This window comes from Acinetobacter calcoaceticus ANC 3811, from assembly GCF_000399665.1.
Lineage (GTDB): Bacteria > Pseudomonadota > Gammaproteobacteria > Pseudomonadales > Moraxellaceae > Acinetobacter > Acinetobacter calcoaceticus_B.
In genome coordinates, this window is the sequence record NZ_KB976986.1 from 3,446,938 (window position 1) to 3,502,787 (window position 55,850).

Annotated in this window: 64 protein-coding genes, 4 tRNA genes and 2 pseudogenes; 52 read left to right on the forward strand and 18 right to left on the reverse strand. The window is 40.4% G+C overall.

Annotation, left to right across the window (positions count from 1 at the left end; translation table 11 throughout):
* Window positions 1–233 precede the first annotated feature (233 nt).
* From F935_RS17425 to F935_RS17450, 6 genes are all read left to right on the forward strand, one after another.
* Window positions 234–443, forward strand: a complete 210-nt coding sequence (locus F935_RS17425) for a hypothetical protein (RefSeq protein WP_080645648.1) — start codon at window positions 234–236, stop codon at window positions 441–443.
* Between the two features lie 90 nt (window positions 444–533).
* Complete coding sequence (locus F935_RS17430; protein ID WP_016140089.1) at window positions 534–1,352, forward strand: ABC transporter ATP-binding protein; 819 nt, start codon at window positions 534–536, stop codon at window positions 1,350–1,352.
* Window positions 1,349–2,128, forward strand: coding sequence for a lipid asymmetry maintenance ABC transporter permease subunit MlaE (mlaE, locus tag F935_RS17435; protein ID WP_005038455.1), 780 nt, complete (start codon window positions 1,349–1,351; stop codon window positions 2,126–2,128). The genes F935_RS17430 and mlaE overlap by 4 nt, the downstream gene beginning before the upstream one ends.
* Window positions 2,128–2,811, forward strand: coding sequence for an outer membrane lipid asymmetry maintenance protein MlaD (locus F935_RS17440; protein ID WP_016140090.1), 684 nt, complete (start codon window positions 2,128–2,130; stop codon window positions 2,809–2,811). The genes mlaE and F935_RS17440 overlap by 1 nt, the downstream gene beginning before the upstream one ends.
* Window positions 2,812–2,837: 26 nt before the next feature.
* Window positions 2,838–3,479, forward strand: coding sequence for an MlaC/ttg2D family ABC transporter substrate-binding protein (locus F935_RS17445; protein WP_016140091.1), 642 nt, complete (start codon window positions 2,838–2,840; stop codon window positions 3,477–3,479).
* A gap of 10 nt (window positions 3,480–3,489) precedes the next feature.
* A complete protein-coding gene (locus F935_RS17450) occupies window positions 3,490–3,777 on the forward strand; it encodes an STAS domain-containing protein (RefSeq protein ID WP_016140092.1) in 288 nt (95 codons plus the stop codon).
* Window positions 3,778–3,850: 73 nt separating this feature from the next.
* Here the strand turns inward: F935_RS17450 and F935_RS17455 are convergent, their stop codons facing one another.
* Window positions 3,851–4,864 (reverse strand): CorA family divalent cation transporter, encoded by a 1,014-nt coding sequence (locus tag F935_RS17455; RefSeq protein WP_004789661.1) that lies wholly within the window; start codon window positions 4,862–4,864, stop codon window positions 3,851–3,853.
* Window positions 4,865–5,022: 158 nt separating this feature from the next.
* Here F935_RS17455 and F935_RS17460 point away from each other — a divergent pair, with 158 nt between their 5' ends.
* Together F935_RS17460 and F935_RS17465 are read left to right on the forward strand one after the other, a co-directional pair.
* A complete protein-coding gene (locus tag F935_RS17460) occupies window positions 5,023–5,604 on the forward strand; it encodes an LOG family protein (RefSeq protein ID WP_016140093.1) in 582 nt (193 codons plus the stop codon).
* 14 nt (window positions 5,605–5,618) lie between these two features.
* The gene (locus tag F935_RS17465) at window positions 5,619–6,017 is read left to right on the forward strand and encodes an NUDIX hydrolase (RefSeq protein WP_016140094.1); all 399 of its coding nucleotides are present in this window, start codon (window positions 5,619–5,621) and stop codon (window positions 6,015–6,017) included.
* A gap of 5 nt (window positions 6,018–6,022) precedes the next feature.
* On the opposite strand, the gene F935_RS17470 is transcribed toward F935_RS17465, so the two are convergent.
* Together F935_RS17470 and recG are read right to left on the reverse strand one after the other, a co-directional pair.
* The gene (locus tag F935_RS17470; protein WP_016140095.1) at window positions 6,023–6,652 is read right to left on the reverse strand and encodes a ComF family protein; all 630 of its coding nucleotides are present in this window, start codon (window positions 6,650–6,652) and stop codon (window positions 6,023–6,025) included.
* Entirely contained in the window at window positions 6,645–8,690 is a 2,046-nt protein-coding gene (gene recG, locus F935_RS17475; protein WP_016140096.1) for an ATP-dependent DNA helicase RecG, read from the reverse strand. Before recG ends, F935_RS17470 begins: the two co-directional genes overlap by 8 nt.
* A gap of 20 nt (window positions 8,691–8,710) precedes the next feature.
* Between recG and F935_RS17480 the strand changes: the two genes are divergently transcribed.
* The gene (locus F935_RS17480) at window positions 8,711–9,526 is read left to right on the forward strand and encodes an NAD(P)H-binding protein (RefSeq protein ID WP_016140097.1); all 816 of its coding nucleotides are present in this window, start codon (window positions 8,711–8,713) and stop codon (window positions 9,524–9,526) included.
* 79 nt (window positions 9,527–9,605) lie between these two features.
* A complete protein-coding gene (locus F935_RS17485; protein WP_016140098.1) occupies window positions 9,606–10,592 on the forward strand; it encodes a putative solute-binding protein in 987 nt (328 codons plus the stop codon).
* A gap of 46 nt (window positions 10,593–10,638) precedes the next feature.
* Here the strand turns inward: F935_RS17485 and plsB are convergent, their stop codons facing one another.
* The gene (gene plsB / locus F935_RS17490; RefSeq protein ID WP_016140099.1) at window positions 10,639–13,212 is read right to left on the reverse strand and encodes a glycerol-3-phosphate 1-O-acyltransferase PlsB; all 2,574 of its coding nucleotides are present in this window, start codon (window positions 13,210–13,212) and stop codon (window positions 10,639–10,641) included.
* 276 nt (window positions 13,213–13,488) lie between these two features.
* On the opposite strand from plsB, the gene F935_RS17495 reads away from it, so the two are divergent.
* Entirely contained in the window at window positions 13,489–14,361 is an 873-nt protein-coding gene (locus tag F935_RS17495) for an acyl-CoA thioesterase (protein WP_003653674.1), read from the forward strand.
* Between the two features lie 108 nt (window positions 14,362–14,469).
* Entirely contained in the window at window positions 14,470–15,735 is a 1,266-nt protein-coding gene (locus F935_RS17500) for a dicarboxylate/amino acid:cation symporter (protein WP_016140100.1), read from the forward strand.
* Window positions 15,736–15,783: 48 nt separating this feature from the next.
* On the opposite strand, the gene F935_RS17505 is transcribed toward F935_RS17500, so the two are convergent.
* The 7 genes and pseudogenes from F935_RS17505 to F935_RS17530 all read right to left on the reverse strand — a co-directional run bounded on the left by F935_RS17505 (window position 15,784) and on the right by F935_RS17530 (window position 21,950).
* Window positions 15,784–16,734 (reverse strand): metal-dependent hydrolase, encoded by a 951-nt coding sequence (locus F935_RS17505; protein WP_080645649.1) that lies wholly within the window; start codon window positions 16,732–16,734, stop codon window positions 15,784–15,786.
* A gap of 123 nt (window positions 16,735–16,857) precedes the next feature.
* Window positions 16,858–17,634 (reverse strand): ribosome biogenesis GTP-binding protein YihA/YsxC, encoded by a 777-nt coding sequence (yihA, locus tag F935_RS17510; RefSeq protein ID WP_016140102.1) that lies wholly within the window; start codon window positions 17,632–17,634, stop codon window positions 16,858–16,860.
* Between the two features lie 98 nt (window positions 17,635–17,732).
* The gene (locus F935_RS17515) at window positions 17,733–18,170 is read right to left on the reverse strand and encodes an RrF2 family transcriptional regulator (protein ID WP_016140103.1); all 438 of its coding nucleotides are present in this window, start codon (window positions 18,168–18,170) and stop codon (window positions 17,733–17,735) included.
* 87 nt (window positions 18,171–18,257) lie between these two features.
* Complete coding sequence (locus F935_RS17520) at window positions 18,258–19,022, reverse strand: globin domain-containing protein (protein ID WP_016140104.1); 765 nt, start codon at window positions 19,020–19,022, stop codon at window positions 18,258–18,260.
* Window positions 19,023–19,024: 2 nt separating this feature from the next.
* A pseudogene (locus F935_RS18775) lies at window positions 19,025–19,154 on the reverse strand (hypothetical protein).
* A gap of 15 nt (window positions 19,155–19,169) precedes the next feature.
* Window positions 19,170–20,717 (reverse strand): helicase HerA-like domain-containing protein, encoded by a 1,548-nt coding sequence (locus tag F935_RS17525; RefSeq protein ID WP_016140105.1) that lies wholly within the window; start codon window positions 20,715–20,717, stop codon window positions 19,170–19,172.
* 42 nt (window positions 20,718–20,759) lie between these two features.
* The gene (locus F935_RS17530) at window positions 20,760–21,950 is read right to left on the reverse strand and encodes a PLP-dependent transferase (RefSeq protein WP_035366412.1); all 1,191 of its coding nucleotides are present in this window, start codon (window positions 21,948–21,950) and stop codon (window positions 20,760–20,762) included.
* Between the two features lie 168 nt (window positions 21,951–22,118).
* Between F935_RS17530 and F935_RS17535 the strand changes: the two genes are divergently transcribed.
* The 30 genes and pseudogenes from F935_RS17535 to F935_RS17680 all read left to right on the forward strand — a co-directional run bounded on the left by F935_RS17535 (window position 22,119) and on the right by F935_RS17680 (window position 38,330).
* On the forward strand, window positions 22,119–22,847 hold the full coding sequence (locus F935_RS17535) for a type 1 glutamine amidotransferase (RefSeq protein WP_016140107.1): 729 nt from the start codon (window positions 22,119–22,121) through the stop codon (window positions 22,845–22,847).
* A gap of 252 nt (window positions 22,848–23,099) precedes the next feature.
* The gene (gene rpsJ / locus F935_RS17540) at window positions 23,100–23,411 is read left to right on the forward strand and encodes a 30S ribosomal protein S10 (protein ID WP_004725677.1); all 312 of its coding nucleotides are present in this window, start codon (window positions 23,100–23,102) and stop codon (window positions 23,409–23,411) included.
* Between the two features lie 58 nt (window positions 23,412–23,469).
* Complete coding sequence (gene rplC / locus F935_RS17545; RefSeq protein WP_016140108.1) at window positions 23,470–24,108, forward strand: 50S ribosomal protein L3; 639 nt, start codon at window positions 23,470–23,472, stop codon at window positions 24,106–24,108.
* Between the two features lie 11 nt (window positions 24,109–24,119).
* Entirely contained in the window at window positions 24,120–24,722 is a 603-nt protein-coding gene (rplD, locus tag F935_RS17550; RefSeq protein ID WP_003653663.1) for a 50S ribosomal protein L4, read from the forward strand.
* Window positions 24,719–25,039, forward strand: coding sequence for a 50S ribosomal protein L23 (rplW, locus tag F935_RS17555; protein WP_003653662.1), 321 nt, complete (start codon window positions 24,719–24,721; stop codon window positions 25,037–25,039). Before rplD ends, rplW begins: the two co-directional genes overlap by 4 nt.
* Window positions 25,040–25,050: 11 nt before the next feature.
* The gene (gene rplB, locus F935_RS17560) at window positions 25,051–25,875 is read left to right on the forward strand and encodes a 50S ribosomal protein L2 (protein ID WP_004789629.1); all 825 of its coding nucleotides are present in this window, start codon (window positions 25,051–25,053) and stop codon (window positions 25,873–25,875) included.
* Between the two features lie 13 nt (window positions 25,876–25,888).
* Window positions 25,889–26,164 carry a 30S ribosomal protein S19 gene (gene rpsS, locus F935_RS17565; protein ID WP_001138119.1) on the forward strand — a complete coding sequence of 92 codons (276 nt, stop codon included), beginning with the start codon at window positions 25,889–25,891 and terminating at the stop codon, window positions 26,162–26,164.
* A gap of 11 nt (window positions 26,165–26,175) precedes the next feature.
* Window positions 26,176–26,505, forward strand: a complete 330-nt coding sequence (gene rplV, locus F935_RS17570) for a 50S ribosomal protein L22 (RefSeq protein WP_004639524.1) — start codon at window positions 26,176–26,178, stop codon at window positions 26,503–26,505.
* 1 nt (window position 26,506) lies between these two features.
* A pseudogene (gene rpsC / locus F935_RS17575) lies at window positions 26,507–27,323 on the forward strand (30S ribosomal protein S3).
* A complete protein-coding gene (gene rplP, locus F935_RS17580) occupies window positions 27,263–27,676 on the forward strand; it encodes a 50S ribosomal protein L16 (protein ID WP_002049688.1) in 414 nt (137 codons plus the stop codon). Before rpsC ends, rplP begins: the two are co-directional and overlap by 61 nt.
* Entirely contained in the window at window positions 27,676–27,873 is a 198-nt protein-coding gene (gene rpmC / locus F935_RS17585; protein WP_000849928.1) for a 50S ribosomal protein L29, read from the forward strand. The genes rplP and rpmC overlap by 1 nt, the downstream gene beginning before the upstream one ends.
* Window positions 27,870–28,127, forward strand: a complete 258-nt coding sequence (rpsQ, locus tag F935_RS17590; RefSeq protein WP_001291845.1) for a 30S ribosomal protein S17 — start codon at window positions 27,870–27,872, stop codon at window positions 28,125–28,127. The genes rpmC and rpsQ overlap by 4 nt, the downstream gene beginning before the upstream one ends.
* A gap of 92 nt (window positions 28,128–28,219) precedes the next feature.
* Entirely contained in the window at window positions 28,220–28,588 is a 369-nt protein-coding gene (rplN, locus tag F935_RS17595; protein ID WP_001982634.1) for a 50S ribosomal protein L14, read from the forward strand.
* A gap of 9 nt (window positions 28,589–28,597) precedes the next feature.
* Window positions 28,598–28,915 (forward strand): 50S ribosomal protein L24, encoded by a 318-nt coding sequence (gene rplX, locus F935_RS17600; RefSeq protein WP_002116820.1) that lies wholly within the window; start codon window positions 28,598–28,600, stop codon window positions 28,913–28,915.
* 15 nt (window positions 28,916–28,930) lie between these two features.
* On the forward strand, window positions 28,931–29,467 hold the full coding sequence (gene rplE, locus F935_RS17605; protein WP_003653658.1) for a 50S ribosomal protein L5: 537 nt from the start codon (window positions 28,931–28,933) through the stop codon (window positions 29,465–29,467).
* A gap of 9 nt (window positions 29,468–29,476) precedes the next feature.
* Entirely contained in the window at window positions 29,477–29,782 is a 306-nt protein-coding gene (rpsN, locus tag F935_RS17610) for a 30S ribosomal protein S14 (RefSeq protein WP_016140109.1), read from the forward strand.
* A gap of 11 nt (window positions 29,783–29,793) precedes the next feature.
* Entirely contained in the window at window positions 29,794–30,189 is a 396-nt protein-coding gene (gene rpsH, locus F935_RS17615; protein WP_005038490.1) for a 30S ribosomal protein S8, read from the forward strand.
* A gap of 13 nt (window positions 30,190–30,202) precedes the next feature.
* Window positions 30,203–30,736 carry a 50S ribosomal protein L6 gene (gene rplF, locus F935_RS17620; RefSeq protein WP_003653655.1) on the forward strand — a complete coding sequence of 178 codons (534 nt, stop codon included), beginning with the start codon at window positions 30,203–30,205 and terminating at the stop codon, window positions 30,734–30,736.
* 14 nt (window positions 30,737–30,750) lie between these two features.
* Entirely contained in the window at window positions 30,751–31,101 is a 351-nt protein-coding gene (gene rplR, locus F935_RS17625; protein ID WP_003653654.1) for a 50S ribosomal protein L18, read from the forward strand.
* Between the two features lie 2 nt (window positions 31,102–31,103).
* Window positions 31,104–31,601 carry a 30S ribosomal protein S5 gene (rpsE, locus tag F935_RS17630; RefSeq protein WP_003653653.1) on the forward strand — a complete coding sequence of 166 codons (498 nt, stop codon included), beginning with the start codon at window positions 31,104–31,106 and terminating at the stop codon, window positions 31,599–31,601.
* Window positions 31,602–31,607: 6 nt separating this feature from the next.
* Window positions 31,608–31,784 carry a 50S ribosomal protein L30 gene (rpmD, locus tag F935_RS17635; RefSeq protein WP_003653652.1) on the forward strand — a complete coding sequence of 59 codons (177 nt, stop codon included), beginning with the start codon at window positions 31,608–31,610 and terminating at the stop codon, window positions 31,782–31,784.
* Window positions 31,785–31,787: 3 nt separating this feature from the next.
* Window positions 31,788–32,228 carry a 50S ribosomal protein L15 gene (rplO, locus tag F935_RS17640; protein WP_016140110.1) on the forward strand — a complete coding sequence of 147 codons (441 nt, stop codon included), beginning with the start codon at window positions 31,788–31,790 and terminating at the stop codon, window positions 32,226–32,228.
* A gap of 45 nt (window positions 32,229–32,273) precedes the next feature.
* Window positions 32,274–33,593 (forward strand): preprotein translocase subunit SecY, encoded by a 1,320-nt coding sequence (gene secY / locus F935_RS17645; RefSeq protein WP_171056864.1) that lies wholly within the window; start codon window positions 32,274–32,276, stop codon window positions 33,591–33,593.
* A gap of 20 nt (window positions 33,594–33,613) precedes the next feature.
* The gene (gene rpmJ / locus F935_RS17650; RefSeq protein ID WP_000867907.1) at window positions 33,614–33,730 is read left to right on the forward strand and encodes a 50S ribosomal protein L36; all 117 of its coding nucleotides are present in this window, start codon (window positions 33,614–33,616) and stop codon (window positions 33,728–33,730) included.
* Window positions 33,731–33,835: 105 nt separating this feature from the next.
* On the forward strand, window positions 33,836–34,192 hold the full coding sequence (gene rpsM / locus F935_RS17655) for a 30S ribosomal protein S13 (RefSeq protein WP_003653646.1): 357 nt from the start codon (window positions 33,836–33,838) through the stop codon (window positions 34,190–34,192).
* 19 nt (window positions 34,193–34,211) lie between these two features.
* Entirely contained in the window at window positions 34,212–34,598 is a 387-nt protein-coding gene (rpsK, locus tag F935_RS17660; RefSeq protein ID WP_001040166.1) for a 30S ribosomal protein S11, read from the forward strand.
* Between the two features lie 12 nt (window positions 34,599–34,610).
* Window positions 34,611–35,237 (forward strand): 30S ribosomal protein S4, encoded by a 627-nt coding sequence (gene rpsD, locus F935_RS17665; protein ID WP_005301294.1) that lies wholly within the window; start codon window positions 34,611–34,613, stop codon window positions 35,235–35,237.
* Window positions 35,238–35,254: 17 nt separating this feature from the next.
* Window positions 35,255–36,262 (forward strand): DNA-directed RNA polymerase subunit alpha, encoded by a 1,008-nt coding sequence (locus tag F935_RS17670; RefSeq protein ID WP_003653641.1) that lies wholly within the window; start codon window positions 35,255–35,257, stop codon window positions 36,260–36,262.
* An 18-nt stretch (window positions 36,263–36,280) separates the two neighbouring features.
* Window positions 36,281–36,658, forward strand: coding sequence for a 50S ribosomal protein L17 (rplQ, locus tag F935_RS17675; protein WP_016140111.1), 378 nt, complete (start codon window positions 36,281–36,283; stop codon window positions 36,656–36,658).
* A 181-nt stretch (window positions 36,659–36,839) separates the two neighbouring features.
* Window positions 36,840–38,330, forward strand: a complete 1,491-nt coding sequence (locus F935_RS17680) for a flavin-containing monooxygenase (protein ID WP_016140112.1) — start codon at window positions 36,840–36,842, stop codon at window positions 38,328–38,330.
* A gap of 51 nt (window positions 38,331–38,381) precedes the next feature.
* Here F935_RS17680 and F935_RS17685 read toward each other — a convergent pair whose 3' ends face one another.
* Entirely contained in the window at window positions 38,382–39,554 is a 1,173-nt protein-coding gene (locus F935_RS17685; protein WP_016140113.1) for an acyl-CoA dehydrogenase family protein, read from the reverse strand.
* Between the two features lie 189 nt (window positions 39,555–39,743).
* Here F935_RS17685 and F935_RS17690 point away from each other — a divergent pair, with 189 nt between their 5' ends.
* The 5 genes from F935_RS17690 to F935_RS17710 all read left to right on the forward strand — a co-directional run bounded on the left by F935_RS17690 (window position 39,744) and on the right by F935_RS17710 (window position 45,287).
* Window positions 39,744–40,001 carry an FAD assembly factor SdhE gene (locus tag F935_RS17690; RefSeq protein ID WP_016140114.1) on the forward strand — a complete coding sequence of 86 codons (258 nt, stop codon included), beginning with the start codon at window positions 39,744–39,746 and terminating at the stop codon, window positions 39,999–40,001.
* A 6-nt stretch (window positions 40,002–40,007) separates the two neighbouring features.
* A complete protein-coding gene (locus F935_RS19120; RefSeq protein ID WP_035366417.1) occupies window positions 40,008–40,397 on the forward strand; it encodes a hypothetical protein in 390 nt (129 codons plus the stop codon).
* A gap of 769 nt (window positions 40,398–41,166) precedes the next feature.
* The gene (locus F935_RS17700) at window positions 41,167–42,255 is read left to right on the forward strand and encodes a hypothetical protein (protein WP_013196784.1); all 1,089 of its coding nucleotides are present in this window, start codon (window positions 41,167–41,169) and stop codon (window positions 42,253–42,255) included.
* Between the two features lie 83 nt (window positions 42,256–42,338).
* The gene (rrtA, locus tag F935_RS17705) at window positions 42,339–42,914 is read left to right on the forward strand and encodes a rhombosortase (RefSeq protein WP_016140115.1); all 576 of its coding nucleotides are present in this window, start codon (window positions 42,339–42,341) and stop codon (window positions 42,912–42,914) included.
* Between the two features lie 177 nt (window positions 42,915–43,091).
* Window positions 43,092–45,287, forward strand: a complete 2,196-nt coding sequence (locus tag F935_RS17710; protein WP_016140116.1) for a TRAP transporter large permease subunit — start codon at window positions 43,092–43,094, stop codon at window positions 45,285–45,287.
* Between the two features lie 162 nt (window positions 45,288–45,449).
* Here the strand turns inward: F935_RS17710 and F935_RS17715 are convergent, their stop codons facing one another.
* The 4 genes from F935_RS17715 to rnr all read right to left on the reverse strand — a co-directional run bounded on the left by F935_RS17715 (window position 45,450) and on the right by rnr (window position 50,741).
* Window positions 45,450–45,875, reverse strand: coding sequence for a hypothetical protein (locus F935_RS17715; RefSeq protein WP_016140117.1), 426 nt, complete (start codon window positions 45,873–45,875; stop codon window positions 45,450–45,452).
* 11 nt (window positions 45,876–45,886) lie between these two features.
* Window positions 45,887–46,096: a YheV family putative zinc ribbon protein gene (locus tag F935_RS17720; protein WP_016140118.1), complete on the reverse strand. Its 210-nt coding sequence runs from the start codon at window positions 46,094–46,096 to the stop codon at window positions 45,887–45,889.
* Between the two features lie 40 nt (window positions 46,097–46,136).
* The gene (locus tag F935_RS17725; RefSeq protein WP_035366419.1) at window positions 46,137–48,191 is read right to left on the reverse strand and encodes a M3 family metallopeptidase; all 2,055 of its coding nucleotides are present in this window, start codon (window positions 48,189–48,191) and stop codon (window positions 46,137–46,139) included.
* 135 nt (window positions 48,192–48,326) lie between these two features.
* Window positions 48,327–50,741 carry a ribonuclease R gene (gene rnr / locus F935_RS17730; protein WP_016140120.1) on the reverse strand — a complete coding sequence of 805 codons (2,415 nt, stop codon included), beginning with the start codon at window positions 50,739–50,741 and terminating at the stop codon, window positions 48,327–48,329.
* Window positions 50,742–51,002: 261 nt separating this feature from the next.
* On the opposite strand from rnr, the gene F935_RS17735 reads away from it, so the two are divergent.
* The 4 genes from F935_RS17735 (at window position 51,003) to F935_RS17750 (ending at window position 51,996) form a co-directional block, all read left to right on the forward strand.
* A tRNA-Ser gene (locus F935_RS17735) sits at window positions 51,003–51,093 on the forward strand.
* Between the two features lie 9 nt (window positions 51,094–51,102).
* A tRNA-Arg gene (locus F935_RS17740) sits at window positions 51,103–51,179 on the forward strand.
* Window positions 51,180–51,218: 39 nt separating this feature from the next.
* Window positions 51,219–51,295 (forward strand) — tRNA-Arg (locus F935_RS17745).
* Window positions 51,296–51,402: 107 nt separating this feature from the next.
* On the forward strand, window positions 51,403–51,996 hold the full coding sequence (locus F935_RS17750; protein ID WP_016140121.1) for an HAD-IB family hydrolase: 594 nt from the start codon (window positions 51,403–51,405) through the stop codon (window positions 51,994–51,996).
* 69 nt (window positions 51,997–52,065) lie between these two features.
* Here F935_RS17750 and F935_RS17755 read toward each other — a convergent pair whose 3' ends face one another.
* Entirely contained in the window at window positions 52,066–54,354 is a 2,289-nt protein-coding gene (locus tag F935_RS17755) for a beta strand repeat-containing protein (protein ID WP_016140122.1), read from the reverse strand.
* Window positions 54,355–54,935: 581 nt separating this feature from the next.
* Between F935_RS17755 and F935_RS17760 the strand changes: the two genes are divergently transcribed.
* A tRNA-Arg gene (locus F935_RS17760) sits at window positions 54,936–55,012 on the forward strand.
* A gap of 113 nt (window positions 55,013–55,125) precedes the next feature.
* Here F935_RS17760 and F935_RS17765 read toward each other — a convergent pair.
* Complete coding sequence (locus tag F935_RS17765; RefSeq protein ID WP_016140123.1) at window positions 55,126–55,818, reverse strand: nitroreductase family protein; 693 nt, start codon at window positions 55,816–55,818, stop codon at window positions 55,126–55,128.
* Window positions 55,819–55,850 lie beyond the last annotated feature (32 nt).

The window sequence follows — 55,850 nt, forward strand, 5'->3', positions numbered from 1 at the left end:
AAACCACGTGGTGAACGTCCAGCGTTCGGCGGTGGTGATGATCGTCCAAAACGTAGCTTTGGTGGTGAAGATCGTCCGCGTCGTAGCTTCGATGATAAACCGCCGCGTCGTAAATTCGACCGCTAATCAATATTTAGTTTGAAAAAAAGGCCAGTAAAAATACTGGCCTTTTTTATTTTTCAGTTTTGTTATAAACTAACAAAATGTGAATTGGTTCAATTTTTTATTAAATAATGCGTAAAAGTAAGCGAAAAGAAACAATAATGGCACAATTGAAGAACCTTTTGGTTCAGCGTGGTTTGCCTTATCTTTTTATTGCACTCGTTTTGTGTAATGGTGTTTACTTCGCCTACGCTTTTATAAATGGAAGTTCTGTTGAGCAATTCCAAGCTTCTGAATTGACCTCTTTTTACGAACATACCTCTTCTATTTCTATAAAATAAGTTAGATTTGCTTTTGTTAAAATTACAACAAGTTTGCTAATTTTCAGTGTTATAGTATGCGTGCATAAAAGTGCAGGAACGATTGCCATTATGAATAATAAAACTCCTCTCTCGACTCAACCGCTTATTGAAGTGAAAAACTTGAGTTTTAATCGAGGGGAACGCGTCATTTATGACAATATTAGTTTAAATATACGTCGAGGCCAGATTACGGCCATTATGGGACCTTCTGGTACAGGTAAAACAACTTTATTACGTCTGATTGGTGGACAGTTAGTTCCAGATCAGGGGGAAGTTTTACTTGACTCTAAAGATATTGCCAAAATGTCTCGTCAGGAACTGTTTTCAGCCCGTGCACGTATGGGAATGTTATTTCAGAGTGGCGCTTTATTTACGGATATGTCCGTTTATGAAAATGTGGCGTTTCCAATCCGAGCGCACACAAAGCTTCCTGAAAATCTCATTGCTGAACTGGTTGCATTAAAACTTGAATCAGTAGGTCTACGTGGTTCTGAACAATTAATGCCGACAGAACTTTCAGGTGGTATGAATCGTCGTGTGGCATTGGCTCGCGCGATAGCACTTGATCCCGATTTAATCATGTACGATGAACCTTTTGCTGGTCAAGACCCAATTGTGAAAGGTGTTTTGACACGTTTAATTCGTTCACTACGTGAAGCGTTAGATTTAACAACAATTATTGTTTCGCATGATGTCGCAGAAACATTATCGATTGCTGACTACATCTATGTGGTAGCTGAAGGAAAAATTCAGGGAGAGGGTACACCTGAAGAGTTGCAAAAATATGCTTCTCCATTTGTACACCAATTCTTAACAGGTTCGGCAGAAGGACCAGTTGAATACCAGTTTAGTCATCAAACTTATTTAAATAACGAGGTTCGTCCATGAATACGATTGCCTGGTTAGGTAGACTCGTTATTGAGCGGATTCGAGGCATTGGTGCTGCGGCACATATGCTCTTGCAGATTATTTTTTCATTTCCTACCAAGGGTGGTTTTGGTCGTTTTGGTTACCAAATGCACCGCGTAGGTGTGATGTCCTTACTTATTATTACTGTTTCTGGTTTGTTTATTGGTGCGGTTCTTGGCTTGCAGATGTATAGCATTTTGGTCACTTTCGGTGCTGAGTCGATGTTGGGTACAGCGATTTCGTTAACACTACTCCGTGAGCTTGCTTCTGTGGTTGCTGCATTGCTATTTGCAGGACGAGCAGGTTCTGCATTGACTGCCGAAATTGGTTCAATGAAGCAAAGCGAACAGCTTGCCAGTATGGAAATGATTGGTGTTGACCCTTTAAAGCAAATCGTATCACCACGTCTTTGGGCAGGTATTGTCAGTTTGCCAATGTTAACTGTGATATTTGCAGCCATTGGTATTATTGGTGGCAAGATGGTCGGTGTTGACTTTTTAGGTGCTGATGAAGGCTCCTTCTGGAGTGGTATGCAAAATACAGTGCGTTTCTGGCATGACATTTTCAATGGCACGATTATTAAAAGTATTGTTTTTGCTTTGATTTGTACATGGGTTGCCGTATATCAAGGATATGCGTGTGATCCGACACCAGAAGGCATTGCAACGGCAATGACCCGGACGGTTGTGTATTCTTCATTATGTGTTTTAGGTTTTGATTTCGTGTTGACTGCGGTCATGTTCGGAGGGATTTAATGAAATCACGTAGTAGTGAACTGGCCGTTGGTGTCTTTGTTATTATCTTCGGTATTGCATTGTTTTTTTTAGCGATGAAAGTCAGTGGTCTTGTTGGTACGAACTTAAGTGATAGTTATACCATGAAGGCTCAGTTTGATAACGTCAATGGGCTAAAGCCGCGCGCTAAAGTAACGATGAGTGGTGTTACAATTGGTCGTGTTGATTCAATTACGCTTGATCCGGTTACGCGTTTGGCTACCGTAACATTTGGTTTAGATGGAAAGTTGACAAGTTTCAATCCTGAACAATTAAAAGAAGTTCAGAAGAATGCGCTGGAAGAGTTGCGTTATAGTTCAGATTATACGCAGGCTTCTCCAGAGCAACAAAAAGCAATGGAACAGCAACTGACCAGTAACATGACCTCCATCACCAGTATTGATGAAGATGCTTATATAATGGTAGCAACCAATGGTTTGTTGGGTGAGAAATATTTGAAAGTTGTACCTGGTGGTGGTGTGAACTACCTCAAACGAGGCGACACAATTTCAAACACTCAAGGAACTATGGATTTAGAAGATTTAATTAGTAAATTTATTACTGGTGGCGGGGCTGGTAAAGTTGCTGCCGGTTCAAGCTCAACAGAAGCAAGTGCTCCTGCAAGCACTAATAAAGATAGTGCTCAAGCATCATTTGTTGAGTAAAAGATTATTTGAAGGAGTGGTTCCTGGTGAATACGTTGTTTAAACAAACCCTGACAGCAAGTCTTTTGTCTACCATGATTGTCGGTTCAGCATTTGCTGCGCCTTCAGAAGCACCACCTGATTTTATCAAGCGTGTTGCTGATGGTTTGATTACTCGTTTAAAAGCTGATCATGCAAAATTGCAAAGTAATCCAGCATTGGTGAAGTCTATCGTTCGTCAGAATTTAGACCCTTATGTTGATTCACAAGCATTTACACGCATTGTAATGGGTACTTATGCAACAAATCAGTATAGTACAGCAGCGCAACGTGCTCAGTTTGAAACGAACTTCCGTAATACATTAATTGAAAATTACGGTACTGCATTTGCTAAATATACGAACCAAAGCTATACCATGCGTCCTTACAAGGCAACTGCGGGTAAAAACCCAGTAGTGACATTGGACTTTAGTCACAACGGTGACAAAATTCCTGTGTCTTTCCAGTTGGCTGATAAGGGTACTCAGTGGAAAATCCGTAATATCAATGTTTCTGGTATTGATTTAGGACTACAGTTCCGTAATCAGTTTGCTGCAACAGTGAAACGTAATGGCGGCGATTTGAATAAAGCAATTGCAACCTTCCAACCGGATGCAGATGCTGCTGTTAATCAGAACAAACAAAAATAGTAGGTGACGAGTGATTCAGTATCTCAACCAACAATTGGTTGTTTCGGGAAAAATTGATTTTGAAAATGCGGAACAGCAGTATCAAGCAGGTTTAGCTATCATCAAGAAGCAGCAAAGCTTTCCTCTGGTGGTAGATTTAACAGAGCTTGAGCATGGCAGTACCTTGGCATTGGCTGTTTTAGTTCAATGGTTACGAGTGACTCCACAAAAAGCTGGTTTGCATTTTAAAAATGTACCCGAAAAAATGCTGAAGATCATTCAAGCCTGCCATTTGCAGGAAGATCTACATTTGATCTGATATGCAAGATATAAAAAAAGCACCTATATTTAGGTGCTTTTTTATGCTTTGGACTAGCATTTTATTACAAAGCTTAAATCCATTTTTTCCAGCGGAAATAAATAATAGGGCCAATAAAGAAACCGATAATAATTAGTAAAACGATGATGAAACTAGTCGTACCGTGCGCAAAAGGTAATACATCTGTATTCATCCCATAGATGCTGGCAATAAGCATTGGAGGCGCCAACATACTTGGCAAGATCGAGAATCGACGGATCGTGTCATTCTGCTCGGTATTAATGAACCCAGACGTCGTATCAAGTAAGAATCGTACTTTTTGGAATAAGAAAGCATCATGTTCTACGAGTGAGCGAACATCTTCACTCAGTTCTCGAATATCAGCATCGTAAATATGACTGCCTAATGCGCGCGGACGTGATAAAAAAGTAAGTACACGTCGCAAATCAATTAAACAGAGCTGCGCTTTTCCTAGCATATCTTCTTGTTGAGCTAGGCGCGTAATCATGTCATCAAGATCTAGAATTTGCTCACGTTGGTGATTGTTAAGAACCTCTGTCGAGTATTTTTCTAAATCTTTGTGGATATCTTCTAAGATATCCGCAAGCTCATCAAGTTTTGCCTCAAGAAGGCCCAATAAAATCCATGTTGGATCTTTATAGTCCATATCATAGTCATTTCGGCGAGCGCGCGCACGAAAGGCACGAAAAGCAACTAACTTTTCTCCCCGCATCGTAAAGAGACGGTCTTTATGTAAAATAAATGCAACCGTTTGCACCATCGCTAAAATATGTGATGAGTCTTCTGCGTCACCATCCACTTGATAGTTTTTATTTTTCGTTAAAAAATAAGTACTGATATGCAAAATACCATCATCATCACGGTAGAATCGTGCTGAGGATGAAATATCTTCAAGCGATTTTAGTGTAGGTAAATTTTGGTCATAGGCATCTAGTACCCATTGTTGCTCTTCTTGCGAGGGTGCAATAAGATCAAGCCAGACTAATTCGGGATGTAGATCAAATCCACCATTGATGGTGGCATCTTCCAGACTTCCGCGTTCTGTGGCATAAAAGGCTTCAAGCATGTGTCTTTTTTCCTCACGCAGTCTGATGGAAATGGATGGGTGTATTTTAGACAAGGATTTGCCGAAAAACACTTGCTAATACGCTATTTTGCAAAAAAAAACTCTATCGATAGTTTAGTTTGTCAGCATGACAGTTCAATAAAACGGTTTTTTACACTATGAATTCAATTTGTATTTTCTGTGGTTCATCTCTTGGTTCAAACCCAATTTTCCAACAAGTTGCCAAAATTACTGGTGAGGCTATCGCAAAACAAGGTAAGACCTTGGTTTATGGCGGTGGTCGCTCAGGCTTAATGGGCGTTGTCGCTGACAGTGCTTTGCAAGCAGGTGGGCAAGTCATTGGCGTGATTCCTCGTGCTTTGGTCGATCGTGAGTTAGCTCATCCGGGCTTAACCAAATTATATGTGGTCGAAAATATGCATGAGCGTAAAACCAAAATGGCAGACCTCTCCGATGGTTTCATTGCTTTACCTGGTGGTGCGGGTACATTGGAAGAAATCTTTGAACAATGGACGTGGGCGCAATTAGGTATTCATCAAAAGCCATGTGCTTTCTTAAATGTAGCTGGCTTTTATGAAGATTTACTTAAAATGATTCAAGGGACGGTAGATAATGGATTTAGCCAAGCACGGTTCGTTGATAAATTGATCGCATCAGACAAAATTGAAGATATTCTTCAACAATTTGAGCAATACCAGGCTCCTGCTCCCAAATGGATAAATGCAGATGTTCAACCATAAACGAGGTTAAATAAGTGAAAACAATTACGGTCGCTGCTGCAGTGATCTTGAACGAGCAAAATCAGTTGTTGCTCGTGAGAAAGCGTAATACTCATGCTTTTATGCAAGTGGGTGGCAAACTGGAACCCAACGAGGCACCAGATGTCACAATGCAGCGAGAAATTTTAGAAGAAGTTGGAAGTTCTTGTGTAATTGAACAATTTCTTGGTCGTTTCGAAACAGCAGCGGCGAATGAGCCAGATCATATTCTGGTCAGTCATTTATATCTTGTTCAGCTTGATCAGGCACCTAAAATTGCAGCCGAAATTGCAGAAATGAAATGGGTAGACTTGAATGATTCAGAAACGCACCTCGCACCATTAACCCGTGAAATTGTTATTCCTTGGTGTGAGCAGCATCTATCTACGGTTTAATCATTTTAACTGGTCAAAGTTGCCGCTAGACAAGCGGCATGGATGGATGTGCAGCCTAATTGTTTAAGTGCTTGACTGAGCGCATGAATAGAGCTTCCAGTGGTTATTACGTCATCAATAATAAGAACACGGCGATAACGCCGTTTTTCTTGAGTAAGCGCAATAAACTGTTGTTCAATGTTCTCAAAGCGTTCCAGTCGAGAAAGCCCTTTTTGCGAATGCTCAGCAAGACGCTGAACTGGCTGCCAAACAGGTATTTTTAATTGTTTGCTTAAAAGATTTGCCAGTAGCAACGACTGATTAAAGCCACGCTCGATTAAACGTTGATTGGAAATAGGCATAGGCACAATAGCCTGTACTTTGGGAAATTTTAACTGCTGTAAAATTTCACCTAACAAGATTTCATAATGTAATTTTTGTTCATACTTAAACTGCTGAATGATTCGGCTAACTGGATAAGCATAATCACAAGCCACAAGAACTAATTGATCATTGCGTTGAATTGTTTGTTTAAGCCAAGGTAACTGCTTCCAACAATCCTTACAGAGCGAATATTTTTCTCGTACGCCTGACTCACATAACAAACAAGGTGAGAGTAATTGAATAAGATGCTGTGGATTTAAGAAACTAAACATATGCGTAGCGAGGCGCTTCTGGAAGCCAGCGTTTTAATAATGCATCTGCTTGTTCTGGATAATCTTTTAAGACTTGCTGAGCTACATAATGAGCTTGACTGAGTAAGTGATCATCTCGCTCTAAACGAGCAACTCTAAACCCCATATCCCCAGTTTGTTTAGTACCTAGTAATTCACCTGGTCCGCGTAACTCAAGATCTTTTTCTGCGATCACAAAGCCATCGTTACTTTCTCTTAATATAGAAAGTCTCTCTTGCCCATTTTGTGAAAGAGGTGTTTTGTATAAAAGTACGCAAAAGCTGGCTTGAGCACCTCGACCTACGCGACCGCGTAACTGATGTAGCTGAGAAAGTCCTAAACGTTCGGCATTTTCAATGACCATAATAGAAGAGTTGGGAACATCTACCCCAACTTCAATTACCGTGGTTGCAATAAGAAGCTGTAACTCATTATTTTTAAACGCTTGCATGACCGACTGTTTTTCGTCAGCTTTCATTTTGCCATGCACTAAGCCAATATTAAGTTCAGGAAAGCGCTCTTTCATTTCTTGATAGGTGGCTTCGGCGGCTTGAGCATCTAAAGTTTCAGACTGTTCGACCAGTGTACATACCCAATATGCCTGTTTTCCATCTCTACAATTCGAAGCAATTCGTTGAAGTACTTCTTCGCGACGATCAAGTGGAATCGTAACGGTTTGAATTGGAGTACGGCCCGGTGGTAACTCATCAATAATTGAGGTGTCTAAATCACCATAGGCACTCATTGCCAGTGTTCTTGGAATAGGAGTGGCTGTCATAACGAGTTGGTGCGGGGTGAACTGCTCAGCACCTTTATTACGTAGAGCTAAACGCTGATCTACGCCAAAACGATGCTGTTCATCAATAATTACCAGACCTAATTTTGCAAATCCAACGCTATCTTGAAATAAAGCATGTGTACCAATAATAAGTTCAGCGTGACCTTCTTTAATTTGCTGCTCTGCTTGAGCACGGGCTTTACCTTTTTGTTTGCCAGACAACCATGCGACAGTAATGCCTAAAGGTTCAAACCAGCGCTTAAAATTCAGATAATGCTGTTCTGCAAGAATCTCAGTCGGGGCCATTAATGCAACCTGCCAATCAGCTTCTAGAGCATGGCAAGCCGCTACAGCAGCAACTAAGGTCTTTCCAGCGCCTACATCGCCTTGCACTAATCGAAGCATCGGTTGGTTCTGCTTCAAATCATTTAAAATTTCTTTAGATACACGCTTTTGTGCATTGGTCATTTGAAAAGGTAAAGCTTCTAAAAGCTTTTTAGCTAATATTTTACTACTTGAAAAAGCTGGAGATGCAATTTGACGAATATAAGCACGGCGATTAAGTAAACTAATTTGGTGTGCAACCAGTTCTTCAAAAATAAGTCGTTGTTGGGCTGGGTGTGAACCTTGGGCCAACTGGAGCATATTGGCATCAACAGGAGGCTCATGAATGTAATACAGAGCCTCTTTAAGTGCATAGCCATTGGTGTATTGCTTAGGAAGTAGCTCTGGTAAGGCATCACTATGATGCTTTAAAGCTTGTTTTACATATTCACGTAATTTGGGTTGAGTCAGCCCATCCGTACTTGGGTAAATTGCTGTAAGCTGAGTTTTTGGTAGAGGTGTATGTTCATGAATGAGCTGAATTTCGGGATGATACATCTCAAGGCCGCGAGCGCCGACACGAACTTCACCAAAAATACGTAAGCGATGACCCGGTTTTATTTTGTCGGTTAGGTTTTTATAAATATGATAAAAGCGTAAGGTAACTTTACCGAATTCATCTTGAACCAAGGCCGCCATAGATTTTCGTTTTCCCGGAGGGAAGTCAATTGATCTGACCTCACCTTCGAGTAAATAACTACGCCCAACCACAAGTTGATTCATTGCAATAATTGTACTGCGGTCTTCATAATCACGTGGCAGATGAAACAGTAAATCATCTGTGGTAAAAATATTTAGTTTTTCGAGCAGGGCTGCTGAAGCCGATCCAACGCCTTGTAACTGATGGACTGAAGTCATGTCCCCTCAACGAGTATTCTATGCATATATTATTTATCGGTTATGGTAAAACATCTCAGCGTGTTGCTAAACAACTATTTGAGAAAGAACATCAAATTACCACAATCAGTCGTAGTGTAAAAACGGATAGTTACGCAACACATCTTGTTCAAGATATCTTTAAACTTGATTTAAGTAAAATTGAACCTGTGGATGTCGTATATATTTTACTTTCTCCAAACGAGAGTACGGTTGAGGGCTACCAACATACTTATGTCGATAGTATTGAACCGATTCGAGATGCATTAAAAATACATCCAGTAAAAAAAATAATCGTAGTGTCGTCTACACGGGTATATGGTGAAAATGCAGGGGAGATCATTGATGATTTTAGTGAAATTCAGCCAAATGACGCACAAGGCCATATATTGCGTAATATGGAACTCCTTTGGCAAAAACACTATCCAGCACAATGTGTAATTGTTCGCCCAACTGGGATTTACGGAACCTCAGTTGCCCGTTTAAAGAAAATGGCTGAAAATAGTCAAAGTTATCCAAATATACATTTTAGCAATCGAATACATATTGATGATTTAGCAAGATTTTTGGCTTTTATGGCCGACTATGAAACTCATCAAGCGAGCTATATTGTAACTAATAACCAGCCATTGCCATTGCATGAAGTTCTAGTCTGGTTTCAAAAACAATTGGGATTACCAGAGTTAACTTTAGAATCGAACCAAACTTCAGGTAAACGAATTTATGCGAAACATTTGCCTGCAACGGGTTTTCAGTTAGAGCATCCAATTTGCTTTAATGACTATTTATTATGTTTAAATGTTCATAGCACTAAATAAAATTTTGATTAAACTTTAAATAAGAACATAAATACCTGATGAGGCAGTCAAATTGCCGATAAAGATAAAAAGGTTGAAAGTGAAAAAAATCTGTTTAGCTCTTATTTTGAGTGTAACAGCTGTTGCGAGTTGGGCCGAGGATCAAGTGTGGTGTGCATATGATCCGATTGGTTCCCAAGGGGATATCACACGTCGTTTAAATGACATTCGGTTATATGCTGCACAGCAATATCAAGTCAACTTTAAAGTGGTGACCTATCAAAAAGAACAACAGGCCATCCAAGCTTTTGATGATGGAAAATGTTCAGGTTTAGCGGCATCTAATTTTAATACTTATCGTTATAACCAGTTTATGGGAAGTACCGCTGGTATCGGGCTTATTCCTAATAATCGTACTGCGAAAAGCTTATTACAGCTTTTGAATCATCCAACAGTCGAAAAAAGATTAATTTCTAAGGACTATGAAGCGGTAGGGATGATTCCTATTGGCACAGCCTATATGGTCCTAAAAAATAAGAAAATCTCTAAAGTTGCTCAATTAAGAAATCAGCGTATTGGCGTGTTACCAAATAACCCACCACAACAAGCATTGGTACGAAGTGTGGGTGGTCAGCCCGTTTATGTTGATTTATCTAATGCGATTGTGCAGTTTAAGCAAGACAAAATCGATATTGTTCCAGCTCCCATATATGGACTATTACCATATAACTTACAAAAAGAATTTGGACCCGATGTTCAAGTGATTAACTTTCCTTTGGCATATTTTGGCGTCAATTTAATTATTAAGCCGCAAGCATATCCTGCTAATTTTGGCCGAAAAATTCGAGGATGGTTTGTTCAAAATAGTCAATTACTGACTAATCGTGCAACCCAATGGGAAAATCATTTACCAGCCTATTACTGGGTAGACGTTTCTTTTTATGAAAAGCAGAGCTATGACGTGATGGTTGCAAAAATACGTAATCAGTACGTTCTTTCAGGTTATTACGATGCTTATTTTGTTCAACTTATGAAGCGTCTACGTTGTATGGATGATCCACGCTATTTTGAATGCCCAATTCGCTAATAAAATAAAAGGCAACCGAAGTTGCCTTTTATTTTGAATAAAAATCTTAAGATTTTTTACGTTTCAAACGTCGTTTTGCTTGTTGAGATGCCATAGCTTCAAGAGCATCTTTCAATTCTTCGTCGGTAAAGGTCGTGATGTGCTGCAACATTTGTAAGGTTACTTCATCAAGTACCAACTTTGCGCCAGCAGCCATTTGACGGAAATTATCATCAAACTCAATTTGGCCTTGGTCATTGGTACGAATATAATTTTGCTGTGTAAGTACTTTTAAAAAGCTTTGGAATAAAGATTTGTCGAAGAACTCTGGCGAATTAAATTCATATAGAACTGATAAACGTTGTCCGAGTAAATGACTTAATTCTTCAACCTGTTTAGCAGAAATATTACCTGAACCACGTTGAGTAATGAGCGCAAGCGTCATGTAGTAACGCTCAAGACTTTGCTTAACAGGCATAGCTAAAACAACAAGCTGATTATGCTCTTCAGTATTTGGTGCAGAGCTAATCAAGTTACCTTCATCATCTTGCTGAATAAGGTTTGATTGAACCAATGCATTTGCATATTGCTCAATTTGTTCCTTAAGTTCGCTACTCTTCCATTTAAGGAATAATTCTGCTTTCAAGAATGGGTAGAGCGTATAGATGACATTGGTTAAATCTGAACGGCTGATTTTTCCATTGTGTTCAACCAATGATGCAACCAATGACGGTAAAACAAAGGCGTGTAAAATGTTATTACGGAAATAGGTCAGAAGAACAGCTTGGTTATCTTCAATCGCAATAATATCGCCGAGTGCATGCTGAACTCGTTTAATAAGTTTAAGCTTTAAACCATAAGCAATAATTTCTTTACCAGAAAGTGGCGTTACTTCCATACGTTGGTCATATGGGAAGTTTGATGCTAGATCGCGGTAAGCTTCAAGCTGCTTAATACAGATTTCTTCATCAAGCGTATGCTTTGGAGTTGCAAGCAAAATAATAGAAAGTAAAGAGACAGGATTAATCACCACAGCTCGGTTAATATTTTCTAAAATTGCATGTGCAGAGCTATTTACGGCATCTGAAACTGCTTGAGGAATTGGGTCGTCATTTTTCTCAATAAAAACATTTTCTGCATTATGTTGCTTAAGCAGATCATCAAGGAAAACAGGTTCCCCAAAGTTCACGTGGACTTTACCGAAAATACGTTCAATTTTTCGTAAGGTTTTCACAATACCAAAAATTGATTCAGCTTCTTTCGGTTTACCTTGCATTTCGCCTACGTAGGTCGAGCCTTCCATCAGGCGTTCATAACCAATGTAGGTTGGTACAAATACAATTGGCTTTGTACGGCCACGTAAATGACTATGAACCGTCATAGCAAGCATGCCAGTCTTAGGCGGTAATAGGCGTCCTGTACGTGAACGTCCACCTTCAATAAAGTACTCAAGTGGTGTGTTACGTGACAAAATACTATATAAATATTCTTTAAATACCGTTGTGTAAAGGCCATTGCCACGGAAAGAACGGCGGATAAAGAAGGCACCACCACCACGTAAAAGCTGACCAACGAAAGGCAAGTTTAGGTTATCACCCGCAGCAATATACGGAACCATAAGGCCACGTCTATAAATCACATAAGACAATAATAAATAGTCGATGTGACTGCGGTGACAAGGTGTGTAAACCACTTCATAATCTTTTGCCAGTTCACGAACGGTACTGAAGTTATGCACATCTACGCCGTCATAAAGCTGGGTCCATAAGCGCGTTAAAGCAAGATCGGCAAAGCGGACTGCTGAGTGTGAATAATCCGATACGATTTCATTGACATAACCAATCGCACGACGTTCAGCTTCGAGCATACTGACTTTCCCGCGAATACTTTCACGGCGGATTGCTTCTTGCACATCGCGAGATTTTACAACCGACTGCATGACATTACGACGATCCGATAAATCGGGACCTAAGACCACTTCGCGTTGACGATCTAAGTAATCATTTAACGTACTTACAATATAAGTGGCAGGTGAAAGGTTTGGATAATGCTGTTGCGCATATTCAACCAATTCACGCAGCGATTGTGGTTCATGAAACTCTAAATAAGATTGGCGACCATGTAAGCCAATGTTGACCAATTGCTTAACAGTGCTTGGTGTAGCCCATGTATCTGAAAATAATAGCTTAAACCAAGAGTCTTCTTTGTCTGGTGAGCGGCCCCATAAAACGGTAACTGGAACAAGCTCTATATCAAGTTCAGGATTTTCTTGTAAGACTTCAATTAATTTTAATAAGCGTGGTGGAAAAGCATGAGGAGGCGGATTCAGTAAATTATTTTCATCATTGTGCTGTAAAAATAAAACTGATGCTTTTTCCTGATGAGTGCCAACAACTAATGGGTCTAACGCAGGTTTTAAATTTAAACGACGCGTTTCACCATCTACCACCAAAGCATTGCTTCGAGAATGGTTTTGTAAGACATAGCACACCACTTTTTGGCGGTCAGTCTTTGCTTCTGTTTCTATTGTTTCTGATACTGGTTCAGTAGGAACTTCCCCAAGAACATGTGGTGTTACCACGAGGTCAAGTAACTTACTCGAAAGCCGACGATACATTTGACCAAACCCACTCTTGGACATAAGAACTCCTACTTCTTAAAGACAAATCCCAGCACCAAATGCGGAGGGTAATTATTTTGAGGCATTTATTGAAAAAAACAATATGCTAATAGCTTATAAATTATAATGCTTTTGGCATATTTTATCGTTAAAAATCGTATTTTTAGCTGTTATATAAGCAATGTTCGTCAGAAGTTGACTGATTGTTCCATGTTCAAATAGTTTTTTATGGCACAATACATTATACACATCTGTCCTTTAATACGATTTTTTACCTGAAATATGAAGGTATCTCTCATGAATGCGTTAACCCAAGAACTAGTCGAGCTGCTCACTTTAGAAAAGCTAGAAGAAAATATTTACCGTGGCATGAGTCGTAATCTTGTTGGTAAACGTGTCTTTGGTGGACAGGTTTTGGGTCAGGCTTTACGTGCAGCATCTTATACAACTGATCGCCCAGCGCATTCTTTACATGCATATTTTTTGTATGGTGGTGATATTAATGCCCCAATTATCTATGAAGTAGACCGTTTAAGGGATGGAAAAAGCTTTGTAAGTCGTCAAGTTCGTGCGATTCAGCATGGACGAGTCATATTTTCAGCGATGGTTTCTTTTGCCAATCCAGAAGAAGGTTTGAACTATCAACATCAAGAACCTGAGTATCCAGCACCAGAAACGCTTAAATCTGAAAATGAGTTGAAACAAGGTATTCTAAACTTTGTACCTGAAAATGTACGTGCTAGTTTCATGCGTGAGCGTCATGTGGAAATTCGTCCAATTGATCCGGTAAACCCGTTTCAGCCGCAACCTGAAGCTCCCTATAATGCGCACTATATCCGCACCCATGACCGTATTCCAAAACAATTAGATGATATTGCCTTGCATCAAGCAATTGTTGCGTTTTATTCAGATTTTACTTTAATGACAACGGCTTTAAGACCGCATGGCTTGAGTTATATTTCTCCAAGTTTACAGTGTGCAAGTATTGATCATGCAATTTATTTCCACCGCCCATTGCGTGCGGATGAGTGGATGCTTTATGACATGGAAGCCACAGTGAGTGCGGCTTCAAGAGGTCTTAATTTTGGTCGTATGTGGCAAAATGGCCAACTTGTATGCAGTACGGTGCAAGAGGGTTTAATTCGTTTGCGGGAAATTGAAACCCAATAGACCTATTGAAGAGCTATCTAACCAGATGGCTTTTTTATTTTTAATGGGAACGATGTGACAAAAAATTGCTCGAATGAAAAGCAACCTCATGTCATATTGTAAATAGGTATGCCGACTGAAAAAAATAATGCTGATATGAACTTAAATACACAAATTCTGATTGCCGCCATTTTAGGTTTAGCCTTTGGTTTCCTACTCACAATATATCCAGATACAGCTTTTGTAAAACATAGTTTATATGGGCTTGGAATATTAAGTAGTGTTTTTATCGGGCTCCTTAAAATGCTTTTGGTGCCTTTAATTTTTAGTTCGATTGTTGTAGGTGTATCAAACCTACAAGCGGGTGGGCAGTTAGGGCCAGTCTGGAAAATCACATTTTTATGCTGTTTAACTACAACGACTTTAGCCTTAATTTTAGGCATTAGTTGTGCTCATTTATTTGAGGTTGGACGTGGCATAGATATTTCTATTTTCCAGACATCTATGCAAAATTATCAAGCACCAGATAGTTTAAACCCAGCAAGTTTTTTCACTAATTTTATTCAAAATACTTTAATCAATCCATTTAAAGCATTTAGTGATGGTAACGTTTTAGCCGTTGTGGTCTTTGCTTTATTTGTCGGTGTTGCTTTAGTGCAGGGTGGGGAACGTTTCAAAAGTATTCGTGTATTGAGTCACCAGTTCTTTGAAATGATGATGCTGCTCGTTGGCTGGGTCATGAAATTAGCGCCTTTAGGTATTTTCGCTTTATTAGCAAAGTTAATGGCAACGGAAGATATTTCAGTATTGAGTCGCTTGGCTGAGTTTGCAGTTGTTGTAACAGGTACAACCATTTTCCATGGTGCTGTTGTTTTACCGCTCTTACTTTGGATTTTTGGTCGCATGAGCCCTTGGACTTTTTTCAAAGGGACACGTACAGCGCTAATTACAGCATTTGCAACCAGTTCTAGCTCTGCCACGATGCCGCTTAGTATGAAGTGTGCGCAAGAAAACTTAGGTGTACGTCCTCAAACAGCGGGATTTGTTATTCCACTTGGTACTCAGTTAAACATGGATGGTACCGCTTTATATGAGGCGGCAGCTGCACTGTTTGTGGCAAATTTGGTGGGGCTAGATTTAAACCTGACACAGCAAATTATTGTGTGTTTAACAGCAATGATTGCATCACTTGGCGCACCTGGAATACCTAGTGCGGGCATGGTGACTATGATTATGGTTTTACAGTCGGTGGGTTTGCCAGCTGAAGCAATTGCTATTCTACTGCCAATTGACCGCTTACTAGATACGGTAAGAACGGTGGTAAATGTGCAAGGGGATATGATGATTAGTGTGGTTGTAGATCGCTATACGAAAGATAAAGATATCAGTGTCTAATATCTCGAAATAAAAAAAGCAGGATTTAAAATCCTGCTTTTTTTATTTTTAAGCAGCTTGAAGCTCTGCTCTTTTTGCTGCTGGAGATTGCGATAAATAGCTAACCGCATCTTCAGTGCTACCTTCTTTGACTGGATCATACCAAGGCATGAGGTAATCAATTTGCTGTGAAATAAGCCAAATTGGATTTGGTAGAACCTGATTATCTTTTCGGCTAATTTTGTACCATTCTAAGGCAACCCACACTGGGAAAAATCTAGATTTAGCCGCTTCTGAAAAGCGTGGATCTTGTTTCATGATGTGTGCAGCGCCATCTACCCATAAACCAAGTACCAGCACAATCACTGCAAGGCTTAAATAGTAGCGCGGAATATAGCCACCACCAAGATGACGATATAAATCAAAGGCTACGGTACGGTGTTCAATTTCTTCTGAACCATGCCATTTAACCAGATCGACCATTTCAGGGTCAGCGCCTAATTCTTCCCAGCGCTTGTTATATAGAGCATATTTACCTAACACACAGGTCATATGTTCAACAGTGGCAACAACACCTAAACGGAATAAATCCCATTGGCCTTGTAAGAAATTTGGAACTTCTTTATCAAAAGGTTTATCTGCCAAAGCTGTCGTAAATAAATAGTTCATAATGTCCAGATTTCTCTGGATATCAATATTACGTACGTTTAAATATTCTTTATTTGCAGAAGTGTGTGCATTGGCATGCATAGCTTCCTGACGGATAAATGCTTGTACATCCTGCTTGAGTTTTTCATCTGTGATTTGCGGTAAAACCTTGTTATACAAACGGCAAAACCAGAACTCACCAGCAGGCAAGATGTTATTAATTTCATTAATAAAATAACTTGCGAAAGGCTGATTAGGAATCCAGTCGACAGGGGTATCTTTCCAGTCAAATTTAACTTTACGTGGAAGAATTTTATAATCAATAGAAGAACCTAAAGCCTTGTTCTTCAAAAAAGATAACAATTTCATCATTTAGTCCTGATTTTTAACTCGATGAAGTTATAACGAGTATAAAAAAAGCCCCTACATTTGTGTTTAGCAATAGGGGACAATTGAGTATAAATTTAATGAAGAAATTGTATCTGTGAGGATAATTTAGCTTTCAGCATCCTCATCTGTCGCTTCAGGGATTGAATCGACATCAAATTCTGGCTGTTGATCTAGTGTGAAATGTAGACGCCCTGCCATAACACTTGCTAGCTCTTCTAAGCCTATTTTGTGAAGTGAAGAGAAAAGCTGAATAGAAAAATCAAGCTTCATTTTTTTAAGCTGTTGCTTAACTTCAAGCAATACTTTATTTGCAGGCCCGCGATTAAGTTTATCTGCTTTTGTTAATAGAATATGAACAAATAGATGACGTGAATAAGCCCACTCTAGCATCATCAGGTCGAAATGCTGTAGAGGGTGGCGAATATCCATAAGTAAAACTAAGCCTTGTAAGCTTTGGCGGTGGATTAGATAGTTTTCTAATTCTTTTTGCCACACCTTTTTCATATCTTCAGGTACAGCTGCATAACCGTAACCTGGAAGATCGACTAAACGCTGATCGGGATTGCCTAGACTGAAGAAGTTAATCATCTGAGTACGGCCAGGTTTTTTAGAGGCGCGTGCTAGTTGTTTCTGATTGGTTAATGCATTAATCGCACTAGACTTACCAGCATTTGAGCGTCCTGCAAAAGCAATCTCGTAGCCAGTATCTTCAACACAAAGTGCCAATTTAGGTGCACTCATTAGAAACTCAGCTTGGCGCAACCAGTTTAATGATTGCACAGCATAGGCTGTGATCGCCGGATCTGGTGCTTTTTCATAGCTGATCTTTTGCTTGGGTGCGAGTCTGGCTTTGGTGTCTTTCGATTTTTCACTACGACGCATAAAAAATAACTTTTTAAATGAGAGGGCTCGCGCCTAGTATAAAGGAGCTTGGTTATTCTTGCTAATTTTCAATAAATTTACCCCATAAGGGATATTTATTAAATTTGCAAAAAAGCGATAGGAGAGTCAGACGGGGTAGACTTTGACTGCTGCAAAACCTCTCCGAGTGTGTATTGATCTAGGCTTTGATAAAAGCTTTCTAGAGCTTGGTCAAGAATACCTTTTAGACCACAATGAGCACGCAGCACACAAGGCGGTGTATTGCATTCAACAATTTGATTGTCACCCTGCAATATTCGAACAATTGAGCCTAAATTTGAATTAAGTGCATCTGGATTTAAGCGAATTCCGCCACCTTTACCGCGAATGGTAATAATCCATTCTTGTTTGCCCATAAAGTGAACAACTTTAACCAGATGGTTTTGTGAAACATGCAAATCTTTCGCGATTTCTGCAATCGTGTAGGGTGCATCACTTGGGCGTGCAACATACATTAATAGTCGTAATGCATAATCGGTAAATTTATTAAGCTGCATGATCACCAAAAATGGAAGAGAACAAAAGGATGATCATCTTAGCCTGAAAGTCTAAATAAGAAAACTTTCAGGCAAGAGGTTTTTATATTAGAGCGTTAAAGGAGCTGAAACCTGTACTTGATCGCCAACTCTATAATGTTCAAGCAAGATATTCGAAACTGAGAATTCAGTATGGTTTTCTTCAGGCTGAACTTCAAAATGATATGAGTTGTTTTCTTGAGCTTCTGTAAATTTAAAAGCTTTCGGCTGTTCAAGCTGTTGCTCTGGAACTTGTACTTTAACTGAAATAAAAGCATTTGCAGGACCAGTTAGTACGTCCTCATGATCAGTTGCTTTTAAAGTGAAGCGTTTGCCAGATTCAAGAGGGTCAATTTGTGTAATTTCAAATGGACGCCAGCCAGCCCATCCACCTTTTAAGCTTTCAAGTTGTTCATATTTTTGTTTTTCAACGCCAATCAAGATATCTGCCAATTGTAGGTAAGCTTGTTTCCACGCTTCAATAAGCTCTGATTCAAATGGCACATTGAGTACTTCACTAATTGAATGAAGTAGGTTGTCACCAACAATTGCATATTGATCTGGCTGAATATCCAAGCTCACATGTTTAGTGGTGATGCGTTCAACAGCTTTGGCTAGAACTGTAGGATTTTCAATATTTTCAGCATATGCGAGTACCGCTGCTGCAAGTGCGCGAGGCTGACGTAAGCTGGTTTGGTCATCTAAGTTAAAAACATTTTTTAATTCAGGATTGTTATTCAGCATACGCTTATAAAAGTATGTAGTCAGCGTAACGCCGTGTTCACGTAAAACAGGTACAGTAGATTTAACGAGTTCAATTTGTTGTGGAGTCATGGCTAGACCTTATTTATCTGGCTATATAAGATGTATTTAAAATACATCTTTAAAAAAATAATCGCAATAGCTTTTGTATTAAAAAACCATAAAAAAATTAGGGAATATATAATTCCCTAATTTAAAATTGATATATCTCTAAGAAAGTTACTTGCCAAATAGTGAACCAAGCAGACCTCTCACTAATTTTTGGCCTGTACTTCCTCCTAAACTTCGTGCAGCACTTTTTGCAAAAGTACCAACAATATCTTGTGTTAGCTTGGCTCGTTCACGTGCTGCTCGTTCTTCTTCTTTTAGTTGCTCGCGTGCCAATCGTTCTTGTTCCTTTGCTTGTTGTTTTGCTAAAGTTTCTTGCTCTTTTTGCTGCTGCTTGGCAAGTTCAGTATTTTGTTGTTGCTGTTCTCGTTCAGCGACTTTACTTTGTAGCATCTCATAGGCGCTATCACGGTCTACAGCCTGTTCATAAATGCCAGCAATAATACTTTGTGAGATTAAAGCTTGACGCTCTTCTGGAGTAATGGGTGTAAATGAAGAGTAAGGCGGCATTACCCAGCCACGTTCTACAATTTGTGGTGTTCCTTGTTCATCAAGACAGCTAATGAGTGCTTCACCGACACCAAGTTCGGTAATTGCTTCATCAACTTTAAATCCTGGATTAGCACGGAAAGTATCAGCTGCAGTTTTTACTGCTTTTTGGTCTTTAGGCGTAAATGCGCGTAGGGCATGTTGAACGCGGTTACCAAGCTGACCAAGAACACTTTCTGGTAAATCGAGTGGGTTCTGAGTAATAAAATAGATGCCAATACCTTTAGAACGAATTAAACGTACAACTTGTTCAATTTTGTCTTGGAGTGCTTGGCTGGCATTGTCAAAAAGCAAGTGTGCTTCATCAAAGAAAAACACAAGTTTAGGTTTATCCATATCACCGACTTCTGGTAGCTGTTCAAATAGTTCTGAAAGCATCCATAAAAGGAAAGTGGCATATAGCTTAGGTGTGTTCATGAGCTTGTCAGCCGCAAGAATATTAATGTAGCCATGCCCATTTGCATCGGTTTGAATAAAATCTAAAATATTTAAAGCAGGTTCACCAAAAAATTGCTCTCCACCTTGGTCGGCAAGGGCTAGTAAATTGCGTTGAATAGCGCCTAAGCTCGCTGGAGATAAATTGCCATATTCCGCTTTAAACTCAGCTGCATGTTCACTAACAAATGTGATCATGGCTTTTAAGTCTTTAAAGTCGACTAACAGCAAACCTTGATCATCGGCAATACGGAAAACTGCTGCCAAAACGCCTTCTTGTGTATCGTTTAAGTTGAGCATGCGAGCCAGCAAAATTGGCCCAATCTCAGAAATGGTGGTACGAATAGGGTGGCCTTGTTGGCCGAATAGATCCCAAAAAATGATGGGATTGGCTGCGAAAGGAACGCTATCAATCTGCAAAAGCTTTAGTCGTTCATTAAATTTATCTGAAGCTTCTCCCGCTTTTGCGAGACTTGAAACATCACCTTTAGCATCGGCAAGAAATACCGGTACACCAATTCGAGAGAAACTCTCTGCTAGAACTTTTAACGTAACTGTTTTACCTGTACCCGTGGCGCCTGCAATAAGTCCGTGGCGGTTGGCAAACTGGGAAAGTAAAACAATTTCTTTTGACGTGTCATTAATATTTTTAGCAATAACAATCGGTGTACCCATATATTTTTATCCTTTGGTTCGAGTCACTATAATGTTGTCGTTTTACAGATGTTTTAGTGCATTTTCGATATCTTGTATTAAATCTTGCGGATCTTCTAGTCCTATACAGAAGCGAACCAATAATCCTTGTTGTAAATGTGTATTCTCAAGTTTTCTCATCATTTTTAAATCATAAAGCATGATTAAGCTAACTGGTCCTCCCCAGCTAAAACCGAGCTTAAATAATGCTAATGCATCGCAGAAACGACGTACTGCTGTAATGTCATATTCAGGTTTGAAAATAACACTGACTAGACCAGCACTTTGACCATCTGTGCAGATTTCTTGCCAATATTGATGGCCAGGGCCAGTGCTGTCACTTGGGTGTAGCACTTGTGCAAATTGAGGTTGGTCTTTTAGCCACTGAAGTAAAGTTTGGGCATTGGCTGACTGTTGTTCGTAGCGTAAAGACATATGAGCAAGACTGCGTTGAATTTGAGCTGCATCATCTCCAGAAACTGCAATACCTAAAGTGGCATGCGTACGGAATAGGCGGTGATGAAGTTTGTCATCACGAGTTACAATGCTACCCATTAAGATGTCACCGCCGCCACTCGGATATTTGGTGAGCGCATGAACGGTTAAATCGACTGATAGATGTTCATCAGAAAAATGAAAAGCATTAAACGCAAGCCCAGCGCCCCAAGTATTATCTAGGGCTGTCAATACACCATGTTTTTTAGCTTTTTTGACAAGATTTTTAAGATCAGGGAATTCCAAAGTAACTGAACCCGCGGCCTCTAACCATAACAGTTTACTTCTTTCAGTTGGTTGAAAGCTTGAGGCATCAATAGGGTTGTACACTTTGACAATAACGCCATATTGATTTTGCAGATGATTTAAATGCTCTAGGTTGGGTCCATAGATATTGTCTGGTACCCATACTTCATCATGAGTGCTTAAAAAGGCTGAGTTCACAACATTAATTGCTGATAAGCCACTCGGTGCAAGCAAACAATGCAATCCACCTTCAATCTGCGCAATATTGTCGCCTAAGGTGAAGGTGGTAGGGGTGCCATGTGTTCCATAACTATAGTCGTAATCATCCGTCCAATGGCGGTCAAAAAGGTGCGAAGTCGATTTAAAAATAATAGTGGATGCACGAAATAAGGGTGGTTGGACTGTTTCAATAAATTGCGGAGCCTTTCTTGGGGCATGAATGAGGCGAGTCTGGAAGTCGTTATGCTTTTTCATAGTGCGTTGCATTTTAGATAATAAAGTTAGATTAAGAGAAATTTAGATTCTTCGCTAGATTTACGAAGTTTTATAAGACGTTTCGTTACAGTAGACTCATAAAATAAAAACTTGGCTTTATTTTTGCAAAGACCACTACAACATTCTAACAACAATAGGTTTAAGCGCATGAAGTCGCATTTACGTGTTCACTATTTTCAACATATTGCGGGTGAGGGTTTTGGGAGTTGTTACTCATTTTTAAAAGCTCACCACGCGACAATTAGCTCTACAGAGTTTTTTGCACTTCCGGTTGATCGGTCCCTAGAAATAGAAGCTTTGCCCCAAATTGAAGAGGTTGATTTGTTATTGGTCATGGGTGGAACCATGAGTGTAAATGATGAGGCGAATTTTCCATGGCTCAAAATAGAAAAGAGGTGGTTGCGCCGTTATTTAGCAGCAGGAAAACCAGCTATTGGACTTTGCTTGGGAGGGCAGTTAATTGCTAATGCGTTGGGTGCAGCGGTGAGTCGTAATCGCTATCAGGAGCTTGGATGGTCAACTGTTCAGCGAGTGGCAAATTTACCTCAAGAAAGCTTCCCATTACCAGAGAAGATAAAGGTTATGCAGTGGCATAGCGAGACCTTTGAAATACCTAAAGGCGCTATACACTTGGCTCAAAGTCCGGCTTGCCGCAATCAGATGTATCAGATTGGAAAAAATGTGCTGGGTTTTCAGTTCCATCCAGAGATGACGCCAGCAACTTTAGCGCTTTTACTTGAAGATGAAGAAGAGTTGTCTATTTTTGAGGGAGAATATGTTCAATCTACGCGTGAATTACACTATTCCGAAGCACAAAAATTTGAGCAAGGTAATCAACTCCTAAATAAAGCGATTGAATTTGTAATAAGTGCTTAGATGACGCCTCAATGCTCGATTACAGCGGGTTTTGTGCAGAAAATAGAAAAAGATAATTGCATAAGACTTAAACAATCGTTATAATGGGCGACCCTCAATAGGAGGGGCATTTGCTGCGAAGAAAGTGGTAAATGTGCATTACAGTCGTGGCATCGATCATGACCTTAGTGATTTTCACTGCCTTTGACACTTACCGATAGGTGAGATGCGTCAAGGGTGATTCTTTATATATTTGGCTTGGAGTTTACTGGTATGTCTAACCAGAGAATTCGTATCCGTTTGAAGTCTTTTGATCATCGTCTGATTGATCAATCTTCTCAAGAGATCGTAGAAACCGCTAAGCGTACTGGAGCACAAGTTTGTGGTCCAATCCCGATGCCTACTCGCATCGAACGCTTCAACGTTCTTACTTCACCGCACGTTAACAAAGATGCGCGTGACCAGTACGAAATCCGCACCTACAAACGTTTGATCGACATCGTTCAACCTACAGATAAAACTGTTGATGCATTGATGAAATTAGATCTTGCGGCTGGTGTTGATGTTCAGATCGCTTTGGGTTAAGGCTTTCGGTTAATTAACTTTTAAGTTAATTAGGCCGCTTTTTTAGAGGTTTATGCACATGGCTATTGGTTTAGTCGGTCGCAAATGTGGTATGACTCGCATCTTTACAGATGCAGGTGTTTCTGTACCTGTTACAGTCATCGAAGTCGATCCAAACCGCATTACGCAAATCAAAACACTTGAAACTGATGGTTATCAAGCTGTTCAAGTAACTACTGGTGAACGTCGCGAATCTCGCGTAACTAACGCTCAGAAAGGTCACTTTGCGAAAGCTGGTGTTGCTGCTGGTCGTTTGGTTAAAGAGTTCCGTGTTACTGAAGCTGAGCTTGAAGGTCGTGAAGTTGGCGGTACTGTTGGTGTTGATTTGTTCACAGTTGGTCAAGTTGTTGACGTAACTGGTCAATCAAAAGGTAAAGGTTTCCAAGGTGGTGTTAAGCGTTGGAACTTCCGTACCCAAGACGCTACTCACGGTAACTCACTTTCTCACCGTGTATTAGGTTCTACAGGTCAAAACCAAACTCCTGGTCGCGTGTTCAAAGGCAAAAAAATGGCCGGTCACTTAGGTGATGAACGCGTAACAGTACAAGGTCTTGAAATCGTATCTATTGACGCTGAACGTTCTGTTTTAGTTGTTAAAGGTGCAATTCCTGGTTCAACTGGCGGTGACGTGATTGTACGTCCTACCATCAAGGCCTGAGGGGAAATACCGTGAATTTAAAAACTGTTTCCGGCTCTGCTGTTGAATTGTCTGAAGTTGCTTTCGGACGTGAATTTAACGAAGCTCTTGTACACCAAGTTGTTACTGCTTACTTAGCAGGTGGTCGTCAAGGTACTCGTGCTCAGAAGTCACGTGCAGACGTTTCTGGTGGTGGTAAAAAACCATTCCGTCAAAAAGGTACTGGTCGTGCTCGTGCGGGTTCTACTCGTAGCCCTATCTGGGTTGGTGGCGGTAAAACTTTTGCTGCTCGTCCACAAGATTGGTCTCAAAAAGTAAACCGCAAAATGTACCGCGGTGCAATGCAATGTATCTTAGCTGAACTTGTTCGCCAAGATCGTCTTGTATTAGTTGAAGAGTTTGCTATTGCAGCTCCAAAAACTAAAGAATTGCTTGCTAAGCTTGGCGATTTAAATGCCGCTCGTGCATTGATCGTTACTGAAGCTGTAGATGAGAACTTATATCTTGCAGCACGCAACCTTCCGCATGTAGATGTGGTGGATGCAACTGCAATCGATCCTGTAAGCTTGATCGCGTTTGATAAAGTTGTTATGTCTGTAGCTGCTGCTAAGAAAATTGAGGTAGAACTCGGATGAACAACGAACGTATCTATCAAGTCCTTAAAGGACCAGTCTTCTCAGAAAAGGCACAAGTTTTAGGTGATACTGTTGGCGTTCAAGTGTTTAAAGTAGATATTAATGCTACTAAACTTGAAGTTAAAAAAGCAGTTGAAAAACTTTTTGGTGTAGAAGTTGTTAAAGTTAACACTACTATTACTAAAGGTAAAACTAAGCGCTTTGGTAAAACATTAGGACGTCGTTCTGATGTTAAAAAAGCATACGTCACCCTGAAAGCCGGCCAAGATGTTGAAATGGCTGACTTGGGCGATACCGCTGAAAGCGCAGCGGAATAAGGACGAAAATTATGCCGATTCAAAAATGTAAGCCAACGTCTCCAGGGCGTCGCTTTGTAGAGAAAGTGGTTCATGATCACCTTCACAAAGGCGCGCCTTACTCACCGTTGGTTGAAGCAAAAAAACGTACTGGTGGTCGTAATAATAACGGTCACATTACAACTCGTCACGTTGGTGGTGGTCATAAGCAACACTATCGTATCGTTGACTTTAAGCGTAATAAAGACAGCATCCCAGCTGTTGTAGAGCGCATTGAATACGATCCTAACCGTACAGCACATATTGCTTTATTGAAATATGCTGATGGTGAACGTCGTTATATCATTGCACCTAAAGGCTTGCGTGCTGGCGATAAAGTACAATCTGGTAACGATGCTCCAATTCGTCCAGGTAACTGCTTGCCACTTCGTAACATGCCGATCGGTTCTACACTTCATAACGTTGAACTTAAAATTGGTAAGGGTGCGCAATTAGCGCGTTCTGCTGGTGCTTCTGTTCAGTTATTGGGTCGTGATGGTTCTTACGCGATTGTTCGTCTTCGTTCAGGCGAAATGCGTAAAATTCATGTTGAATGCCGCGCTGTAATTGGTGAAGTTTCTAACCAAGAAAACAACCTTCGTTCATTGGGTAAAGCTGGTGCTGCGCGCTGGCGTGGTGTTCGTCCTACCGTACGTGGTATGGCGATGAACCCAGTTGATCACCCGCACGGTGGTGGTGAAGGGCGTAATAAAGGTATTCAACCTGTAAGCCCATGGGGTCAAAAAGCTAAAGGGTACAAGACACGTACCAATAAGCGTACGACTAAGATGATTATTCGCGACCGTCGCGTCAAGTAAAGGAATCTGACTAATGCCTCGTTCTCTGAAAAAAGGCCCATTCGTCGATGCGCACTTGTTCGCTAAGGTTGAAGCGGCTGTTGCTAGTAACTCTCGCAAGCCGATTAAAACTTGGTCTCGTCGTTCGATGATCCTTCCGGATTTTGTTGGTTTAACAATTTCTGTTCATAATGGTCGTAATCACGTTCCAGTAATTGTTACTGAGCATATGGTTGGTCATAAACTCGGTGAATTCGCGCCAACTCGTACCTATCGTGGTCACGGTGTTGACAAGAAGTCTAAACGTTAATAGGTGTCATGATGGAAGTAACTGCTAAATTACGCGGTGCCGCTATCTCGGCACAAAAGGCACGTTTGGTTGCAGATCTTATTCGCGGCAAATCTGTTGCGCATGCTTTAAATATCTTAAACTTCAGCAATAAAAAAGCTGCTGTTTTAGTAAAAAAAGCATTGGAATCTGCGATTGCAAACGCTGAACACAATAACAGTTTAGATGTTGATGATCTTAAAGTTTCTACGATTTACGTTGATGAAGGTGTTAGCCTTAAACGTATTATGCCACGTGCTAAAGGCCGTGCAGATCGTATTACGAAGCGTACTTGTCACATCACCGTTAAGGTAGGGGTTTGATATGGGTCAGAAGGTTCATCCAATCGGTATCCGCCTAGGTGTTGTGAAACGTCATAACGCTAACTGGTATGCGAGTCCGAAACAATACGCTGAATACTTGCTTAAAGATCTTCAAGTTCGTGAGTTTTTAAATAAAAAACTTAAGAATGCGATGATCAGCAACATTCTTATCGAACGTCCATCAGGCGCTGCTAAAGTAACTATTAGCACAGCTCGTCCTGGTATCGTAATCGGTAAAAAAGGCGAAGATATTGAGAAATTACAGCGCGAACTTACCAGCATTATGGGTGTTCCTGCGCAAGTAAGTATCAATGAAATTGATCGCCCAGACTTAGATGCGCGTTTAGTTGCTGAAGCAATCGCTTCTCAATTAGAAAAGCGTGTAATGTTCCGTCGTGCTATGAAGCGTGCGGTTCAAAACACTATGCGTGCTGGTGCTAAAGGTATCAAAGTTGAAGTGTCTGGCCGTTTAGGTGGTGCAGAGATTGCTCGTACAGAATGGTATCGTGAAGGTCGTGTACCTTTACATACATTACGTGCAGACATTGACTATGCTACTGTGCGTGCAGAAACAACTTACGGTACGATTGGTGTTAAAGTTTGGATTTTCCGTGGTGAGATTTTAGGTGGCATGAAACAAGTCATGAACCCTGCTCCTGCTGAAGATCGTCCAGCTAAACGTGGTCGTGGTCGTGGTGAAGGTCAAGAGCGTCGTGGTCGTCGCGGTGACCGTGCTGCTGACAAGGGAGAATAATCCATGTTGCAACCTAAACGTACCAAATTCCGTAAGGTGCACAAAGGCCGTAATACTGGTCTAGCGCATCGTGGTAGTACAGTATCATTTGGTTCGATTGCAATTAAAGCAACTGAACGTGGTCGTATGACTGCGCGTCAGATTGAAGCTGCACGTCGTACTATTAGCCGCCGTATTAAGCGTGGTGGTAAAATCTTTATTCGCGTATTCCCGGATAAGCCGATTACTCAAAAGCCTCTTGAAGTGCGTATGGGTAAAGGTAAGGGTAGCGTGGAATACTGGGTTTGCCAGATCCAACCAGGCAAGATCCTGTACGAAATTGAAGGTGTGAACGAAGAATTAGCGCGTGAAGCATTTGCTTTAGCTGCTGCTAAACTTCCGTTTAAAACCACTATCGTGACTCGGACGGTAATGTAATGAAAACTAAAGATTTACGTGAAAAGTCGGTAGAAGAGTTGAAAGCTTTGCTTGATGAGCAACAGCTTAACCAATTCCGTCTTCGTATGGCGAAAGCAACTGGTCAGTTGGGTAAATCGCACGAAGTGCAAGTTGCTCGTAAGACAATTGCTCGTATTAAGACACTCCTTACCGAAAAACAGGGGAACGGACAATGAGTGAAAAAACAGTCCGCACGTTAACCGGCAAAGTCGTAAGTGACAAAATGGATAAATCTATTGTTGTTCTTATTGAACGCCGCGTTCAACACCCGTTGTATGGCAAGTCAATTCGCCGTTCAACTAAGTTACACGCTCATGATGAGAATAACGTCGCTAAAATTGGTGATGTTGTGACAATCAAAGAAAGCCGCCCAATTTCTAAAACTAAAGCTTGGACTTTAGTGGAAGTAGTTGAAGCAGCTGCTGAGTAATTCGACGTTCTTGTTGCATCATCGGTCAATTTCGAGTACTCTTTGAGCCTTTCGAAATTGTGACCGGTGATGCTCGGTTTTGGAGTAGGGCAATGATTCAAACCGAAACTATGCTCGACGTAGCAGACAACAGTGGTGCTCGCCGCGTACAATGTATTAAAGTACTTGGTGGTTCACATCGTCGTTATGCTTCTGTTGGCGACATTATTAAAGTTACTGTAAAAGAAGCAATCCCACGCGCACGTGTTAAAAAAGGTGACGTGATGAATGCGGTTGTAGTTCGTACTAAATTCGGCATTCGTCGTCCAGATGGTTCTGTGATCCGTTTTGATGATAATGCTGCAGTTATCCTGAACAACAACAAAGCTCCGATTGCTACTCGTATCTTCGGACCAGTGACTCGTGAACTTCGTACTGAACAGTTCATGAAAATCATTTCATTGGCTCCTGAAGTTCTATAAGAGGCAATCATGGCTAAGATTAAAAAAGGCGATCAGGTTATCGTGATCGCAGGTAAAGAAAAAGGCAAACAGGGTACTGTATTGTCTGTTTCTGAAGACCGCGTTAAGGTTGAAGGCCTTAACTTAGTGAAGAAGCATCAAAAGCCGAATCGTGTAACTGGCGCCGAAGGCGGTATTGTTACTCAAGAAGCTTCGCTTCATATTTCAAACGTGGCAATTTTAAATGCTACAACCCAGAAGGCTGACCGTGTTGGTTACCAAGTGATTGATGGCGTGAAAACTCGCGTTTATAAATCAAATGGTGAATCAGTGGCGGTAGCGAAGTAATAGGTTGAATAGGCGATGGCCAGACTTAAAGCACGTTACAATGATGAACTTAAAGCAAAGTTAAAAGAAGAACTTAGCGTTAAGAACGTGATGGAAATTCCACGCATCACAAAAATCACCCTAAACATGGGTGTAGGCGCAGCTGCAACTGATAAGAAATTATTAGATGGTGCTGTAGTCGACATGCAGTTAATTGCTGGTCAAAAACCAGTAATTACACTTGCTCGTAAATCTATCGCAGGTTTTAAAATCCGTGATGGATGGCCGATTGGTTGTAAAGTTACTTTACGTGGCGACCAAATGTACGAGTTCTTGGATCGTTTGATCTCAATCGCAATCCCTCGTATCCGTGACTTCCGTGGTTTCTCTTCGAAATCATTTGATGGTCGTGGTAACTACTCAATGGGTTTGAAAGAGCAAATCGTTTTCCCTGAAATCGATTTCGATAAGATTGATCGTATTCGTGGTATGGATATTACTATTACTACGACTGCTCGCACCGATGACGAAGGCCGTGCGCTTATGCGTGCATTCGGCTTCCCGTTCAAATAAGAGGTCGATATGGCTAAGAAAGGTATGATTAATCGCGAATTGAAACGCGAAAAAACAGTTGCGAAATACGCTGCAAAACGTGCTGAATTAAAAGCTACTATTGCAAACGTAAACGCAAGTGAAGAAGAGCGTTTCGAAGCGACGTTAAAGTTACAGGCATTGCCACGTAATGCATCTCCGGTGCGTCTTCGTAACCGTTGTGGTTTAACTGGTCGTCCTCATGGTTACTTCCGTAAGTTCGGTTTAAGCCGTAACAAACTACGTGAAACAGTAATGCAGGGTGATGTACCAGGCGTTGTTAAGGCAAGCTGGTAAGGAGCGACTAAATGAGTATGCAAGATACCGTTGCCGACATGCTAACACGTGTTCGTAACGCACAAATGGCTAAGAAACAAACTGTTTCTATGCCTTCTTCTAAGTTGAAAGTTGCAATTGCAAACGTTCTTCAACAAGAAGGTTATATTTCAAATGTAGAAGTTGCTCAAGAAGAGACAAAATCTACTTTGACAATTACTTTAAAATATTTCGAAGGCAAACCAGTTATCGAAGTGGTTAAGCGCGTAAGCCGTCCAGGTCTTCGCCAATACCGCGGTAAAGATAAACTTCCAAGCGTTAAGCAAGGTTTAGGTATTGCAATTGTTTCTACAAGCAAAGGCATCATGACTGATCGCGCTGCACGTGCTGCAGGCGTTGGTGGTGAAGTTATTGCTTTTGTTTCTTAATAGGTGATTCCTCATGTCTCGTGTGGCTAAAGCCCCAGTAACTGTACCGAATGGTGTAACAGTTACTCAGAACGGCCGGCAGGTCGAAGTGAAAGGCAGCAAAGGTACGTTGTCTTTCAACCTGCATGCGCTGGTCGAGCTAAAACAGGAAGAAGGTAAACTTCAACTTGCTCCAGTTAAAGAATCGAAAGATGCTTGGATGCAAGCTGGTACTGCTCGCGCTGTATTGAATAACCTTGTAAAAGGGGTTAGCGAAGGCTTTGAACGTAAGTTACAGCTAGTTGGTGTTGGTTATAAAGCTGCGGTTAAGGGTACTGTTGTAAACCTTAACCTTGGTTTTTCACACCCAATTGACTACGCTTTACCTGAAAGTGTAACAGCGGAAACTCCAACTGCAACTGAAATCATTTTGAAATCAGCAAACAAGCAGTTGTTAGGTCAAGTAGCGGCAGAAATCCGTGCGTATCGTTCTCCTGAACCATATAAAGGTAAAGGTGTTCGTTATTCGGATGAAGTCATTCTTCGTAAAGAAGCTAAGAAGAAATAAGGCGCGAGGTTCTTATGAACGAAAAGAAACAAACCCGTTTGCGTCGTGCGAAAAGCACACGCTTGCACATCCGTGCATTGGGTGCGACTCGTTTGTGTGTAAACCGCACTCCGCGTCACATCTATGCTCAAGTTATTTCAGCAGATGGTGGCAAAGTTTTAGCACAAGCTTCAACTTTGGATGCATCTTTACGTAGCGGTACTACAGGTAATGTAGATGCTGCTACTAAAGTAGGTGCTTTAATCGCAGAGCGCGCGAAAGCAGCTGGTGTAACTAAAGTTGCATTTGACCGTTCTGGTTTTAAATATCATGGTCGTATCAAAGCCTTGGCTGATGCTGCTCGTGAAAACGGCTTGGAGTTCTAATCATGGCTAAAGTTGAACAAAACGAAGGTCTTGTTGAAAAGCTGGTTGCCGTTGATCGTGTAGCCAAAGTTGTTAAGGGCGGTCGTATCTTCTCTTTCACAGCATTAACTGTTGTGGGTGATGGTAATGGTCGTGTTGGTTTTGGTCGTGGTAAAGCACGTGAAGTTCCAGCTGCTATTTCTAAAGCACTTGAAGCTGCACGTCGCAACATGATTACTGTAGACCTTGCTGGTACTACTTTACAACACCCTGTGAATGCTCGTCATGGTGCAAGCCGTGTATACATGCAACCTGCTTCTGAAGGTACTGGCGTAATCGCTGGTGGCGCAATGCGTGCTGTTCTAGAAGCTGCAGGCGTGCATAACGTACTTGCTAAATGTTATGGTTCTACTAATGCTGCAAACGTAGTAAACGCAACTTTCAAAGGTTTGCGTGATATGACTTCTCCTGAGAAAGTCGCTGCGAAACGTGGTAAATCAGTAGCAGAAATTCAAGGGTAATCAATCATGAAAACGATTAAAGTTACCCAGACTAAATCTTCTTCACATCGCTTGAAAAATCACAAGCTTTGCTTACAAGGTTTAGGTCTGCGTCGTATTGGTCATACTGTAGAAGTGCAAGATACGCCTTCTAACCGTGGTATGGTCAACAAAGTCTACTATATGGTTAGTGTAGAGGAATAAGCCATGACTCTGCGTTTAAATGAGCTTGCGCCTGCAGAAGGTGCAAAACGTGAAAACCGTCGTTTAGGCCGTGGTATCGGTTCTGGCGTTGGTAAGACCGGTGGCCGTGGTGTCAAAGGTCAGAAATCACGTAAAAGTGGTGGCGTTCGTCCAGGCTTTGAAGGCGGTCAAACTGCGATTTATCGTCGTTTACCTAAATTCGGTTTCACTAGCCAAATCGCTTTAAAAACTGCTGAAGTACGTTTATCTGAGTTAAACAAAGTTGAAGGCGACATCGTTAGCCTAGAGACTTTGAAAGCTGCGAATGTTGTTCGTCGTGACCAAATTCGTGCTCGTATCGTACTTTCTGGTGAAATCACTCGTGTATTCACTGTTCAAGGTGTTGCATTGACTAAAGGCGCTAAAGCTGCGATTGAAGCAGCTGGCGGCAAAGTCGAGGAGTAATCTCGAGTGTCTATGTCTCCTAGTTCTTCAGGTCATGTCAACATGATGAAAGGTCAGCCATTTCACGTGAAATATCGTGAAATTATTCGCCGGATGAGTTTTCTAATCGGTGCATTGCTGGTCTTTCGACTAGGAGCGCATATTCCAGTACCAGGCATTAATAATGCTGCGTTAGAAAATTTATTTCATGCGAACCAAGGAACTATTCTTGGGCTATTCAATATGTTTTCTGGCGGTGCTTTAGAGCGAATGTCTATTCTTGCTTTAGGAATTATGCCTTACATTTCTGCATCAATTATTGTGCAGTTAATGTCTACGGTAATTCCTTCACTAGAAGCCTTGAAAAAGGAAGGTGAGCAAGGTAAGCGTAAAATTAATCAATATACGCGTCAGGGTACATTATTGCTTGCAGTGGTTCAGGCAGTTGGTATGTGTGCAGGTTTGATTGGTCAGGGTATTACTCTGTCAGTTGGTCTTGAGTTTTATATACCAGCAGTTACATCACTTGTCGCTGGAACTATGTTCTTAATGTGGCTAGGTGAACAAATCACTGAAAGAGGTATTGGTAACGGTATCTCAATGATTATTTTTGCTGGTATTGTTTCTGGTTTGCCTAAATTAATTATGCAATCAGTTTCATCAGTAGATAATGGTCAGACAAGCTTAATTGGTCTTGTGATCTTTGGTCTTTTGTCTGTAGGTGTGTTGGCTGCGATTGTGTTTATTGAAAAAGCACAACGTCGCATTCCAGTAAACTATGCACAAAAGCAGCAAGGTCGTCGTATATTTACAGCACAGCAGACACATTTGCCATTGAAAATTAATATGGCTGGTGTGATTCCTGCGATTTTTGCAAGTTCTTTACTATTGTTCCCAGCGAGTCTTGGTCAATGGGTAGGAAGTGCAGATGCAAATGCTGGATTAATTAAGCGTAGCTTACAAGATTTAGCTTTAGTATTGTCGCCTGGACAGCCTTTGTATTTGGTGCTCTTTGGTGCGTTAATTATCTTTTTCTGTTACTTTTATACGGCTTTAGTATTTAGCCCTAAGGAAGTATCAGAAAATCTAAAACGCAGCGGAGCTTATGTGCCTGGTATTCGCCCAGGTGAGCAAACTGCTCGTTACTTAGATCATATTCTTAATCGTTTGACGTTTATTGGTGCGATTTATATTACGGTCATTTGTTTAATGCCAATGATTCTACAGAGTTCTTTTGGAATCCCATTCTCTTTGGGTGGTACATCATTACTAATCGTAGTTGTCGTTGTTATGGACTTTATGGCTCAGCTACAAGCGCACTTAACATCTCATCAATATGATAATCAAACATTAATGAGAAAAACGACTGCTCATCCTAAGGGATAAGCGCACTTAGAGGTTTCATCATGAAAGTACAAGCTTCTGTAAAGAAAATTTGTGGTAGCTGTAAAGTTATCCGTCGTAATGGGGTTATTCGCGTAATTTGTAGCGCAGAACCTCGTCATAAGCAGCGTCAAGGTTAATCTAATCAAGACCTGTTGATTTCAGTAGGCGAATTGGGTTAATATCCGCCCCTCAAGATTTTGTGGGGCGGTTGATTATCTCTACTGCCTTTTTGGAGAAAGTGAATGGCTCGTATTGCCGGTGTAAACATTCCGGATAACAAGCATGCTGTTATCTCCCTCACTTACATCTTTGGTGTCGGTCGCCATACTGCTAAGAATATCTTAACAGCAGTTGGTATTACTGAAACTACTAAGATCCGTGAGTTGGACGATGCTCAGCTTGATGCGATTCGTGCAGAAGTTGCTAAGGTTCCTACCGAAGGTGACTTACGTCGCGAAATTTCCATGAACATTAAACGTTTAATGGATTTGGGTTGCTATCGCGGCCTTCGCCATCGTCGCAGCTTGCCTGTCCGTGGTCAACGCACCAAAACTAACGCACGTACCCGTAAAGGTCCGCGCAAACCGATTAAAAAGTAAGATTTCTGGAAGCTAAAAGATGGCTAAAGATACTCGCACACGCAAGAAGGTCACCCGTACCGTCTCTGAAGGTGTTGCACACATTCACGCTTCTTTTAATAACACCATTGTTACGATTACTGATCGTCAAGGTAATGCATTGGCTTGGGCTACCTCTGGTGGACAAGGCTTCCGTGGTTCACGTAAATCAACTCCGTTTGCTGCTCAGGTAGCTGCTGAAGTTGCTGGTAAAGCAGCTTTAGATTACGGTTTGAAAAATCTGGATGTCCTTGTAAAAGGTCCTGGTCCAGGTCGTGAGTCTGCGGTTCGTGCATTAGGCGCAGTGGGTTATAAAATTAACAGCATTACCGATGTGACGCCAATTCCTCACAACGGTTGCCGTCCACCTAAAAAACGTCGCGTGTAAGGAGAAACATTCATGGCTCGTTATATTGGTCCAAAATGCAAACTCTCTCGCCGCGAAGGGACAGACCTGCAACTTAAATCTGGCGTTAAACCTTTTGACGTCAAAACTAAAAAAGCTAACAAAGCACCTGGTCAACATGGTCAGGCACGCGGTGGTAAGCAATCTGAGTATTCACTACAATTACGTGAAAAACAAAAAGTCCGTCGTATTTACGGTGTGTTAGAACGTCAATTTAGTAACTACTATAAAGAAGCAGCTCGTGTTAAAGGCGCAACAGGTGAGAACTTGTTGAAATTGCTTGAAAGCCGTCTTGATAACGTTGTTTATCGCATGGGTTTTGGTTCTACACGTGCAGAAGCTCGTCAGTTAGTAAGTCACCGTAGCATTACTTTGAATGGTCGTCGTGTAAACATCGCATCTATTCAAGTTAAAGCTGGTGATGTAATTGCGGTTCACGAAGGTGCTAAACAACAATTGCGTATTAAAAACGCGATTGAGTTAGCTGCACAACGTGGTATTCCAGCTTGGATCGATGTTGATCATTCTAAGCTTGAAGGTACGTTTAAAGCTGCACCAGATCGTGCTGATTTACCTGCTGAAATCAATGAAAGCTTGATTGTAGAATTGTATTCTAAATAATCCTTGAGGTAGCAATAATGACGCGTACTGCAAACGAGTTTCTAACTCCGCAAGCGATCAAGGTCGAAGCGGTTAGCGGGACCTCGGCAAAAGTGATTCTAGAACCTTTAGAGCGTGGTTTTGGCCATACTCTAGGTAATGCTTTACGTCGCATTCTATTGTCTTCTTTACCTGGCGCTGCTGTGGTTGAAGTGGAAATAGAAGGTGTCGAGCACGAGTACAGTACTTTAGAAGGCTTGCAGCAGGACATCGTCGAGCTCTTGCTGAACCTAAAAGGATTGTCTATTAAGCTGTTCGATCAAAATGAAGCATATTTAACATTAGAGAAACAAGGTCCAGGCGAAATTACTGCTGCTGATCTTCGTTTACCTCATAATGTTGAAGTGGTTAATCCAGAACATCTAATTGGTACTTTGAGTGCTTCAGGCTCATTAAAAATGCGCTTGAAGGTTGCTCAAGGCCGTGGTTATGAAACATCTGATTCTCGTTTCCCTGAAGGGGAAACACGCCCTGTTGGTCGTTTGCAATTAGATGCTTCTTATAGCCCGATTAAGCGTGTTTCTTACACCGTTGAAAATGCGCGTGTAGAACAACGTACCGATTTAGATAAACTGGTAATCGATCTCGAGACAAATGGAACGGTTGATCCTGAAGAAGCAATCCGCAAAGCGGCAACAATCTTGCAACAACAAATTGCAATTTTTGTTGATCTTCAGAAAGACCAAACTCCAGTTGCTCAAGAGCCTCGTGAAGAAGTTGACCCAATCTTGCTTCGCCCAGTAGATGATCTAGAGCTTACTGTTCGTTCTGCTAACTGTTTGAAAGCAGAAAATATTTACTACATTGGTGATCTTGTTCAACGTACTGAAGTTGAGTTGTTAAAAACTCCTAACCTTGGTAAAAAATCGTTAACAGAGATCAAAGATGTTTTGGCATCGAAAGGCTTACAACTCGGTATGCGTCTTGAAAACTGGCCACCAGCTAGTCTTCGTATGGACGACCGTTTTGCCTATCGTAGCCGTTAATTAAGTAGGACTATCACCATGCGTCATCGTAATAGTGGTGTGAAATTAGGCCGTACAAGCAGCCATCGTAAAGCGATGTTCCAAAACATGGCTAATTCTTTATTTGAACACGAGTTGATTAAAACAACTGTGCCTAAAGCTAAAGAATTACGTCGTGTTGCTGAGCCTTTAATCACTCTAGCAAAAAACGATACTGTAGCAAATCGTCGTTTAGCATTTGCTCGTACTCGTAATGCTGCAACTGTAGGTAAATTATTTACAGTACTTGGCCCTCGTTACAAAGAACGTAACGGCGGTTATCTACGTGTTCTTAAAGCGGGCTTCCGTGCTGGTGATGCAGCACCGATGGCTTACGTTGAGCTTGTAGATCGTGAAGTGACAACTTCAGCTGAATAATTGATTTTATTCAAAAAAGACCGGTTTTATACCGGTCTTTTTTATTTTTGTTAATTAGTAAAATTATAAAAATGTCCTCAAGTGACATAAAAAAACGGATAAACGGTCAAACTTGACATTGTGTATTGTCAAAATTGTGCTTTAATAAACTCATATTCTCAACAATGGGTATAAAAATAAAATGGAAAAGCAAGTTGATATTTTAATTATTGGCGCAGGTATTTCAGGAATTGGAATTGCTGCCCATTTGTCAAAAAATTCTCCACAACGCCAATTTGAAATTTTAGAGCGTCGTGAATCTTTTGGCGGAACATGGGATCTTTTCCGTTATCCAGGTATTCGTTCAGACTCAGATATGTCGACATTTGGTTTTAATTTTAAGCCGTGGTGTAAAGCGAATGTATTAGCTGATGGTGCTTCTATTAAAGGCTACTTAGGCGAAGTAATTGATGAATATAATTTAAAAGAAAAAATTCACTTTGGTCATCGTGTGCTTTCTGCTAATTACGATTCTGAATCAAAGAAATGGCAGGTTGTAATTGAAGATGGTAAGAAAAAACAACAGACTTGGAATGCTAATTTTGTTGTAGGCTGTACTGGTTATTATAATTATGATCAAGGATATGCGCCTTCTTTCCCAAATCAAGAAGCATTTAAAGGGCAACTTATTCACCCACAGCATTGGCCTGAGAATTTAGATTATACAGGTAAAAAAGTCGTTATTATTGGTAGTGGCGCAACTGCAATTACTTTAGTACCAGCAATGGCGAAAGGTGGAGCGGGTCATGTAACCATGTTGCAGCGTTCGCCTACGTATATTGCTAGTGTGCCGTCTATCGATTTCATCTATGAAAAAACACGTAGATTTATGTCTGAAGAAGCAGCTTATAAATTTACTCGTGCACGTAATATTGGTATGCAGCGCGCGATTTATGCATTATCACAGAAACATCCAAAAACTGTACGTCGTTTACTCTTAAAAGCAATTGAAGTGCAGTTAAAGGGTAAAGTTGATATGAAGCATTTTACACCTTCATATAATCCTTGGGATCAACGTCTATGCGTAGTGCCTGATGGTGACTTATTTAAGATTTTGCGTGAAGGCAAAGCGAGTGTAGAAACAGATCAAGTTGAGAAATTTACTGAAAAAGGTATTTTACTTAAATCTGGTAAACATCTTGATGCGGATATCGTGATTTCTGCAACTGGTTTGCAAGTTCAGATTATGGGGGGTGTTCAGGCTACTATTGATGGCAAAGCTCTTAATTCATCTGAACATATGCTTTATAACGGTGTTATGTTGAGTGACGTACCAAATATGGCCATGATTATTGGCTATGTAAATGCATCATGGACGCTTAAGGTTGATATCGCTGCGGAATATATTTGTCGCTTGTTAAACTATATGGACAAAAATAGTTATGATGAAGTGGTTCCATCTGGTGATAAAACTGAAATGGAAGAAGATACTGTAATGGGTAAATTATCTTCAGGTTATATCAGCCGTGCGGCACATGAGCTTCCAAAACAAGGTAAGCATGCTCCATGGCAAGTCACTAATAACTATTTAGAAGATAGAAAGTCGCTAAAAAATTCAAAATTTGAAGATGGTGTTCTACATTTTCATAAACGTTCAGAAACGAATGAGCGTAAGCCAAAATTAGTATCTTAATAGATATTAGATAAATAAAAGGGGCGTAATGCCCCTTTTATATTGAATTTATTAAAGTGTTCTAGAGATTAATTCTTTCATAATTTCATTGGTACCTGCATAAATTCGATTTGCTCGGTGATCTATATAGGCACGTGCAATTGGATATTCAAGCATGTAACCATAACCGCCATGTAATTGAAGACAATCATCTACAACTTTTGAGAACATGTCTGAAATTTTGTATTTAGCAGCTGCGGCAGCTTCCACACTCAATTTTTCTTCAAGTTGTAATTCCATACAACGATCTAGATAAGTACGACAGAAATCTATTTCTGTTCTCAGTTCAGCAAGTTTAAAACGCGTATTTTGAAATGCACTAACAGGTTTGCCAAATGCTTTACGGTCTTTTGTGTATTGGACAGTATGTGCAAATGCAGCTTCAGCGCCTGCCTGACAAATAATAGCCACTAGCATTCGTTCCCAAGCCAACTCTTTCATGAGCATGATAAAGCCCATGCCTTCCATACCTAAGAGATTCTCTTTAGGAACACGAACGTTATCAAAAAATAATTCGCATGTATCTTGGCCTTTCATTCCAATTTTATTAAGAGGTTTACCTTTGCTAAAGCCAGCTCGGTCTGCTTCAACAATAATAAGTGATAAATTCGCTGAGCTTTTGTCGTTATTGCCAGTTTTACAAACGACTACGACCATGTCACATAAGTAGCCATTCGTAATGAAAATTTTAGAACCATTAATGACATAATCATCACCATCAGGTACGGCGGTGGTTCTCACTGCTTGTAAATCAGAACCAGTACCAGGCTCAGTCATGGCAATAGCTGTAACTACTTCTCCTGTTGCCATTTTCGGTAGCCACTTTTGTTTTTGTTCTTCATTACCAAAGTTATTTACATAATTGGCAACGATATCTGAATGCAAAGAGAAGCCTGTACTAGAGTCCATAGCATAAGCTTGTTCTTCAATTAAGATCATGCTGTACAAACGGTCTACTCCAGACCCACCATATTGCTCTGGCATTGTGGTGCACAAGAGGCCTAGGTCTCCGGCCTTATTCCAAAGATCTCGATCAACATGTTGTTGTTTTTCATATTTTTCAATATTGGGAACGACTTCTTTTTCATAGAATTTACGTACTGTTTCTCGAAAAGCCTCATGCTCTTCATTGAATAATTGTCTCGGTAACATATTTGGAATAGGACGGATGGCACCAGATTGCATTTGTATTTCTTCCTTGGTTCAGGTGTGATGTTATTTCCTTAAACATACGGAAGCATTTCATGGCGAACAATGTGATGAATGCTCAATTATGAGTACAAGATGATAAATTTGGTCAATTTGATATTTTTAGCGATCTTTGGAATGTGATCAGGTAAACTAGACGCACTATCAACGCAGATGGGGAAATAAATGTCTGACGAAATGACCTTGGAAGAACGTAAAGTAATTTATCGAGCACGCCGCGGCTTAAAAGAAATTGACGTCTATTTTGACCCTTATGTAAAAAACTATTATTTACAAGCAGATCCGGCAGAGAAGGCTTTATTTGCAGAGTTAGTTGAACAGGAAGATCCAGATTTACTAGATTGGTTCATGGAAGTTTCTGAACCTCCACGTACAGAGTTACGTGAATTTATTTATAAATTAAAACAGTACGTGCATGGCTAAACTGTTTTGATAAAAGAATTGAATTTTGAGCTGAAATATAGTCGTTTCTCGATAATATTTCAGCTTTTTATTGGCTTGAGTTTAGCAATCCTACTTTATCAATTGTTATCACCCATTTGGTGGTTGATAGCTCTCATCCTTTTCTCTATTAGTTTTCTATTGTTTTTAAAACAATCACGAATTTCTCAAATTTTATATTTAGACCAAAAATCTTGGTCAGTGGCTTACTCTTCACCAAAGATTATTTCACGTGTAGAAATTACTAAAATAATTGATTATCAAATGTTTATAGTTATGTATTTTGATGGAGCACCCATGAAAGTAGCCATAATTTGGTTTGATCAACTTCCTTTGCAGTATTGGAAAAAGTTAAAAGTCCTACAGAAACTTCATTAATTGTTAGACAATTCTACATTTGTATATTTATTTAAAAATTATAAAAAACAATAATTTAATCTTTATTTTTTTGCTTGAGTTCAGGATTGTCTAATTAAAATATAGAAAAAAGCTAAGGAAATACAATTGTCTGACAATTTCACCTATGGGTATCTATTTGATCGGTTAAAGTACAAACACCAACGTAAAGTGTGTCGGAGGTCTCAAAATGGAGATGCCAACATGGTCGTTCTTGGTCATTGCCATCATTTTGGCAGTGGTGATAGGAAGAGCAGGAACTTTACTCAGGGAGCATCTTAACAGAGTTAATTTTAACAAAGTTAAGAGACAGAGGATGCAAGGTCGTCGATCAGTCAATTATTAAATTGTTTAGTCGATTAATTCCATCAAGTGTCCAGTTTATAACTGGGTGCGATTGTAGTAAGGAGGTCTCTCATGGAGATTTCAATGTGGATGTTTCTGTTAATTGCAGTCGTTATGGCTGTGGTAGTAGGAAGAGCAGGAACTTTACTTAAGGATTATATAGAACAAAAATAATATAAGCCGTTAAAAGCTTATCTCAGTTAATAAGTAGCATGTGCTGAACCGTCGCAATGCTACTTTTTTTTGCCTAAAATTTCTTTTTCCCTGAAAAACTGTCAATTTTATCTGCTGTGAAGTGTGTCAAAGTATAAGCGCTACAATTAGAGTAATTACTCTTTTATTCAAGATATGCATCTGCTAATGTACATCTGAAAAGGAAAAAACAAATTACATAGAGGACAGGAAGATGTCTAAAGTCCAAAAAATAAGCCAAGGTTTGGCGATGAGTTTTCTTGCAGCTTCAGTTTTATCAGGTTGTTCATACGTCGTGAAAACCGGAGCAAATGTTGCTTTAGGTTTTACGGAAAAGCACGTCGTTCCACCTATTCTAGCAATGCAAGATGCCGAAATGGTTTGTAATACTGGTAGTGCTTTAACACCAGCAATCATGTCTACTAAAGGTATGGGTGCAGATCCAACGCGTGTTGCGGTATTAATGTATGCAGCGTCAGGCGTATGTGCGGAAAACCAAGCGTTAGAACAAGAATTACGTTATTTGCGTGCATCAAAAGCAGGGCAGGTAACTGAAGCTCAAGATGCACGTATTGCTCAAAAGCGTTGGGCAGCAATTGCTGCTGAGCGTCAATATACAGGCTATAAGTTGTTCGCTGATCGTTGGGAATCTAAATATAAATACCATTTAGGTGATTCTTGTCCAACGATGCGTAGTGATACTGATCAAACAGTTTATTTACTTGGAATGATTAGTGGCCTTCAGGCTGTAACCAATGATATTAACTCTGGTGGCGCAGTCAATGTTCCAAAAGATATTGCTGCTATTGTAGAGCGCGGCATGGTCTGTCTAGATAATGAAAAATTTTGGGGTGCACCTAACGCAACGCGTGCTGTTATCTGGACTTTATTGCCAGGGGCAGATGAAGGGAAACCTGATCCATACCAAACGTTAAAGCAATCAGTCCAAATTGGTGAGCAAAAAGGTGTTCGCTTATCTCATGCGTTATATGCGGTAGCTGCTCAAGCAAGTGGTGATGATGCAAAAATCCGTGATGCATTAAGATCCTATGCGGCATCTCAAGCTGACGATAAGCCTGTCAATCCAAACTTTAAGTTAATTGATAGTATGGCTGGTCTGATTGTACGCGGTATCTCTGACCGTTACTGGACTGAGCATACAGGTGTGCGTACCGGAGATGATGGTATGTCACATTTCTGGGATGATAAGAATGAAGGTGCAGCAGAGCTAGATGAGTTATTTGATGGCGGAGCAGCATCTGAAGCTCCTGCGGATTCATCTGCTCCACCAGCAGCGCAGTAAACATATTTGAAAGGTTAACTTCTTGCGAGACTGTTGTTAAGTTTTACAATGGTAGCAAGAAGTTTAATTTCAAGGAGTGTGCCATGAAGGATCATGTACTGAATCATAAAGTGCTTTTGGTCGCAGTGTGCATTTCTGTGTCTGCTTGTCTACAGGTGTTTCCTGATACTTTTATTTATTGGCGCGAAAGTTTACTCGGTGAATTCTGGCGTTTATGGACCGCACATTGGGTGCACGTTGGATGGATTCATTTCCTTTTAAACATGATGGCATTCGCCTGTTTACCGTTTATCTTTCCGCATACCAAAGCGTGGCATATCTTAAGTCTGCTTTTTCTTTTGCCACCGTTCATTAGTTTGGTCTTCTATTTTTATTTACCTTATATCGAGGCATATGCTGGTTTGTCAGGTGTTTTACATGGGCTATATACAGCAGTTGCTTTAGTTTATTTGCAATATCGTAAAGAACGGAATTTTGCTTTTCTAGTTTTAGGATTAATTATTGCAAAACTGACATGGGAAAATACCTTTGGGCAAACAGGAACGGCCCAGTTAATAGGGAGTCCAGTTTTAACTGAAGCTCATTTATATGGAGCAATTGGTGGCGCAATCTTTGGAGGATGCTATTGGCTTGCTCAAAGATTAAAAAAGAAAAATTGACAATACGAACTGTTAAAAAAGTGATTTTAGTCATTCTTTATTAATAAAGTTTGATGCAAATTTGATCGTTGAATAAAGGGATTGGTAGAAGGGGGATGGAATTAACCCCTGACCAAGAAAATTGCATGACTCAAGCTCCTGTTTACAGGTTTTTGAGAGAACAAAATTGGAATATTTATGCAAGGACATCAAGAAAAAAGATCTGGATTAGGTCTGCTGGGTTATATATGGAACGAATGGATCTCAACATTCGTCATCCTCACTCTACTATTAATGACTCTAATCATTGGTACCGGGGAAATGATCCACGGACAATTATTACGTATCGGGGAACGTCTTTATGGTGATCCTGCGATAGGCATGCAATATTCATTTTTGCGTGCTGAACCTGAAAAGCCGACTTGTGATCGACATCCAAATATCGATGCACAAGTAAAAGAACAAATGAAAGCCAATGCATCTGATGATTTTTCGAGTTTCTTTGGTGCAGCATCGGAAAGTGATGTCCGTGCATCACTACTCGCTGCACAGCAACAATGTGATGAGAAATATCAGGCATATGACAAGACAATTAAATATATTGAAGCTAACCCTGGAGTGCGTACTTACCGTGCCATCGAGACAGGTTTCTTTGGTATTTTTAAATTTGGTACAGAAAATCGCGCAATTTTACTGATTTTTATGGTTCTAATTTCGGCGATTACAGCATCGTTAAAATTTCACCATATTGGCTTACGTAATCCAGCAACAAAAATAGATTACAAAGTCTATTCCATCTTTATGGTGGTAGCTAATGCTCTACTCAGTTTCTCTGTCATTAGCCAGTATCGTTCAGTTATCAATTCTGGGGTAACACCTACCTATGAAACAGTAACTATTTACTGGATATGGATGATTCTGTTTGTTGTTCTGACTTTAATTAGTCTTTATCAACTCTTTGTTTCACCACCAGCAAAACGTGAAGGCGGAAATATTGGCTTAGCACTACTATGTGTGCCTTTATATGCTTATATGGGTTTGATTACGGGCATAGTATTTACATTCTTTATGGATTATCCAATGGGGCAAGGGATTTACCTTGGTTTATTGGTTGAGTTCTCAGGTATTTTCTTAAACCTTGCCTTGTTTATTTGGGCAGGTATGCTTCTAACTCAAACACGCGTTATGGACTTGTTCCTTAATGTGCTTCGTCCATGGAATTTGGCACCAGAAACCTTAACATGGTTAATTCTAATTGCAGCTGCGGTACCGACGGCTTATACAGGCGCGTCAGGTATTTTCGTTATTGCAGCGGGTGCAATTATTTATAAAGAAGTCTGGAATGCGGGTGCTCGCCGTCAATATGCGTTGGCTGTATCTGCAATGTCAGGTTCTTTAGGTGTGGTGGTACGTCCATGTCTATTGGTCGTTTTAATTGCAATGCTTGATAGCCGTCATGTAACGTCCGATGAGCTGTTTGGGCATGGTGTTTATGTATTTTGGTTAACTGCATTTATTTTCTTGGGTGTTTCATTACTCTTGGCTGAAGAGAAATTCCGTGTGAATTCACCAAAAGTAGCGATTCCGGGCATGATGCGCGCCTTTGTACCTGTAATTCCATACATTTTGATTACAGCTGTTGTTCTTGCGATCTATAAATATGCGTTAGACACAGGAATGAATGAATTTACTGCACCAGTAATTTTACCATTAGTCCTGATAGCAATGATCTTGTATGACAAAATGGTGGCGCCAAAAGAAGCTCCTGCAATTAATATTCATGAGGCGATTGTTCGTGAGCATGAACAGAAATCACCATTCCTTCGAGCGCATGATCCACATAGTTCTCAATTCCGTCTAGGTTTTGGTGGGGCACTTCGTTTTGCAACTTCAGAAACTGTAGGCCATATTGGTGCACTAATTATCTTGATGGCATTGTCTGCAAGCGTTGGTGGTTTAATTGAACGTTCTGAAGTGGTTGAATTATTGCCGACTCATTTAGGCAGTATCTATATATCACTGGCATGTATTGCACTGCTACTTGCTATTATTGGTATGTGTACAGATCCATTTGGTGCTGTAATTTTAGTTGCTGCAACCATTGCGCCTGTGGCATACGAAAATGGTATTCATCCAATTCACTTCTGGATGATTGTGTTAGTTGCATTCGAATTTGGTTATGTAACCCCGCCAGTTGCGTTGAACCATCTACTCACGCGGTTGTCCGTCGGAGATGATGAAGTGAACGCTGCTGATGCTGAAGCGAAAGAGAAGTATACAAGTTTCTACTTCCGTTATGAGCGCTGGTTGCTACCAATTATTGTCTTGTTCTCATCATTGGTATTGGTGACGTATGTGCCATATGTATTTAAGTTATTCGGTTGGTATCATTAACTTAAATTAAAGTATCGGTTATACAAAAAGCCTTCCTAAATGGAGGGCTTTTTTAGTCAGAGAATTCAGTAAATTTAGGAAAAAGATGACTAGAGTTATTTTAGTTAAAATAAAAAAAGCTAAAGTTATCTATCTTTAGCTTTTTAAGTTCCCATTGAAAAACTATTGCTGTTTGAGCTGAGCTTCAAGCAATTTAACTTGTTCTTCTTTGAGTTTGGTTAATTGATCTGCATCTGCATGCTGAGCTTTTAACGAACTTTCCTGATCTTGCAACTGACGATGGATGTCATCGAGTTTAGACACTTCCTCTTTTGCTAACGACTCTTGAGCAGGGACAGGCTGTTTAAGTACATCTTCATTCACAAGTTGTTGTGAACTGGCAGCCTCTGCTACTGGTTCGGAACCTGATGATGGATCAGGGATTTTAGCAGGAGCGGGTGTCGAAACAGGTTGAGGATCAACCATTGGTGCAGATGACTCGGTTTTTTTGAAAAACCATTGTGCAGCGAAAAAAAGCACTACAAGAATGCTTAAGCCCCCAATTAAAATCCACAATAGTTTTGAGTTTTGTTTTCTTTGTAGTGGCATCTTTAAGACCTTTAGTCAGGACGACGAGGCTTGAACTGTATTACTCCAACTTCATCAGGTACAGCAGGTGTTTCAGGCTCATCAATATGAGTCGGACGATTTTCGCTATAACCGCATTCGATACATTCAATCCATTCGTCTTCAGCGGTGGTTAGCATGACAATCCGATCTGTTGCTTCACATTTTGGACATTTAGCCCCAGCAATGAAACGTTTTTTCATCTTTATCACCCTAACCACACGATCAATTTAGGCCCATAGTTTAAGCGGTTTTGCTGTCATTCGTCCAACCTTGATGACGTAACAATGCATCAATTTTAGGTTCACGGCCACGGAAACTTACAAATGCTTCAAGTGCAGTGTCTTTACCACCCACTGCTAAAATTGCCTGACGGAATTCTTTGCCAGTTTGAGTGTTGAAAATACCTTCATGTTCAAAACGATCAAATGCATCACTCGCTAAAACTTCTGCCCATTTGTAAGAGTAATAGCCAGCCGCATAACCACCAGCAAAAATATGACTGAAGCTATGTTGAAAGCGATTGTATTCAACAGCTGGAACGACTGCATATTGTTTACGAATGTCGTTTAAAGTTTGCTGAATTTGCTCACTGTTCAGTGCAGGTGTTTTTGTATGGATGGTCAGGTCAAACAATGCAAATTCAAGCTGACGTAAAGTTTGCATACCAGACTGGAAGAAACGAGCATTTAATAAAGCATCAAGTAATTCTTGCGGTAAAGTTTGTTTGCTCTCAGTGTGCTCACTTAAAACATCTAAACTTTCTTTATCCCAAGACCAGAATTCCATGAACTGGCTTGGCAGCTCAACCGCATCCCAAGCAACACCATGAGTTCCTGCAACTGAAATATTATCTACTTCAGTTAGCATGTGATGTAAACCATGTCCAAACTCATGGAATAAAGTGATTACTTCATCATGGGTGAGTAAAGCAGGCTGATCACCTACTGGAGGAGTGAAGTTACATACCATGTAGCAAATTGGTTTTTGTAAACCATGAACAGTTTGCATGCGTGAGCGGAAACCACTCATCCATGCGCCGCCTCTTTTACCAGTACGCGCGTATAAATCAAAAAAGAAACCACCAACCACTTGACCTTGGTCTTCTAACTCAAAATAACGTGCATCTGGATGCCAAACTGGAGCTTCACGCTCAACGATGTTAATACCGTATAAGCGCTGCACGATCTGGAATAAGCCCTGAATGACTTTAGGTGCAGGGAAATAAGGTTTTAATGCTTCTTGCGATAAGTTGAATTGTTGCTGTTTAAGCTTTTCAGAGTAGTAAGTGCTATCCCAAGGTTTAAGTTCATCAACTCCATCTTGTTTGGCAATCTCTTGTAGTTCAGCAATCTCTTGAAGAGCAGGAGTACGCGCATGCTCAGCGAGATCAACCAAAAACTCATGTACTGTTTTTATATCTGGCGCCATCTTGCTTGCAAGAGAATATTCAGCATAGTTATTGAAACCAAGTAGTTTCGCCATTTCCTGACGAAGACTTAAAATTTCTTCCATAATTTTGCTGTTATCAAACTCAGTTTGTTCCGACTGATCAGATGCACGAGTGACATAGGCTCTATAAAGCTCTTCACGCAAAGCGCGGTCATCTGCATAGGTCATGATTGCAAAATAAGCGGGGAAATCTAGAGTTGCTACAGCTTGATCGAGTTCACGTTGTTTCCCGTACTGTTTTAATAACTCAACATTACTTTCTGGGAGACCTTTTAGCTCAGCTTCTGTAAGTGGTTTAAAGTAAGCTTGGGTGGCATCAAGTACATGGTTAGAAAAATCAGAAGAAAGCTGTGAAAGACGGGCAGAAATATCTGCATAGCGTTTTTTCTCTTCGCCCTCTAAAGCCACACTAGAAAGTTTAAAATCACGTAAAGCGAGTCGAATAGCACTTTGTTGGGCTGGACTAAGAGATGTATAACCCTGACCATCATGAATATGCTGATAAGTTTGATAGAGAGCGGTGTGTTGACCAAGTTGAGTGTAATATTCACTCAAAGCGGGTAATAATGATTGATAAACCTCTCTGGTTTCAGCATTGCTCATTACTGCATTTAAATGTGATAAAACACCCCATGATTCACTGAGGTTGTTTTCAAGAGTATCGACTTGTTCAAGTACTGCAAGTTGTTGAGCGGTATCGCTAGGTACAACTGTAAGTGTATTTAAAAATTCTTGGCCTGCTTGAATCGCTTGTTGGATGTCTTGTTTTAAATTTTCTAATTCAATTTGATCAAAACGCGGTGTTGGTAAGGTCGCTTGTTGGAAAGTCATTGCTGTGAGCCACATTATTTTTTAAACATGTTATTAGATGTAGGTCCTCTCAAGCCAGAAATCAAGTTTAATGTGCAAAATAACCTTTTTAAAAAGAAATAAGCCTCACATTGGAGGCTTATTTCTGAATTAGCTACATCTATTGTTTAATTATTCAGCCTTTGATTTCGCATTGGCCTTTTTCTTTTTAGGCTTAGACTTTTTCTTTACTTTTTCTGGTTTACTTTCTGCTTTTGGAGTAGTTTTTTTACCAGGCTTTTTAGTATAAGAATTAGACTTAGCTTTTTCCTTCTTTTTGTGAACTGGTTTTTCGCCATCACTACTTGTTGGTTTGCTGAAAACTTCTTCAGTTGCCTGTGGAGATGTTTTCGTTGTGCGTGGAGCTCGGCTACGAACGACTCGTCCCGCATGCGTGACTTGTTGAAGAAGCTGGAAGTCAATTTTACGTTCTTCCAGATTTACACCAGCAACCTGAATTTTAACTTCATCACCCAAACCAAAAACTTGACCACGATTTTGACCTACAAGATTTTGGCTCGCTTGGTCATAAATAAAGAAGTCATCACCAAGTTGGCTAATATGAATCATGCCATCGACATATAAATCTTTAAGTGTCACGAATAAACCAAATTCGGTCACTGCACTTACGATACCAATAAACTCTTCACCCAAATGCTGTTGCATATAGTGACATTTCAACCAAGTCGTTACGCTACGAGAAGCTTCATCTGCACGGCGTTCAGTTTTAGAAAAATGTTCACCAGCAGCATCTAGTGCGGCACCAGAGAGAGGAGAAGGTTTTTGTTTTAAGTGTGCCTTAATAGCACGGTGTAACAATAAATCTGGGTAACGACGGATTGGCGAAGTGAAATGAGTATAAGCTTCATACGCTAAACCATAGTGTCCCGCATTTTTTGCACCATAATAAGCTTGCATCATTGAGCGTAATAAAACGGCATGAATGCTTGGTGCATCAATACGGTCTTTGGTTGCTTCAATAACTCTTTGATAATCTGCTTGAGTTGGCTGGTCAGAGAAGGGTAGACCAAGTAATTTCACAAAGTCTTTTACTTTCTGAATACGTGAAAACTCAGGAGCTTCATGCACGCGATATAACATTGGAATATCATGTTCTAATGCATATTCAGCCGCAGCAACGTTAGCAAGCAACATACATTCTTCAATAAGCTTATGTGCTTCATTACGTGTACGTGGCAAAATTTCTTTAATCCCGCCAAGCTCATCAAAAGTCATGTACGTTTCAATGGTTTCAAATTCCATTGCATGACGGTCAGCACGCAAGTTTTTCAAAATTTGATAAAGCTGGAAAAGCGTATTTAAAGATTTATGAACATCACGATCTTTTGGAATCGCATCTGTTGCACCTTCAAAATATTGCGCTACCTGTGTATAGGTCAAACGCGCTTTTGAGTGCATAACTGACGGATAAAACTCATAGCTAGTTACACGGCCTGTACGGGAGAGTTTAAGGTCACAAACCATACATAGGCGGTCTACGTGAGGGTTCAGAGAACACAAGCCGTTTGACAAAGCCTCTGGTAGCATCGGTAATACAAAGTGTGGAAAGTATACCGAAGTGCCTCGTTCCTCAGCTTCTTCATTGAGGGCTGAATTTAAGCGAACATAATGGCTTACATCGGCAATTGCAACTACAACGCGGTAACCACCACCCGGACGTTTCTCTGCATAAACGGCATCGTCAAAATCTCGAGCGTCTTCACCATCAATCGTAACTAATGCTAAATCTCTTAAATCAATGCGGCCTTCACGATCTTGAGCAGATGGCTCTTTAAAACTTTCTGCTTCTTTTAATACCTGATCTGGAAACTCATATGGCAAACCAAATTCAAGAATGGTTTGTGGAATAATAATTTCTGTATCAGCTTTGTCCGCCATAGACTGAATAATATGCGCCGTTGAAAACTCTTCGCGGGTCGGATAAGTATCAATTGCAACACGCAGCATATCGCCAACATTCGCTTCAGCATGTTTTACGAGTTCTTTTTCCAAAGGAATAGGCTGGTGCTGATTAGGATTATTGGGTTGAATAAAATATTCGCCATCGTGAACGGACAATTTACCGATCAATTGTTTGACGCGATGTTGTAAAACTTCTGTGATAAAACCCCAAGGTTTACCTTTGCGGTCTACTGAAGTCTGGCGCACTCTAACTCGATCGCCATTAAAGACTAAACGTAATTCACGTTCAGGAAGTAAAAGGTCAGTTTGACCATCAATATGTGCTGTACCTAAACCTTTACTATTAATATAGACAGTTGCTTCATATGTTGGTTGATCTGCCACCAACTGAAATTTAAAACCGTCTTTCATGATTTGACCATCACGAACCATAGCACTTAAACGATGACTTAACGCTTCGATACTTTTTTGGTCATGAATATTAAAATGATCGACAAGCTCTGCATGAGATTGTGGTGTTTGAACCTGCTCCAATGTATCTAAAATAAGAGTACGGCTTGGAATAGGATTGTCATAACGTTCAGCTTCAGCTTTCGCTTCAGGGTCAGCCCAGTTTTTTGTCATGTCGTTTGGTTTCACGCTTGGCAGATAAGTTTAGCATAAGCCATGCAGACCCGAACTGCACGTTTAGGTTTGCAATAATGTGTTATGCACTACAGTATTTTGATGAAGAAATAATATCTATCTTAACAAGCGTTTGATCGAAAAAGACGAAAATAATGAGTAAATTGCTTAAAAAGTAATTCATTGAACTAAAAAACAAGAAAATTTCAGTATGATGACTTGATCAATGTGGTTTTAGTTTGTATTATGGCGGCTCGTTCCGGTGAGGTGGATGAGTGGCTGAAATCACTTCCCTGCTAAGGAAGCATACCTATTACTGGTATCGAGGGTTCGAATCCCTCTCTCACCGCCATTACTTAATGCGCTCATAGCTCAGCTGGATAGAGCACTTGGCTACGAACTAAGGGGTCGGGAGTTCGAATCTCTCTGAGCGCACCAAGTAAAATAGAACGAATCGCTGAAAGGCACACAAGTTACGCGCTCATAGCTCAGCTGGATAGAGCACTTGGCTACGAACTAAGGGGTCGGGAGTTCGAATCTCTCTGAGCGCACCAACTTGAAGAATTAACCGCTTTTATAGCGGTTTTTTTGTGCTTGTTTTTTGGTAATTTTAAAAAAATCTAAATTTATAACTTTTTAATTATATTAGAGATAATCATAAATGAATCTAGCTTTATTTGATTTTGATGGCACCATCACTCACAACGACACATTCAGCTTATTTCTTAAATTTTCTTTAGACAGAAAAACCCAACTCGTCGGTGGTATTCGACTTGCACCCTATATCGCTGGCTATAAACTTGGTTGGGTAACGGATAAAACTATTCGAACTAAGCTCTGCCAAATAGGATATGTAGGCTATGACGCGAACTCACTAAAAGATATGGGACAAGAGTTTGCTAAAAAGGTACTTCCTACATGTGTTCGTGAAAATGCTTTGGAGCGTATTCTCTGGCATAAAGAGCAAGGCGATCAGATTGTTGTTGTATCAGCATCATTAGGTGTTTATTTAGAAAGTTGGTGTCATTCTTTAGGTTTAGATGTTATATGCAATCAACTTGAAATACATAATGGTATTTTAACAGGTCATTTTATTGATGGTGATTGTGGTTATTTAGAAAAAGTAAATAGAATAAAAAATAAATATGATTTAACCCAATATCCTACAATTTATGCTTATGGTGATACTCCTAATGATTATGCAATGTTGGAGTTAGCACATAAAAAATATTATAGATGGCAAGAGATTGATTAGTACTAATTAATATTAGGAACTATATTAAATAAGGAAGCCACTTTTATAAGTGGCTTCCTTTTAATGATATTAAACCGTATGGAAAGAATTATCTAAGAAGTTATCAGTAAGTAATGACTGAGGTACGATAGTGTGCGTTGTATTCGTTACGCTAGATACTGTTGAAGTCACTCCACCGAGTAAGCTACCACCAGTTAATCCACCAAGTAAATTAGAAATGACATCTAAGCCACCTTGACCAGTCACGCCGCCAGTTAAGCTACCAACGATATCCGTTACGATGCCGATAGGGTTTTCGGTGCCGCCTGTTACACCCCCAGTTAGGCTACCTAGAAGGTCAGTCACTACACCGAGTGGGCTATCGCCACCTACACTTCCAGTTAAACCACCTAGAAGATCAGTGACTACACCAAGAGGACTATCACCACCAGTAACTCCACCAATAGTGCCTGTTACACCGCCAAGGATTTCTGTTACCAAACCAGTTGCAGTAGAACCATTAGTAATAAGCGTACCGATAATGCCAGTTGCTGATTCAGTTGCACCTTGAATATCACCACCAACTAAATCAGAAACAACTTCAAGTGCACCATTTACTGTGTCGCGAGAAGTTTCGAAAGTTAATGTGCCGAGGTCTGCAATTTCAGAAACAGGATGTTCTACTTGTGGAAGAATACCGATAATTGTATCTGCTACTGTATCAATACCAGTGTTGATAATTTCAGTTTTTAAGCTTTCTACACCCTGAAGAATATCGATACCACCTTGAACGACATCAATCACTGGAGAGATCGGAGATGTTCCACCACCAATACCACCTGTTACGCCGCCGATGATGTCGGTTACGACTTCAAGAGGGTTGCCGCCACCGATACCGCCAGTTATGCCGCCGATGATGTCAGTCACAACTTCAAGAGGGTTACCACCAACACCGCCTGTTACACCGCCGATGATGTCAGTTACGACCTCAAGAGGGTTACCACCAACGCCGCCAGTTACACCACCAATAATGTCAGTCACGACTTCAAGAGGGTTGCCGCCAACACCACCCGTTACTCCACCAACCACATCTGTAACACTTCCAACCACACCAGTGATAATACCAGCAGCAGTTGTACCATTATTGATAAGCGTACCTAGAATACCAGTTGCTGATTCAGTCGCGCCTGAGATATCTCCACCTACTAAATCAGAAACAACTTCAAGTGCGCCGTTTACCATGTCGCGAGAAGTTTCGAAGGTTAATGTGCCGAGGTCAGCAATTTCAGAAACAGGATGTTCAGTTTGTGGAAGGATGCCAATGATTGTGTCGGCAACAGTGTCGATACCTGTATTAATAATTTCAGTTTTTAGGCTTTCGACACCTTGAAGAATATCGATGCCGCCTTGAACTACGTTGATCACTGGAGAAATTGGAGAGGTGCCGCCACCGATACCACCAGTTACGCCGCCGATGATGTCAGTTACGACTTCAAGGGGATTGCCACCAACGCCACTGGTTACACCACCAATAGCGCCCGTTACACCGCCAATGATGTCAGTTACGACACCCACTGGATTACCGCCAGTAGCACCACCGGTTACACCACCAATAGCGCCTGTTACACCGCTAATGATGTCAGTTACGACACCCACTGGATTACCGCCAGTAGCACCACCGGTTACACCACCAATAGCGCCTGTTACACCGCCAATGATGTCAGTTACGACACCCACTGGATTACCGCCAGTAGCACCACCGGTTACACCACCAATAGCGCCTGTTACACCGCTAATGATGTCAGTTACGACACCCACTGGATTACCGCCAGTAGCACCACCGGTTACACCACCAATAGCGCCTGTTACACCGCCAATGATGTCAGTTACGACACCTACTGGGTTGCCGCCAGTAGCACCACCGGTTACACCACCGATGACACCTGTTACACCGCCAATGATGTCAGTTACAACACCCACTGGATTACCGCCAGTAGCACCACCAGTTACACCACCGATGGCACCTGTTACACCGCCAATGATGTCAGTTACGACACCTACTGGATTACCACCAGTACCACCGGTTACACCACCGAGCAAACCACCTGTTACGCCACTCACAACATTGGTTACTGTTTCTATGGGATTTGTCGAGCCGACAGTACCTGTTACAGTGCCAACGACATTAGAAACCAAGCCTGTTGTTGTGTGGGTAACTGTATTAGTAACTGTTGAAATAACATTTGAAAGTAAGCCTGATGTTGAAACGTGTGCATCAACAGAAGAACCCGTGTTTACAGTGGTATTTACCGATACAACATTACCTAAGTCTTGAGTAACTTTTGAGATCGAAGATACGAGATTTTTGATTAAAAACATTTTGGTCTATTTCCTATATAATTATGTATTTTTAAGTAAGTATTATTTATTGCGCTACATAATTAATGAGATGTGTATCTCAATAATTAGAATTTAGTATTGGTTAGATATCAGAAGCTGTCAATGTGTATTTCTAGTCACATTTTTTGGTATTAAATGGTATTTAAAGAAATAATAATTCATTTAATTTAGACGTAAAAATAATAATGGTTTTTATATAATGTTTTTTTAATTAATTATATTTTTACTTATATTTTCACTTGCTTGACGCATTATATTAGTTGAATTTTTCTTACTCTTATAATGTTAAAGTGCGACTAGAAATATTTTATTTCTATAATGTTGACTAAAATGGTCGCCTTTAACTTCACGGTATATGGCCAAATACTTCAAAAAGCCTATAAAACTTATTTGAAAAAAAATATTTCAAATACACCTTAGGTGAGGGAAACATCAATAATTTTAGCTACTATATTTATGTGAAATAGGGTGCTGGCTAAGAACTAGACGGTTGGTGGCAGAAAGATGAAAAAAGGCTTCCTAAGCTTTAAAAAATGCGTATAATGCGCAACATCAAGTACGCGCTCATAGCTCAGCTGGATAGAGCACTTGGCTACGAACTAAGGGGTCGGGAGTTCGAATCTCTCTGAGCGCACCACTTGAAGAATTAACCGCTATATATAGCGGTTTTTTTGTGTCTGTTTTTTATCATTTCTATTAAAAGCCGGTGCTCATAGCAACCAGCTTTGAAAAGAATTAAAAGTAGAAAAATTAGTCAAATGTTTTAAAGCGGCTTTCATCTTCAATAAAAGCTTTTTCTCCTGCTTCGCCTTCGATTGAACCAAATACTAATTGAGCTCTTAATTTCCAATGAGCGGGAACATTAAACGCAGCATTAATTTTTTCATCAATGATTGGATTATAGTGTTGCAACGAAGCACCAATACCTTGTTCCGCAAGTACGTTCCATACTGCAAATTGTGCAATTGCTGTTGAATGCTCAGACCAGATTGGAAAATTATCTGCGTACGTTTCAAATTGCTCTTGTAGACCTTTAATCACATGTTGGTCTTCAAAAAATAGAACTGTACCTGCGCCTGCCGCAAAACTTTGAATTTTCTGTTCAGTTCCAGTTAGGGCTTCTGTTGGAATAATCGTTTTTAATACATCTAAAACAATATTCCAGAAGTTTTGGTGGGATTGATCAAATAAAATCACAACGCGAGAAGATTGAGAGTTAAAAGCTGATGGGCTATGTTTTACAGCTTCTTGAATTAATTTTTCAATTTCAGATGAGGTCTGTTTTAAGTTATTTCCTATTGAATAAATAGAACGGCGTTTTTTAATTAATTCTAAAAAGCTTGGTTCATTGGAAATATTCGTCTCTTGAGTGGTTTGCGTAACCACATCTTTTGAGACTGTTGCTTTTTGATTTAAACCAAATAATTTTGCAAAAAAAGACATGAGACATTCCACTAAGAAGGTGATGCTCTTAT

Coding starts and splice junctions, on each gene's coding strand:
- rplC (WP_016140108.1), top strand. CDS start 23,470: ATGGCTATTGGTTTAGTCGGTCGCAAATGTGGTATGACTCGCATCTTT.
- rpsJ (WP_004725677.1), top strand. CDS start 23,100: ATGTCTAACCAGAGAATTCGTATCCGTTTGAAGTCTTTTGATCATCGT.
- F935_RS17525 (WP_016140105.1), bottom strand. CDS start 20,717: ATGGGTACACCGATTGTTATTGCTAAAAATATTAATGACACGTCAAAA.
- rpsK (WP_001040166.1), top strand. CDS start 34,212: ATGGCTAAAGATACTCGCACACGCAAGAAGGTCACCCGTACCGTCTCT.
- rplR (WP_003653654.1), top strand. CDS start 30,751: ATGAACGAAAAGAAACAAACCCGTTTGCGTCGTGCGAAAAGCACACGC.
- F935_RS17670 (WP_003653641.1), top strand. CDS start 35,255: ATGACGCGTACTGCAAACGAGTTTCTAACTCCGCAAGCGATCAAGGTC.
- rpmD (WP_003653652.1), top strand. CDS start 31,608: ATGAAAACGATTAAAGTTACCCAGACTAAATCTTCTTCACATCGCTTG.
- F935_RS17755 (WP_016140122.1), bottom strand. CDS start 54,354: ATGTTTTTAATCAAAAATCTCGTATCTTCGATCTCAAAAGTTACTCAA.
- rrtA (WP_016140115.1), top strand. CDS start 42,339: ATGAAGGATCATGTACTGAATCATAAAGTGCTTTTGGTCGCAGTGTGC.
- rpsS (WP_001138119.1), top strand. CDS start 25,889: ATGCCTCGTTCTCTGAAAAAAGGCCCATTCGTCGATGCGCACTTGTTC.
- mlaE (WP_005038455.1), top strand. CDS start 1,349: ATGAATACGATTGCCTGGTTAGGTAGACTCGTTATTGAGCGGATTCGA.
- F935_RS17715 (WP_016140117.1), bottom strand. CDS start 45,875: ATGCCACTACAAAGAAAACAAAACTCAAAACTATTGTGGATTTTAATT.
- rplV (WP_004639524.1), top strand. CDS start 26,176: ATGGAAGTAACTGCTAAATTACGCGGTGCCGCTATCTCGGCACAAAAG.
- F935_RS17495 (WP_003653674.1), top strand. CDS start 13,489: ATGAATGCGTTAACCCAAGAACTAGTCGAGCTGCTCACTTTAGAAAAG.
- F935_RS17690 (WP_016140114.1), top strand. CDS start 39,744: ATGTCTGACGAAATGACCTTGGAAGAACGTAAAGTAATTTATCGAGCA.
- F935_RS17460 (WP_016140093.1), top strand. CDS start 5,023: ATGAATTCAATTTGTATTTTCTGTGGTTCATCTCTTGGTTCAAACCCA.
- rpsM (WP_003653646.1), top strand. CDS start 33,836: ATGGCTCGTATTGCCGGTGTAAACATTCCGGATAACAAGCATGCTGTT.
- rplQ (WP_016140111.1), top strand. CDS start 36,281: ATGCGTCATCGTAATAGTGGTGTGAAATTAGGCCGTACAAGCAGCCAT.
- F935_RS17535 (WP_016140107.1), top strand. CDS start 22,119: ATGAAGTCGCATTTACGTGTTCACTATTTTCAACATATTGCGGGTGAG.
- rpsE (WP_003653653.1), top strand. CDS start 31,104: ATGGCTAAAGTTGAACAAAACGAAGGTCTTGTTGAAAAGCTGGTTGCC.
- rpsQ (WP_001291845.1), top strand. CDS start 27,870: ATGAGTGAAAAAACAGTCCGCACGTTAACCGGCAAAGTCGTAAGTGAC.
- rpsH (WP_005038490.1), top strand. CDS start 29,794: ATGAGTATGCAAGATACCGTTGCCGACATGCTAACACGTGTTCGTAAC.
- plsB (WP_016140099.1), bottom strand. CDS start 13,212: ATGTCCAAGAGTGGGTTTGGTCAAATGTATCGTCGGCTTTCGAGTAAG.
- F935_RS17725 (WP_035366419.1), bottom strand. CDS start 48,191: ATGTGGCTCACAGCAATGACTTTCCAACAAGCGACCTTACCAACACCG.
- rplB (WP_004789629.1), top strand. CDS start 25,051: ATGCCGATTCAAAAATGTAAGCCAACGTCTCCAGGGCGTCGCTTTGTA.
- rplE (WP_003653658.1), top strand. CDS start 28,931: ATGGCCAGACTTAAAGCACGTTACAATGATGAACTTAAAGCAAAGTTA.
- rplF (WP_003653655.1), top strand. CDS start 30,203: ATGTCTCGTGTGGCTAAAGCCCCAGTAACTGTACCGAATGGTGTAACA.
- rnr (WP_016140120.1), bottom strand. CDS start 50,741: ATGACAAAAAACTGGGCTGACCCTGAAGCGAAAGCTGAAGCTGAACGT.
- F935_RS17700 (WP_013196784.1), top strand. CDS start 41,167: ATGTCTAAAGTCCAAAAAATAAGCCAAGGTTTGGCGATGAGTTTTCTT.
- F935_RS17430 (WP_016140089.1), top strand. CDS start 534: ATGAATAATAAAACTCCTCTCTCGACTCAACCGCTTATTGAAGTGAAA.
- recG (WP_016140096.1), bottom strand. CDS start 8,690: ATGACTTCAGTCCATCAGTTACAAGGCGTTGGATCGGCTTCAGCAGCC.
- rpmJ (WP_000867907.1), top strand. CDS start 33,614: ATGAAAGTACAAGCTTCTGTAAAGAAAATTTGTGGTAGCTGTAAAGTT.
- rplN (WP_001982634.1), top strand. CDS start 28,220: ATGATTCAAACCGAAACTATGCTCGACGTAGCAGACAACAGTGGTGCT.
- rpsN (WP_016140109.1), top strand. CDS start 29,477: ATGGCTAAGAAAGGTATGATTAATCGCGAATTGAAACGCGAAAAAACA.
- F935_RS17685 (WP_016140113.1), bottom strand. CDS start 39,554: ATGCAATCTGGTGCCATCCGTCCTATTCCAAATATGTTACCGAGACAA.
- F935_RS17765 (WP_016140123.1), bottom strand. CDS start 55,818: ATGTCTTTTTTTGCAAAATTATTTGGTTTAAATCAAAAAGCAACAGTC.
- F935_RS17505 (WP_080645649.1), bottom strand. CDS start 16,734: ATGATGAAATTGTTATCTTTTTTGAAGAACAAGGCTTTAGGTTCTTCT.
- F935_RS17520 (WP_016140104.1), bottom strand. CDS start 19,022: ATGACTCCACAACAAATTGAACTCGTTAAATCTACTGTACCTGTTTTA.
- rpmC (WP_000849928.1), top strand. CDS start 27,676: ATGAAAACTAAAGATTTACGTGAAAAGTCGGTAGAAGAGTTGAAAGCT.
- F935_RS17720 (WP_016140118.1), bottom strand. CDS start 46,096: ATGAAAAAACGTTTCATTGCTGGGGCTAAATGTCCAAAATGTGAAGCA.
- rpsD (WP_005301294.1), top strand. CDS start 34,611: ATGGCTCGTTATATTGGTCCAAAATGCAAACTCTCTCGCCGCGAAGGG.
- F935_RS17750 (WP_016140121.1), top strand. CDS start 51,403: ATGAATCTAGCTTTATTTGATTTTGATGGCACCATCACTCACAACGAC.
- F935_RS17440 (WP_016140090.1), top strand. CDS start 2,128: ATGAAATCACGTAGTAGTGAACTGGCCGTTGGTGTCTTTGTTATTATC.
- F935_RS17425 (WP_080645648.1), top strand. CDS start 234: ATGCGTAAAAGTAAGCGAAAAGAAACAATAATGGCACAATTGAAGAAC.
- F935_RS17680 (WP_016140112.1), top strand. CDS start 36,840: ATGGAAAAGCAAGTTGATATTTTAATTATTGGCGCAGGTATTTCAGGA.
- F935_RS17515 (WP_016140103.1), bottom strand. CDS start 18,170: ATGCAGCTTAATAAATTTACCGATTATGCATTACGACTATTAATGTAT.
- rplO (WP_016140110.1), top strand. CDS start 31,788: ATGACTCTGCGTTTAAATGAGCTTGCGCCTGCAGAAGGTGCAAAACGT.
- yihA (WP_016140102.1), bottom strand. CDS start 17,634: ATGCGTCGTAGTGAAAAATCGAAAGACACCAAAGCCAGACTCGCACCC.
- F935_RS17710 (WP_016140116.1), top strand. CDS start 43,092: ATGCAAGGACATCAAGAAAAAAGATCTGGATTAGGTCTGCTGGGTTAT.
- F935_RS17470 (WP_016140095.1), bottom strand. CDS start 6,652: ATGTTTAGTTTCTTAAATCCACAGCATCTTATTCAATTACTCTCACCT.
- rplW (WP_003653662.1), top strand. CDS start 24,719: ATGAACAACGAACGTATCTATCAAGTCCTTAAAGGACCAGTCTTCTCA.
- F935_RS17530 (WP_035366412.1), bottom strand. CDS start 21,950: ATGAAAAAGCATAACGACTTCCAGACTCGCCTCATTCATGCCCCAAGA.
- F935_RS17500 (WP_016140100.1), top strand. CDS start 14,470: ATGCCGACTGAAAAAAATAATGCTGATATGAACTTAAATACACAAATT.
- F935_RS17455 (WP_004789661.1), bottom strand. CDS start 4,864: ATGCTTGAAGCCTTTTATGCCACAGAACGCGGAAGTCTGGAAGATGCC.
- F935_RS17480 (WP_016140097.1), top strand. CDS start 8,711: ATGCATATATTATTTATCGGTTATGGTAAAACATCTCAGCGTGTTGCT.
- rplX (WP_002116820.1), top strand. CDS start 28,598: ATGGCTAAGATTAAAAAAGGCGATCAGGTTATCGTGATCGCAGGTAAA.
- secY (WP_171056864.1), top strand. CDS start 32,274: ATGAAAGGTCAGCCATTTCACGTGAAATATCGTGAAATTATTCGCCGG.
- rplP (WP_002049688.1), top strand. CDS start 27,263: ATGTTGCAACCTAAACGTACCAAATTCCGTAAGGTGCACAAAGGCCGT.